Source organism: Streptomyces sp. NPDC090077, assembly GCF_044747545.1.
In the GTDB taxonomy this organism is placed as follows: Bacteria; Actinomycetota; Actinomycetes; order Streptomycetales; family Streptomycetaceae; genus Streptomyces.
The window spans coordinates 54,659-111,541 of the sequence record NZ_JBIVEG010000019.1 but is presented as its reverse complement, the minus strand read 5'-3'; the positions used below and the strand labels follow the sequence as shown (position 1 = coordinate 111,541).

General features: G+C 73.8%; 45 protein-coding genes (1 of these 45 running past the window's edge). 21 read left to right on the top strand and 24 right to left on the bottom strand.

The window, feature by feature from the left end:
* Positions 1 to 24 precede the first annotated feature (24 nt).
* The 3 genes from ACIPW5_RS27340 (at position 25) to ACIPW5_RS27330 (ending at position 2,502) form a co-directional block, all read left to right on the top strand.
* Positions 25 to 1,179, top strand: a complete 1,155-nt coding sequence (locus tag ACIPW5_RS27340) for an MAB_1171c family putative transporter (protein WP_401250078.1) — start codon at positions 25 to 27, stop codon at positions 1,177 to 1,179.
* Between the two features lie 304 nt (positions 1,180 to 1,483).
* A complete protein-coding gene (locus tag ACIPW5_RS27335; RefSeq protein WP_401250075.1) occupies positions 1,484 to 1,936 on the top strand; it encodes a helix-turn-helix domain-containing protein in 453 nt (150 codons plus the stop codon).
* On the top strand, positions 1,933 to 2,502 hold the full coding sequence (locus tag ACIPW5_RS27330; RefSeq protein WP_401250073.1) for a toxin: 570 nt from the start codon (positions 1,933 to 1,935) through the stop codon (positions 2,500 to 2,502). The genes ACIPW5_RS27335 and ACIPW5_RS27330 overlap by 4 nt, the downstream gene beginning before the upstream one ends.
* A gap of 19 nt (positions 2,503 to 2,521) precedes the next feature.
* On the opposite strand, the gene ACIPW5_RS27325 is transcribed toward ACIPW5_RS27330, so the two are convergent.
* Complete coding sequence (locus ACIPW5_RS27325) at positions 2,522 to 5,794, bottom strand: aminotransferase class I/II-fold pyridoxal phosphate-dependent enzyme (RefSeq protein ID WP_401250170.1); 3,273 nt, start codon at positions 5,792 to 5,794, stop codon at positions 2,522 to 2,524.
* A 68-nt stretch (positions 5,795 to 5,862) separates the two neighbouring features.
* Positions 5,863 to 6,804: an NAD-dependent epimerase/dehydratase family protein gene (locus tag ACIPW5_RS27320; RefSeq protein ID WP_401250070.1), complete on the bottom strand. Its 942-nt coding sequence runs from the start codon at positions 6,802 to 6,804 to the stop codon at positions 5,863 to 5,865.
* Between the two features lie 298 nt (positions 6,805 to 7,102).
* Between ACIPW5_RS27320 and ACIPW5_RS27315 the strand changes: the two genes are divergently transcribed.
* Complete coding sequence (locus tag ACIPW5_RS27315; RefSeq protein ID WP_401250067.1) at positions 7,103 to 9,484, top strand: ATP-binding cassette domain-containing protein; 2,382 nt, start codon at positions 7,103 to 7,105, stop codon at positions 9,482 to 9,484.
* 301 nt (positions 9,485 to 9,785) lie between these two features.
* On the opposite strand, the gene recQ is transcribed toward ACIPW5_RS27315, so the two are convergent.
* Positions 9,786 to 11,768, bottom strand: coding sequence for a DNA helicase RecQ (recQ, locus tag ACIPW5_RS27310; RefSeq protein ID WP_401250065.1), 1,983 nt, complete (start codon positions 11,766 to 11,768; stop codon positions 9,786 to 9,788).
* A gap of 126 nt (positions 11,769 to 11,894) precedes the next feature.
* On the opposite strand from recQ, the gene ACIPW5_RS27305 reads away from it, so the two are divergent.
* A complete protein-coding gene (locus ACIPW5_RS27305) occupies positions 11,895 to 12,083 on the top strand; it encodes a hypothetical protein (protein ID WP_401250062.1) in 189 nt (62 codons plus the stop codon).
* A 165-nt stretch (positions 12,084 to 12,248) separates the two neighbouring features.
* Here the strand turns inward: ACIPW5_RS27305 and ACIPW5_RS27300 are convergent, their stop codons facing one another.
* The 9 genes from ACIPW5_RS27300 to ACIPW5_RS27260 all read right to left on the bottom strand — a co-directional run bounded on the left by ACIPW5_RS27300 (position 12,249) and on the right by ACIPW5_RS27260 (position 25,312).
* Positions 12,249 to 13,934, bottom strand: a complete 1,686-nt coding sequence (locus tag ACIPW5_RS27300; RefSeq protein WP_401250059.1) for a thiopeptide-type bacteriocin biosynthesis protein — start codon at positions 13,932 to 13,934, stop codon at positions 12,249 to 12,251.
* A 62-nt stretch (positions 13,935 to 13,996) separates the two neighbouring features.
* The gene (locus ACIPW5_RS27295) at positions 13,997 to 15,931 is read right to left on the bottom strand and encodes a TOMM precursor leader peptide-binding protein (protein ID WP_401250056.1); all 1,935 of its coding nucleotides are present in this window, start codon (positions 15,929 to 15,931) and stop codon (positions 13,997 to 13,999) included.
* Entirely contained in the window at positions 15,931 to 17,823 is a 1,893-nt protein-coding gene (locus ACIPW5_RS27290) for a hypothetical protein (protein ID WP_401250053.1), read from the bottom strand. Before ACIPW5_RS27290 ends, ACIPW5_RS27295 begins: the two co-directional genes overlap by 1 nt.
* Complete coding sequence (locus ACIPW5_RS27285; RefSeq protein WP_401250051.1) at positions 17,820 to 18,959, bottom strand: hypothetical protein; 1,140 nt, start codon at positions 18,957 to 18,959, stop codon at positions 17,820 to 17,822. The genes ACIPW5_RS27290 and ACIPW5_RS27285 overlap by 4 nt, the downstream gene beginning before the upstream one ends.
* Positions 18,960 to 18,988: 29 nt before the next feature.
* Positions 18,989 to 21,694 (bottom strand): lantibiotic dehydratase, encoded by a 2,706-nt coding sequence (locus tag ACIPW5_RS27280; RefSeq protein WP_401250048.1) that lies wholly within the window; start codon positions 21,692 to 21,694, stop codon positions 18,989 to 18,991.
* A 103-nt stretch (positions 21,695 to 21,797) separates the two neighbouring features.
* Positions 21,798 to 21,983 carry a thiazolylpeptide-type bacteriocin gene (locus tag ACIPW5_RS27275; protein ID WP_401250045.1) on the bottom strand — a complete coding sequence of 62 codons (186 nt, stop codon included), beginning with the start codon at positions 21,981 to 21,983 and terminating at the stop codon, positions 21,798 to 21,800.
* A gap of 366 nt (positions 21,984 to 22,349) precedes the next feature.
* Positions 22,350 to 22,706, bottom strand: coding sequence for a zinc ribbon domain-containing protein YjdM (locus ACIPW5_RS27270; RefSeq protein ID WP_401250042.1), 357 nt, complete (start codon positions 22,704 to 22,706; stop codon positions 22,350 to 22,352).
* Between the two features lie 75 nt (positions 22,707 to 22,781).
* A complete protein-coding gene (locus ACIPW5_RS27265) occupies positions 22,782 to 24,227 on the bottom strand; it encodes a glyceraldehyde-3-phosphate dehydrogenase (protein WP_401250039.1) in 1,446 nt (481 codons plus the stop codon).
* Positions 24,228 to 24,352: 125 nt separating this feature from the next.
* Complete coding sequence (locus ACIPW5_RS27260; protein ID WP_401250036.1) at positions 24,353 to 25,312, bottom strand: LysR family transcriptional regulator; 960 nt, start codon at positions 25,310 to 25,312, stop codon at positions 24,353 to 24,355.
* Positions 25,313 to 25,481: 169 nt separating this feature from the next.
* Here ACIPW5_RS27260 and ACIPW5_RS27255 point away from each other — a divergent pair, with 169 nt between their 5' ends.
* Together ACIPW5_RS27255 and ACIPW5_RS27250 are read left to right on the top strand one after the other, a co-directional pair.
* Positions 25,482 to 28,958, top strand: coding sequence for a M28 family peptidase (locus ACIPW5_RS27255; RefSeq protein WP_401250168.1), 3,477 nt, complete (start codon positions 25,482 to 25,484; stop codon positions 28,956 to 28,958).
* A gap of 175 nt (positions 28,959 to 29,133) precedes the next feature.
* Positions 29,134 to 29,589, top strand: a complete 456-nt coding sequence (locus ACIPW5_RS27250) for a GNAT family N-acetyltransferase (protein WP_401250033.1) — start codon at positions 29,134 to 29,136, stop codon at positions 29,587 to 29,589.
* 44 nt (positions 29,590 to 29,633) lie between these two features.
* Here the strand turns inward: ACIPW5_RS27250 and ACIPW5_RS27245 are convergent, their stop codons facing one another.
* The gene (locus ACIPW5_RS27245) at positions 29,634 to 30,620 is read right to left on the bottom strand and encodes an alpha/beta fold hydrolase (protein WP_401250030.1); all 987 of its coding nucleotides are present in this window, start codon (positions 30,618 to 30,620) and stop codon (positions 29,634 to 29,636) included.
* 403 nt (positions 30,621 to 31,023) lie between these two features.
* Here ACIPW5_RS27245 and ACIPW5_RS27240 point away from each other — a divergent pair, with 403 nt between their 5' ends.
* Together ACIPW5_RS27240 and ACIPW5_RS27235 are read left to right on the top strand one after the other, a co-directional pair.
* Positions 31,024 to 33,135 carry a discoidin domain-containing protein gene (locus tag ACIPW5_RS27240; protein ID WP_401250027.1) on the top strand — a complete coding sequence of 704 codons (2,112 nt, stop codon included), beginning with the start codon at positions 31,024 to 31,026 and terminating at the stop codon, positions 33,133 to 33,135.
* 74 nt (positions 33,136 to 33,209) lie between these two features.
* Positions 33,210 to 33,803 (top strand): TetR/AcrR family transcriptional regulator, encoded by a 594-nt coding sequence (locus ACIPW5_RS27235; protein WP_401250025.1) that lies wholly within the window; start codon positions 33,210 to 33,212, stop codon positions 33,801 to 33,803.
* Between the two features lie 4 nt (positions 33,804 to 33,807).
* On the opposite strand, the gene ACIPW5_RS27230 is transcribed toward ACIPW5_RS27235, so the two are convergent.
* Entirely contained in the window at positions 33,808 to 35,208 is a 1,401-nt protein-coding gene (locus ACIPW5_RS27230; RefSeq protein ID WP_401250022.1) for an NADP-dependent succinic semialdehyde dehydrogenase, read from the bottom strand.
* Positions 35,209 to 35,293: 85 nt separating this feature from the next.
* Complete coding sequence (locus ACIPW5_RS27225; protein ID WP_401250019.1) at positions 35,294 to 36,079, bottom strand: LysR substrate-binding domain-containing protein; 786 nt, start codon at positions 36,077 to 36,079, stop codon at positions 35,294 to 35,296.
* Between the two features lie 58 nt (positions 36,080 to 36,137).
* Between ACIPW5_RS27225 and ACIPW5_RS27220 the strand changes: the two genes are divergently transcribed.
* Both ACIPW5_RS27220 and ACIPW5_RS27215 read left to right on the top strand, forming a co-directional pair.
* Positions 36,138 to 36,542, top strand: a complete 405-nt coding sequence (locus ACIPW5_RS27220) for a DUF5997 family protein (RefSeq protein ID WP_007262759.1) — start codon at positions 36,138 to 36,140, stop codon at positions 36,540 to 36,542.
* 237 nt (positions 36,543 to 36,779) lie between these two features.
* Positions 36,780 to 37,703 (top strand): ion transporter, encoded by a 924-nt coding sequence (locus ACIPW5_RS27215; RefSeq protein WP_401250015.1) that lies wholly within the window; start codon positions 36,780 to 36,782, stop codon positions 37,701 to 37,703.
* Positions 37,704 to 37,768: 65 nt separating this feature from the next.
* Here the strand turns inward: ACIPW5_RS27215 and ACIPW5_RS27210 are convergent, their stop codons facing one another.
* The 6 genes from ACIPW5_RS27210 to ACIPW5_RS27185 form a co-directional block, all read right to left on the bottom strand.
* A complete protein-coding gene (locus tag ACIPW5_RS27210) occupies positions 37,769 to 39,340 on the bottom strand; it encodes a hypothetical protein (protein WP_401250012.1) in 1,572 nt (523 codons plus the stop codon).
* Positions 39,341 to 39,469: 129 nt separating this feature from the next.
* Positions 39,470 to 40,129, bottom strand: a complete 660-nt coding sequence (locus ACIPW5_RS27205) for an ABC transporter ATP-binding protein (RefSeq protein WP_401250010.1) — start codon at positions 40,127 to 40,129, stop codon at positions 39,470 to 39,472.
* A complete protein-coding gene (locus ACIPW5_RS27200) occupies positions 40,122 to 41,006 on the bottom strand; it encodes an oligopeptide/dipeptide ABC transporter ATP-binding protein (RefSeq protein ID WP_401250165.1) in 885 nt (294 codons plus the stop codon). The genes ACIPW5_RS27205 and ACIPW5_RS27200 overlap by 8 nt, the downstream gene beginning before the upstream one ends.
* 65 nt (positions 41,007 to 41,071) lie before the next feature.
* Entirely contained in the window at positions 41,072 to 41,938 is an 867-nt protein-coding gene (locus ACIPW5_RS27195; protein ID WP_401250007.1) for an ABC transporter permease, read from the bottom strand.
* Entirely contained in the window at positions 41,931 to 42,896 is a 966-nt protein-coding gene (locus ACIPW5_RS27190) for an ABC transporter permease (protein ID WP_401250162.1), read from the bottom strand. Before ACIPW5_RS27190 ends, ACIPW5_RS27195 begins: the two co-directional genes overlap by 8 nt.
* Positions 42,897 to 42,958: 62 nt before the next feature.
* Positions 42,959 to 44,548, bottom strand: coding sequence for an ABC transporter substrate-binding protein (locus tag ACIPW5_RS27185; RefSeq protein ID WP_401250004.1), 1,590 nt, complete (start codon positions 44,546 to 44,548; stop codon positions 42,959 to 42,961).
* Between the two features lie 248 nt (positions 44,549 to 44,796).
* Between ACIPW5_RS27185 and ACIPW5_RS27180 the strand changes: the two genes are divergently transcribed.
* Together ACIPW5_RS27180 and ACIPW5_RS27175 are read left to right on the top strand one after the other, a co-directional pair.
* Complete coding sequence (locus ACIPW5_RS27180) at positions 44,797 to 45,765, top strand: fibronectin type III domain-containing protein (RefSeq protein ID WP_401250002.1); 969 nt, start codon at positions 44,797 to 44,799, stop codon at positions 45,763 to 45,765.
* Between the two features lie 85 nt (positions 45,766 to 45,850).
* Positions 45,851 to 47,992, top strand: a complete 2,142-nt coding sequence (locus ACIPW5_RS27175; protein ID WP_401249999.1) for an ATP-binding protein — start codon at positions 45,851 to 45,853, stop codon at positions 47,990 to 47,992.
* A gap of 143 nt (positions 47,993 to 48,135) precedes the next feature.
* Here ACIPW5_RS27175 and ACIPW5_RS27170 read toward each other — a convergent pair whose 3' ends face one another.
* The gene (locus tag ACIPW5_RS27170; protein WP_125815414.1) at positions 48,136 to 48,321 is read right to left on the bottom strand and encodes a DUF5999 family protein; all 186 of its coding nucleotides are present in this window, start codon (positions 48,319 to 48,321) and stop codon (positions 48,136 to 48,138) included.
* Positions 48,322 to 48,476: 155 nt separating this feature from the next.
* Here ACIPW5_RS27170 and ACIPW5_RS27165 point away from each other — a divergent pair, with 155 nt between their 5' ends.
* Positions 48,477 to 48,899 (top strand): SRPBCC family protein, encoded by a 423-nt coding sequence (locus ACIPW5_RS27165; RefSeq protein WP_401249996.1) that lies wholly within the window; start codon positions 48,477 to 48,479, stop codon positions 48,897 to 48,899.
* Positions 48,900 to 48,936: 37 nt separating this feature from the next.
* On the opposite strand, the gene ACIPW5_RS27160 is transcribed toward ACIPW5_RS27165, so the two are convergent.
* Positions 48,937 to 50,166 carry an acyl-CoA dehydrogenase family protein gene (locus ACIPW5_RS27160; protein WP_401249994.1) on the bottom strand — a complete coding sequence of 410 codons (1,230 nt, stop codon included), beginning with the start codon at positions 50,164 to 50,166 and terminating at the stop codon, positions 48,937 to 48,939.
* Between the two features lie 176 nt (positions 50,167 to 50,342).
* Between ACIPW5_RS27160 and ACIPW5_RS27155 the strand changes: the two genes are divergently transcribed.
* Positions 50,343 to 50,987 (top strand): TetR family transcriptional regulator, encoded by a 645-nt coding sequence (locus ACIPW5_RS27155; RefSeq protein ID WP_401249991.1) that lies wholly within the window; start codon positions 50,343 to 50,345, stop codon positions 50,985 to 50,987.
* Positions 50,988 to 51,000: 13 nt separating this feature from the next.
* On the opposite strand, the gene def is transcribed toward ACIPW5_RS27155, so the two are convergent.
* A complete protein-coding gene (gene def, locus ACIPW5_RS27150; protein ID WP_401249988.1) occupies positions 51,001 to 51,549 on the bottom strand; it encodes a peptide deformylase in 549 nt (182 codons plus the stop codon).
* A 121-nt stretch (positions 51,550 to 51,670) separates the two neighbouring features.
* Here def and ACIPW5_RS27145 point away from each other — a divergent pair, with 121 nt between their 5' ends.
* The 6 genes from ACIPW5_RS27145 to ACIPW5_RS27120 form a co-directional block, all read left to right on the top strand.
* Positions 51,671 to 52,909, top strand: coding sequence for a MurT ligase domain-containing protein (locus tag ACIPW5_RS27145; RefSeq protein WP_401249985.1), 1,239 nt, complete (start codon positions 51,671 to 51,673; stop codon positions 52,907 to 52,909).
* 26 nt (positions 52,910 to 52,935) lie between these two features.
* Positions 52,936 to 53,664, top strand: a complete 729-nt coding sequence (locus ACIPW5_RS27140; protein WP_401249982.1) for a type 1 glutamine amidotransferase — start codon at positions 52,936 to 52,938, stop codon at positions 53,662 to 53,664.
* 205 nt (positions 53,665 to 53,869) lie between these two features.
* Positions 53,870 to 54,895, top strand: a complete 1,026-nt coding sequence (locus ACIPW5_RS27135) for a 6-phosphofructokinase (protein WP_401249979.1) — start codon at positions 53,870 to 53,872, stop codon at positions 54,893 to 54,895.
* 91 nt (positions 54,896 to 54,986) lie between these two features.
* Positions 54,987 to 55,943: a cytochrome c oxidase assembly protein gene (locus tag ACIPW5_RS27130; RefSeq protein ID WP_401249976.1), complete on the top strand. Its 957-nt coding sequence runs from the start codon at positions 54,987 to 54,989 to the stop codon at positions 55,941 to 55,943.
* A gap of 32 nt (positions 55,944 to 55,975) precedes the next feature.
* Positions 55,976 to 56,134, top strand: a complete 159-nt coding sequence (locus ACIPW5_RS27125; protein ID WP_185911042.1) for a hypothetical protein — start codon at positions 55,976 to 55,978, stop codon at positions 56,132 to 56,134.
* 68 nt (positions 56,135 to 56,202) lie between these two features.
* Positions 56,203 to 56,883, top strand: partial view of a lysophospholipid acyltransferase family protein gene (locus ACIPW5_RS27120; protein WP_401249973.1) — the 5' portion only. It continues 30 nt past the right edge of the window; only the first 681 of its 711 coding nucleotides appear in the window; the start codon lies at positions 56,203 to 56,205; the stop codon falls past the right edge of the window.

Genomic DNA, 56,883 nt, shown 5'->3' with positions numbered 1-56,883 from the left:
CGGCACCCGCAGAAAATCCAGGACGTGAACACCACCAGAACCCTCTGCTTCGTCATAGCGGCGCTGTCGTCGTACGCGGCGCTCGTCTACCGGTTGTGCCAGGCGCGGCGCAGCTGGCGGGACAGCGCCTACCGCGCGCTGATCACCACCCTCCTGCTCCAGTGCCTGACCTTCACCATGGGCGCCGTCGCCATGGGCGGCGGCAGCGTCCTCGGCGTCGGCAACCTCGCCATCCTCCTGATGCACCTGGCGGCGGTGGCCTTCTGCGTGAGCTCGCAGATCATCCTGTTGAAGTGGGCGGACGCCGACGAGGAGGCGCTGCGCAGGGCGCGCTGGTGGACCGTCACCGGCTTCGCGCTGAACGTGGGGCTCGTCGCGCTGTTCCTGCTCGCGGACGGCACGAACCGGCCGTCCTCCGACTTCGACACGGGCAGCGGCCAGCCGCTGGTGCTGACGTACCTGCTGGCGTTCATCGTGTCGCAGGCGGTGCCGTGCGTCACGATCTTCCGCCAGTGCGGCCCCTACGCGGAGATGACCGACAACGCCTCGCTGCGGCAGGCGCTGCGGATGCTGCGCGTGGCCGCGGTGGTCCTCTTCCTGTACTGCTCGGCCCGGACGGTCAACATCCTGACGGCTGCGGCCGGGGTCGACATCGGCGTCTGGAAGCTCGCGTCGAACGTCTTCAGCGCGACGGGCATCGTGATCCTCTCGCTGAGCCTGACCAACTCCTCCTGGGGCCCCTCGGCCACCAGGGCGCTGGACTGGGCCCGCAGCTACCGGTCCTACCGGGCGCTGTACCCGCTGTGGCGGGACCTGTACGAGTCCTCCCCGGACATCGCGCTGGAGCCGCCGGGAGCCGCGGTCTCGGAAATGGACTACCGGCTGCACCGCCGGGTGGTGGAGATACGTGACGGGTGGCGGGATCTGCGCCCCTACATCGACCGCACGGCCCCCGGTTCCCGTGGGCCCGGCAAGGAGGCCAGCGAGGAGTCCCGGCAGGCGTTCACGGAAGCCGCGCAGATCAAGCAGGCCCTGCTGGCGAAGCGGAACGGCACCGTCCCTCAGGACAGCAAGGACGCCGGCGATTTCGACGACCGCGACACGGACAACTTCACGGCGGAGGTCGCATGGCTCACCCAAGTAGCGGCTGCCTACAGTAAGCTCGGCACCGCGAGTTGAAGCTCCCGCCCGGTTTGCATCCCCCGTCAAACCGGGCGGGTGGCTCCCCCGTTACCCCCCGTCTCGCACGGGGCGGGACGGGCGGACACCGCCCGGACTGGCCCGGCCCATCCCCCGAGGGCCGGGCCAGTCCGTTTTTCACCGGCAAGCCAACCGACAAACCCCCGTGAGTCGAGTTAACTGCCAGCTATCGGCGAGACCCAACGTTGGCGGAGTCCAGCCCAATTGTCAACTGACCGCTAATCTGTGAAACTGGCGTATAGCCAAGGGCTATACCGAGGAGGTGACGGGAGGAAGGATCACCATGACCGACACCGAGACCGGGGGCGACGACCGACCCCTGCTCGCGACGCGCCTCGACGACCTCTTCAAGACCGTCCGCCCCAAGGGCAGGCACTGGACGAACGCCGAGGTGGCCGAGGAGCTCAAGCGGGCCAACCCCGAACTCAAGGTCGGCGGCGTGTACCTGTCCCAGCTGCGGACGGGCAAGCGCTCCAACCCCTCCCCCGACCTCCTGGCGGCCCTCGCGCGGTTCTTCGGCGTCTCGGTCGCCTACTTCTTCGACGACAAGGTCGCCGAGTCCGTGCTCAGCCAGGTCGCCGCCATCGAGGCGCTGCGGCAGTCCGGCGTCCGCGCCGTGGCGATGCGGGCGGCGGGCATGAAGAAGGAGAACCTCGCGGCGATCACGGCCATCATGGACCAGTACCGCCAGCTCCAGGGCCTTCCCCCGGTCACCGACGCCAACGAGCCCGAATGAGGGGCGTCTGGAAGGAGCGGGCCGCCGACCACGACCGCCGCAGCCAGTTGAAGAAGCTGCGGAAGGCCGGAGCCCGGCGCATCGCCGAACTCGGCCTCCCCGAGGCCCCCGACGTCGCCGAGCTCTGCCGCCACCTCGGTGAGGTCCGCGACCGCCCGATCATCCTGGTCCCGATGCAGATGCCCTCGTCGCACCCCTGCGGCATGTGGGTCGCCGCCCGCGACGAGGACCTGATCTTCTACGACGCCAACACCACCAGCGCGCATCAGGAGCACATCATCTTGCACGAGCTGGGCCACATCATCTGCTGCCACCGCGGGGCCGGCGGACTGGACGAGGCGGCCGCCCGCCTCCTGTTCCCCGACCTCGACCCCGACATCGTGCGCGACATGCTCCTGCGCGCGACCTACGACGACGTGCAGGAACAGGAGGCGGAGATCATCGCCTACCTGCTCTCGCAGCGCATGGGCGGCACCGACCGGCACGCCGACGACGCCGAAGAGGGCGCGGAAAGCCGTCCGGCGAAGAGCGCCACGCTCAGCCGCATCGAACGCACCCTGATCTGAGATGGGCCCGGCTCCCGGCTTACCCTCCGGCGGACGCCACCTCCCCGGCCAGCAGCGCGACGGCGCGCCTGATGTCTTCCCCGCGGTGCTCGCTGGTGACGAAGAACCGCAGCCGCGACAACCCCTCCTCCACCGCGGGGTGGAAGATGGGATCGGCGATGACGCCCCGCTCGAAGAGCCCGTGCGCGACCCGCAGGGTCTTCGCGGAGTCCCCGAGGATGCACGGCACGATCGGAGTGCCTCCGCTGGAGCCCGTGGACAGGCCCGCCGCGGCGGCGAGGTCCAGGAAGAGCGCGGAGTTGCGCCGCAGCGCCCGCACCCGTTCCGGCTGGGCGGCGATCAGCTCCGTGGCGGCCAGCGCCGCGGCCGCGTTGGCCGGGGTCAGGCCCACGCTGTAGACGAAGCCCGGCAGCGTGTGCCGCAGCCAGCGCACCATCCGGGCCGAGCCGCCGAGGTATCCGCCACAGCTGGCGAAGGCCTTGGACAGGGTGCCCATCCACAGGTCCACGTCGGCGCGGTCGACCCCGAAGAACTCCCCCACGCCCCGGCCGTGTTCGCCCACCGTGCCGATGCTGTGCGCCTCGTCCACCATCAGCAGGGCGCCGAAGCGCTTCTTCAGCTCGACCACCGCGGGCAGGTCGACGAGGTCCCCGTCCATGCTGTACGCGCCCTCGACGGCGATCAGCACCCGCCGGAACCGGGACCGGTTGAGCCGCAGCATCCGCTCCAGGGCGGCCGTGTCGTTGTGGGCGAAGGGGCGACGGGCGGCTCCCGACAGGGCGCAGCCCTGGAGGATGCTGTCGTGGGCGAGCGCGTCGTGGAGCACGAGGTCGCCGGGGCCGACGAGGTGGCCTATCGCGGTGACGTTGGTGGCGTGGCCGCTGACCAGCGTGAGGCAGTCCCCGACGCCGAGGAAGTCGGTGAGCGCCCGCTCCAGCCGGACGGTCAGCTCGCGTTCGCCGGAAAGCACCCGGCTCGCCGACACCGAGGTCCCGTACCGGTCCACGGCCTCGTGCACGGCCGCGTTGACCGTCGGATGACCGGACAGCCCGAGGTAGTTGTAGCTGCCGAAGGACAGGTACGGGCGGCCGTCGATCACCGTGGTGTCGCTGATGGTGCCCTCGTGGACCCGGAAGTACGGGTACCCCGAGGGGCTGCCCGCGACGGCGTCGAGCCGCTCCTCGAAGCGGGCCACCTCCGGAAACGCGTCGACCCGGGCCGAGTCGGGGGTCCACTGCGGCGGCACGTCGAGAAGAATCGTTTCCGCTGGGACTGCGGGAGCAGCCGCCCCCTCCCCGGCGGCCAGGGCGACCAGCCGGCCGATGGTGAGGCCGGGGGTGAACAGCCCCTCGACGCGGAAGCCCGGCACCCGCTTGCCGATGTTGACCTCCAGCTCCTGGAGCATGAGGGAGTCGAAGCCGAGGTCGGTCACGAGCGACATCCCCGTGTCCAGGTCCGCGAGCGGGAAGACACCGGCCCGCGCGACCTCTTCGAGCACGGCGGCGGCCACGGACCCGCCGCCGGAACCGGCCGCCGGAACCGCTCCGGGCCGCTCCTCCCCGGGCGCCTCCCCGGGCGCGTCCGGGCCGGCGAGTTCGCGCGCAGCCTCGTCCACGGCCCAGTGCCGGCGCGGGGCGAGCGGGCTCGGCGGCAGCGTGCACGGCGGTACCCGCGGCCCGGGCACCACGGGCGGCTCCGCCCCGGGGCCCTCCGTACGCCCCTCCTCCACCGCGGCGGCGGCCTCCGTCAGCCGCGCCACGGCGTCGGCGGCGTCCTCCACCACCAGGGTGAGGCGTTCCCCGAGCGGAGCCCGGCGGGCCAGGGTGTCCGCCACCGCGGCCGGCTCCGGCCGGTCCTCGGCGATGACCCGGGCCAGTTCCCGGGCGTGCCGGGCCAGCCCCGCCCGGTCGCGGGCGCCGAGCACCAGCACGTGCGGCCCCGCCCCGGGCGCGGCGGGCGCGGCCGGGGCGGGAGCCTGCTCCACCACCATGTGCACGCCGGTGCCGCCGAAGCCGAAGGCGCTCACCCCGGCCCGTCGCGGCCCGCCGGTCTCCGTCCAGCGGACCGGCGCCGTCGGGACGGTCAGCCCCGCCGAGTCCAGCAGGGCGCCGTCACCCGGCTCGAACTCCGGCTGCGGGGGGACGATCCCCCGGTGCACGGCCAGCACCGCCTTGACCAGCCCCGCCAGACCGGCGGAGTTCAGCGAGTGGCCGACCACCGCCTTCACCGCGCCGAGGTGGGCCGGCCGGGCCCCCTCGCCGCGCAGCTCGCGCAGGACGGCGAGCTCGACGGGGTCGCCGACCGTGGTGCCGGTACCGTGCGCCTCCAGGTAGCCCACCGCGTCCGGTGCCAGGCCCGCGTCCCGGTAGGCGCGGCGCAGGGCGCGGAGCTGGCCGGCCGCCTGGGGGTGCATCCCGCCCTGCACGGTGCCGTCGTTGGCCGTGCCGACGCCGCGGATCACCGCGTAGACGCGGTCGCCCGCGGCGAGGGCGTCGGACAGCGGCCGCAGGACCAGGATCCCGGCCCCCTCCCCGAGGACGAACCCGTCGGCCTTCGCCCCGAAGGGCAGGCACCGGCCGGTGCGCGAGACGGCGCCGATCCGGCACAGGCCCACGAGCAGGTCGGGGGTGAGGATCATCTGGGCGCCGCCGGCGAGCGCGATGCGGGTGCGGCCCGCGCGCAGCGCGTACACGGCGTTGGCGACGGCCATCAGGCCGCCGGAGCAGGCGGAGTCCAGGGCGTAGCTCTCGCCGTGCAGGTCGAAGACCGAGCTGATGGTGTTCGGCCCCATGTTGAGGAGCAGTCCGGCGGCGGAGGTGCCGTGCAGGCCGTCGACGGCGCGGACCGTCTCCTCCCAGTGCGGTCCGGCCGCCCGCGCGCCGAACTCTCCGCCGGCCAGCTGGCGCATCCGCAGCCGCATGGTGCTGAGCTGGCGGTAGCCGCTCTCGGTGAGCGCGGTGATGACCGAGGTCTCCTCGCGGTCGAAGCCGTCGGCCTCCCATCCCGCGTCCTGGATCGCCTCCCGGGCCAGGTCGATCAGCAGCCGGTGCTGGGGGTCCATGGCCCTGGCTCGGCGCGGCGGTATGCCGTAGTGCGCGGCGTCGAAGCGGTCCACGTCCGGCAGCAGGGCCATGGTGTCCGTGTAGGCGGCCGAGGTGTCGCGGAAGTCGTCGCTGAGGAAGGCGGCGGAGCGCCAGCGCGCGTCGGGTACGCGGGAGAACTGCGGCCGCGGGTCCGTCAGGAGCCGCCAGTACTGGTTGACGTCGCGGGCTCCGGGGAACCGGCAGGCCATGCCGACGACGGCGATGTCGTCGCGGGTCACCGCGGAGGGCGGCACCGGGGAGGGCGGGTGCGGCGGGGTCATCGGCCCGCTGCCAGGCGTTCGCGCCACCACGCCACGGTCGCCTTCACCTGCTCGCCGACCGGGGTGGCCCGCACGGTGAACGCGGCCTCCCAGGCGCTCGCGTCGACGACGAACGGCCGGTCGAACTGGTAGCGGATCTCCTTGAGTTCGCGCAGCAGCGGGGAGAACAGCCCGCCGACGGCGAGGACGGCCGGGGGCAGCCCGCGCACCGCGACCGGTGCGGTGCCCGCCTCGGCGGCCAGCAGGCCGGTCATCGCGCGGACGGACAGCGCGGGTTCGGTCGGCACGTGCCAGGCCCGGCCCCAGGCCCGCTCCTCTCCCGCCGCCTCGGCGAGGGCACGGGCCACGTCGGGGAGGTAGGTCCAGCTGTGCGGGGCGTCCGGGTCGCCGAGGGTGGAGACCGGCCTGCCGCGCAGCAGCGGGGGGAGCACGCGGCCGGCCAGGTGCCCGCCGTCGGTGACGCCGGGGCCGAAGAAGTCCGAGGCGCGCACCTCGACTGCCTTGAGGCGGCCCTGTTCGTGCAGGGCGCGCGCCCGCTCCCAGGCGGCCGCGCGGACCCGGCCCTTGGGGCCGGTGGCCGCGAGCGGCAGGTCCTCCGTCATGGGGACGTCGACCGGGCCGTACCCGTAGAGGTTGCCCAGCATGACCAGGACGGCACCGGTGGCCTCGGCAGCCGAGCAGGACGAGGCGGCCAGCGCGGGCCATTGCGCGGCCCAGCGGTGGTAGGGCGGGGCGGCGCACTGGTAGAGGGCGGCGGCGCCCCGCACCACCTCGGTCAGCCGCCCGGCGTCCCGGGCGTCCAGCGCGAGGTGCTCGATGCCGGGCTCCGGGGCCCGGCCCGAGGCGGTGACGACCTTGACTGAGTGGCCCCGTTCGGCGAGCAGCCGAGCGGTGGCGGCCCCGGCGGGCCCGAAACCTATGACGACATGAGAGTTCACGGACGCACACTAGCGCGGGAGGCACCGCCCCCCGGCAGTGCACCCTCGGTTCGCACCGGCCCGTTTGGCTTGAAGGAGTCCTGCGGTTTGCGCCGGTCAGACGCACTTTGCGCAGTGGAACGGGCGCGGGCCGTCGGGCGGGGAGCAGTGGACGGACCGGAGCGGAACGGAACGGAACGGAACGGAACGGATCAGGATTCGAGAAGCGCGGGACCCCGGACCCCGCATAGCGTGGCTGCCGTACCCGTGCCGCGTGCACGCCGCACGGGCCGGACCGAGCGATGGAGAGACGAAGAGCATGGCCAAGAGGACGGACACCGGGTCGCCCGCGCCCCACATCGCCGACAGCCACGGTCTGATCCGCGTGCACGGCGCGCGCGTGAACAACCTCAAGGACGTCGCGATCGAGATCCCCAAGCGCCGGCTGACGGTGTTCACCGGCGTCTCCGGATCGGGGAAGAGCTCGCTGGTGTTCGACACCATCGCCGCGGAGTCCCAGCGGATGATCAACGAGACCTACAGCGCCTTCGTCCAGGGCTTCATGCCCGCCCAGGCGCGGCCCGAGGCCGACGTGCTGGAGGGGCTGACGACGGCGATCATCGTCGACCAGCAGCGGATGGGCGTCGACCCCCGTTCGACCGTCGGTACCGCCACCGACGCCAACGCCATGCTGCGCATCCTCTTCAGCCGCCTGGGCTCGCCGCACGTCGGCCCGCCCGGCGCGTACTCCTTCAACGTGCCCTCGGTCCGGGCGAGCGGGGCGATCACCGTCCAGAAGGGCGCCAAGAAGACGGTGAAGGCCACCTTCAACCGCACCGGCGGCATGTGCCCGCGCTGCGAGGGCCGCGGCACCGTCTCCGACATCGACCTGACCCAGCTCTACGACGACTCCAAGTCCCTCAACGAGGGCGCGCTCACCGTCCCCGGCTACAGCATGGACGGCTGGTACGGCCGGATCTTCGGCGGCTGCGGCTTCTTCGACCCGGACAAGCCGATCCGCAAGTACACCAAGCGGGAGCTGGCCGACCTGCTCCACAAGGAACCGACCAAGATCAAGGTCGACGGCATCAACCTCACCTACGAGGGCCTGATCCCGAAGATCCAGAAGTCGATGCTGTCCAAGGACCTGGACGCGCTCCAGCCGCACATCCGGGCGTTCGTGGAACGGGCCACGACCTTCGCCACCTGCCCCGAGTGCGAGGGGACCCGGCTCACGGCCGAGGCCCGGTCCTCGAAGATCGGGCGGATCAGCATCGCCGACGCCTGCGCGATGCAGATCAGCGACCTGGCCGCATGGGTCCGGGGCCTGGACGAGCCCTCGGTGGCGCCGCTGCTGGACAAGCTCCGGCACACCCTGGACTCCTTCGTGGAGATCGGCCTCGGCTACCTCGCGCTCGACCGCCCGGCGGGCACGCTCTCGGGCGGCGAGGCGCAGCGGGTCAAGATGGTCCGCCACCTCGGCTCGGCGCTCACCGACGTCACCTACGTCTTCGACGAGCCCACCACGGGCCTGCACCCGCACGACATCCAGCGGATGAACGAGCTGCTGCTGCGGCTGCGCGACAAGGGCAACACGGTGCTGGTCGTGGAGCACAAACCGCAGACGATCGCGATCGCCGACCACGTCGTCGACCTCGGCCCCGGGGCGGGCACCGCGGGCGGCACGGTCTGCTTCGAGGGCACCGTGGAGGGGCTGCGGGCCTCCGGCACGGTCACCGGCCGCCACCTGGGCGACCGCACCGGCCTGAAGAAGGACGTGCGGAAGCCCTCGGGCGCCCTGGAGGTCCGCGGGGCGGACGCGCACAACCTGCGCGCGGTCGACGTGGACGTCCCGCTCGGGGTGCTGGTGGTGGTCACCGGGGTCGCCGGCTCCGGCAAGAGCTCGCTCGTGCACGGGTCGATCCCCGCGGAGGAGGGCGTGGTCTCCGTCGACCAGGGCCCGATCCGCGGCTCGCGCCGGAGCAACCCGGCGACGTACACGGGGCTGCTCGACCCGATCCGTTCGGCGTTCGCCAAGGCCAACGGCGTGAAGCCGGCCCTGTTCAGTGCCAATTCCGAGGGTGCCTGCCCGGCCTGCAACGGTGCCGGGGTGGTCTTCACCGACCTGGGGATGATGGCGGGCGTCTCCGCCACCTGCGAGGACTGCGAGGGCAAGCGGTACCAGGCGTCGGTTCTGGACTACCGGCTCGGCGGCCGCGACATCAGCGAGGTGCTGGCGATGCCGGTGGCCGAGGCGGAGGAGTTCTTCGGTTCCGGGGAGGCCCGCGTCCCGGCCGCGCACCGCATCCTGGCCCGGCTCGCGGACGTCGGGCTGGGCTACCTCACCCTCGGCCAGCCGCTCACCACGCTGTCCGGGGGCGAGCGGCAGCGGCTGAAGCTGGCCACCCACATGGCGGACAAAGGCGGGGTCTACGTCCTGGACGAGCCGACCACCGGCCTGCACCTGGCGGACGTGGAGCAGCTGCTCGGGCTGCTCGACCGGCTGGTCGACTCGGGGAAGTCCGTCGTGGTCGTCGAGCACCACCCGGCGGTCATGGCGCACGCGGACTGGATCATCGACCTCGGGCCGGGTGCCGGGCACGACGGCGGCCGGATCGTCTTCGAGGGCACGCCCGCCGACCTGGTCGCCGACGGCTCCACCCTCACCGCCGAGCACCTCGCGGCCTACGTCGGCGCCTGAGCGGTCCGCTCCCGCCGGCTCCGACGGCACGCGAGCCGTCCGGGCACCGGTATCCCCACACCGGAGGCCGGACGGCCCGTGCTGTGCGAACGGAGACGGCACGCGCCCGCGCAGCCCGGTCCTTACCCCCACGGTGGGACCGTGCTCCGCCGGCCGTGCCGCCGGCCGTCGTCCGGCTCCGTCGCACCACCAGTCTGTGCCCGGCCGACTCCCCTGGGCGTACGTCCTGACGCGCCCTTTGCACAAGGAGACCGATCTTTGACGCGGGCCTGACGATCCCGTTCCGGATCGGCGGAACCTCCTACTGCCAGTCGTCCCAGGGCGGGTCCTCGTCCAGGTCGAAGGGCGGTTCGTCCTCGTGCGGCGGCTCGTGCTCCGGCGCGGGTTCCGCTCCGGGGGCGGCCGTGGCGGTGGCGGTGGCCGTTGCCGTGCCCGTGAACTCGGCGAGGGCCTCGATGACCCCCTCCCCGTACTTGGCCAGCTTGGCCTCGCCGACGCCGCCCACCCCGGACAGCTCCCCGACCGTGCCCGGCAGCAGCGTCGCGATCTCCCGCAGTGTGGCGTCGTGGAAGACGACGTACGCCGGGACGCCCTGCTCGCGCGCCGTCGCGGCCCGCCAGGCGCGCAGGGCCTCGAAGACCGGCACCGCGGCGGCGGGCAGGTCGACGGGAACGCGGGCGCCCTTGCCGGAGCGCGAGCCGGACTCCTTCTTCCGGGAGGCGGCCGGTGCCTTCTCCTTGCGCATCTGTACGGTGCGCCGCCCGCCCAGCACCTCACCGCTCGCGTCCGTCAGCACGAGGGTGCCGTAGTCGCCCTCCACCGCCAGCAGTCCCAGCGCCAGCAGCTGGCGCACGACCCCGCGCCACTCCGCGGTGCTCAGGTCCGCGCCGACGCCGAACACCGACAGGCCGTCGTGGTCGAACTGGATGACCTTGGCGGTCTTCTTGCCCTGGAGGATGTCGATGATCTGCCCGGCGCCGAACTTCTGGCGCCGCTCTCGCGCGAGGCGCCACACCGTGGACAGCAGCTTCTGCGCGGCGACCGTGCCGTCCCAGGACTCGGCGGGCGTCAGGCAGGTGTCGCAGTTGCCGCAGGGCTCGCCCGGCTGCCCGAAGTACGCGAGCAGCCGGACCCGCCGGCAGTCGACGGTCTCGCACAGCGCCAGCATGGCGTCCAGGTGCGCGGCCAGGGAGCGGCGGTGGTTCTCGTCGCCCTCGGAGCCCTCGATGAGCTTGCGCTGCTGGACCACGTCCTGGAGCCCGTACGCGAGCCAGGCGGTGGCCGGCTCGCCGTCACGGCCGGCGCGGCCGGTCTCCTGGTAGTAGCCCTCGACGGACTTGGGCAGGTCCAGGTGGGCCACGAAGCGCACGTCGGGCTTGTCGATGCCCATGCCGAAGGCGATGGTGGCCACCACCACGACCCCGTCCTCCCGCAGGAACCGCGCCTGGTTCGCGGCGCGCGTGCGGGAGTCCATCCCGGCGTGGTACGCGACCGCGTCGATGCCCTGCTCCACCAGGAAGGCGGCGGTCTTCTCCACCGAGGACCGCGACAGGCAGTAGACGACGCCCGCGTCCCCGTCGTGCTCGGACCGGATCAGCTCCAGCAGCTGCGCCAGCGGCTTGTCCTTGGCGGCGATCCGGTACTGGATGTTCGGCCGGTCGAAGCTGGCGACGAAGTGCCGGGCGTCCTCCAGGCCCAGCCGCTTCGCGATCTCGGCGTGGGTGGCCTCGGTGGCCGTCGCGGTCAGGGCGATCCGGGGCACCTTCGGCCACCGCTCGTGCAGCATCGACAGGGCCAGGTAGTCCGGCCGGAAGTCGTGGCCCCACTGGGCGACGCAGTGCGCCTCGTCGATCGCGAACAGGGAGACCTTCCCCCGGTCGAGCAGCCGCTGGGTGCCCTCGGTGCGCAGCCGCTCGGGGGCCAGGTAGAGCAGGTCCAGCTCGTCGGCGAGGAAGGCCTGCTCCACGGCCTGCCGCTCGTACGGGTCCTGGGTGGAGTTGAGGAACCCGGCCCGGACCCCGAGGGCGGTGAGCGCGTCGACCTGGTCCTGCATCAGCGCGATCAGCGGCGAGACGACGATGCCGGTGCCCTCTCTGACGAGCGCCGGGATCTGGTAGCAGAGCGACTTGCCGCCGCCGGTCGGCATCAGCACGAGGGCGTCGCCGCCCCCGGCCACCTGCTCGATGATCTGCTCCTGCTCACCGCGGAAGGAGGTGTAGCCGAACACGCGGTGGAGTACCTGCAGGGAGTCCGAGATCTCGGGTGAAGCGTCCGAAAGAGCCATTCGAGAAGCCTAGCGGCCCCCGCCGACACCCCGTCCCGCCTGTGGACGACCGGCGGCCGACCCGGGCGGGCACGATGCCGCCCGATACGACCTGCACGGCGTGGGAGCCGGACGGGGCTTGGGCGCATGCGCGTGCTGCGACGGCGGGGTGACAGGAGCAGGCTCGTCCGGGAACGGCGACGCGCCGTCCGCCGCCGGGCAGGAACGGCGGACGGCGGAGGCGGCCGGACCTGGCTGCTGCCCGTCCTGGCCGCCGCACCCGGTCTCGCGGCGCTGGTGGCGCTCGGCGCGACGTACGGGCAGGAGCCAAGCTAGCGGGAGCCCGTCTGGCCGGTGCGCGCATCACCGGCAGTACCACCCTCCCCTCCGACGCCGACCTCACCACCCCGTGCGCCAGCGCGGGGGGACCTCCAGCAGGGGTCGACTGCGACCATCCGGTCGACCTGGTCTGAGCGGGAGCCGTGCGGTCACGGCAGTGCGTCAGGGGGTGCGGCGGCCCAGTGGCAGGAGGTACTGGAGCGGTTGTTCCAGGTCGTCCAGGCCGAGGAGCTCGTGCGCCAGGTCGTCGTGGAAGCCGCCGAGCGGGGTCCCGGCCAGTCCCAGCGCCGTGGCGGTCAGGAGCAGGGTCTGGGTGAGGTGGCCGGCCTCCAGGAGGGCCAGGCGCAGGGCGCGCAGGCCGTAGCGGCGGCGCAGCAGGCCGAGGTCCACGTGGACGGCCAGCACCGCGGGGGCCTCGTCGACGCCGATCCAGTGGGGGGCCGTGTCCGGCCGGGACAGGTAGGTGGAGAGCGCCTTGAGGTCCGCCACCGCCGGCGCCGGGCCGACCCGGCGCAGGGCGCGCCGCTCCGGCAGGCAGTCGTACGTGCCCGCCGGGACCCCCGCCACGTCGAACACCAGCAGCCGCACCCGGGCCGTGTACAGGGCGCCCGCGCTCGGGTAGGGGCGGTGGGACTGGGTGAAGGGCGGGCCGCCGTCCGGGTCCGGCTGCTCGCTGCGGGCGCTCTCGGCCAGGGAGTTCCACAGCAGCGAGCCCAGGGTGGCGGCGTCCAGCGGTCCTCGGAGCCGACCGCGCATCGAGGTCCGGGCTGCCAGTACGGCGGACAGCGGCACCTCGGGCAGCGGTCCGGCGGGCAGGGCCAGATCGGGCCCGGCCGCCCGGGCCCGCTCCGCCCACGCCCGCTCCGCCCCGTCCGGGAGGGGGCGCAGCTCGCTGTCCTCGCCCCGGCCGATCTGGAACTTGCTCCGCTCCAGGTAGCCGAAGTCGGCGGCGGTGTGCCCGTCCGGGAAGTAGCCGGGCGGCTCCTCGGTCTCCAGCAGGGTGCGGGCGGCCAGCCGGCACACCGCCCGCTCCTCGTCGGGGGTGATCCCGAGCCGGTTGAACAGCATGTGGAGCTGCGACCCCCACACCCAGGCCCGCAGCTCCTCCCCCGCGCCCAGGTCCCGCAGCCGTTCGTCGGCCGCGCGGACCCCGGCCGCCCACCGCAGGAGCCGGGGCTCCGCGGTGCCCGCACCGAGCCGCTCGCGCAGCTCCCCGGCCCGCCTGCGCAGGCCCTCGCGCCGGTCCGCGTAGACGGTGTTGACCCGGGTGTGCACGGACGCGCCGGGCAGCAGCGGGACTTCGGTGACCCACCGCCAGCCGGCGGCGTGCCCACGCAGCCATCGGGCGGCGGTGAGCGGGTCCGTGCCGAGCGCGTGCACCGTGGTGTGGGCCAGGTCGGCGGCGGCGGTCAGCCGGGCTCCCGGTCCGCCGGCCCCGGACAGGGCGCGCAGGGTGTCGAGGGCCGCCCGGGTGGAGGTCTCGAAGACCTCCTCCGCGACGGGCAGTGCCCGCCGGCCGCCGTAGCGCTCCATCTCCGGTTCGTACGGGACGGCGCGCACCTCGGCGTGACGGGACGGCCAGGGGCCGGGCACCTCGGGCACCGCCTTCGCCGCGCGGGCCAGTTCGCCGGGGAGCGCGGCGGCGGCAGCCGGGCTCAGGCCTCGGACCCGGACGCGTACGTGGGGTCCGCCCTCCCCGTAGCGGATGAAGAACCAGCCGGCGGCTTCCCCCGCCGCGACGAGGCCGTCGAGGAGCGGGGCCGCGCCGTGGACCAGGAACGCGTCCGTGTCCTCGGTGGCGGAGTGCAGGAAGAGGTGGTGGCTGTGCCAGGTGTCGGGGGTGGTCACGGCGTCACGTCCGGTCCTCGTTCGGTTCGGCAGGGGGCGGGGCACGGGAGCGGGCCCGGAGGTCAGGGGAAGGGGTGCGGGTGGAGGGCGAGGTCCTCGTGGCGCAGCGGCCGGTCCGTGCGGCCCAGCCGGTGGGGCACTTCCAGGAGCCGGGGCAGGCCCAGGGTGCGGCGGTTGACGTGCCCGAAGGTCATCGGCAGCGAGCCGGGCACGACGGTCTTCACGCAGTGCAGGCCGAGGCGCCGGCGCAGTCCCGGCTCGGTCTGGTCGACGGTGACCACCTCCAGTCCGGCCGCCGCCAGCCGGTCCACCGTCGCGGTGAGCAGGGCGGAGAGGTCGGCGACCGGCTCGGGCGCGCCCGGCCAGGTCTCGGCGACGGTCAGGCACGGGGTGTCGGCGAAGAGGAACTCCAGCCTCGGGGCCGCCTCGGGAAGGGCGTTGAGTCCGACGTGGTCGTCGAGGGTGACCACCAGTTCGGGGCGGTCCAGCATCGGGCGCAGCCGCTCGGGATCGCGCGGGCGGTCCGCGGCGAGCGCGCGCTGCGCGGACTCCAGCACGTTGGTGACGGCCTCGGCGACCGCGGAGCGGATCGCCGTGCGCGGGTCGTGGTGGGCGCCCGCGGCGAGGAACATCCGCGGGGCGTCCGGGTGGGAGCCCTCGTAGCGACAGACGGCGACGACCGCCGGGATCCCGAAGTCGTTCGTCGCGTCGAGCAGCAGCAGCCGGTAGCCGGCCAGCGCGGCCCGGTCGGCGAGCAGGGCCGTGTCGGTGTCCTCGGGCGGCGGCTGGACGCGGCGCAGCGGGGTGGCGGCGTACCAGGCCATCAGGAAGGCGTCGCGCTCGGCGACCTCGAACAGGCCGTAGAGCGCGGCCTCTTCGGGGCTGTTGCCGAGGCCGCAGCCGTTGGAGGACTCGTACACCACGCGCGGGCGGCCCCTGCCGGGCGGGTCCCAGTACGCCACGTGCTCGGGGACGGCGATCTCCCGGCGCCGGGTGAGGGACCAGCCCCGTACCCAGTCCAGTTCCAGGCCGGGTGTGTAGGGGACGGTCGGTGAGGCGGGGTGCCCGTGGTGGACGGGGTCGGGCAGGCCGAGGCGTTCGGGGTCCAGGGCGCGTTCGGGGCCGAGTGCGGCGAAGGGGGCCCGCAGGTCGGAGCGGCGGCCGGTGGGGCGCATCCCGGCGTACCGCTCGACGGCCTCGAAGAGGGCGGTCCGCTCGCTGTCGGGGAAGTCCCCGGCCCGGCCGTAGCCGCCGTCGTCGACGCCCCGGCCGTCGGTGACGAGGGCACTCGTCAGGCAGAACGCGGAGTCCTCCGTGCGGAACAGGCCGCGGACCGGCCCGAACCGGTCGTCGTACAGGGCCGCGCGCAGCCCGTCCGCCGTGGTGCGGGGGTTGGGGGCGCGCAGCAGGCGGGGGTCGGGCAGCGGGCGGGGCGCCGAGGGCACGGGTGCCGGCGGGGCGGCGGAGTCGGGGGGCAGCGGGTGGCAGACGGCGCAGCCGCCGATCGGGCGGATCCGGTGGCCGGACCAGGTGCCGCGTCCTTGGTGGAGCAGGTGGACGGTGCCCGTCGGCGGGTCGTGGGCGGGTGCGGGCCGGGCGTGGCCGTCCAGGAGGTCCTGCACGAGGGCACCGAGGGACTCGGCGAGCGCCGGGGAGGGTACGCCGGCCAGGGCCAGTTCCGGGCTCTGCCGGGGCACGCGTCCGCCGGCCGTGGCGAGGCGCTGGTACTCGGCGCAGCTCAGGCAGGCGGGTGCGCCGGGCGCGAGCAGCGGTCCGACCACCGCGAGCGGCCCGTCGAAGCGTACGGGGACCAGGGCCACGGGGTGGGCCAGCGCGTGCCGGCTCAGCTCCTCGGCGAGCCCCTGCGTCCAGTCGGTGAGCAGGACGGCGGCCGGTCCGGCGGTGGCCGCCAGCGCGGCTCCGGCGTCGAGGACCGGGACGGGCAGGCCGGCGAAGAGGGCCGCCACGGCCGGGGCGGTGCGGACGGCTGTGGTCATCACGGCTCCTCGGGGGTGTGCAGGACGGTGAATCCGAAGGCCCGCAGCTGCTCGGCGGGCGCGCCCCGGCCGGCCGGGGCGGCCGCCGCTCCGTCCCGGGCGGGTCCGGCCAGCCGGCTCAGGGCGTCCTGGAGGGCCTCCTCCCGCGCGGCGGTACCGGCGAGCCAGTGGCCGGTCCAGCCGTCGTCCTCCCAGCCGGCGGTGCGGGTGCCCGCCGCGGCCAGCGCGGCGACGGCTCCGCCGGAGGGCGGGGCCGTTCCCGGGTGCGGGCCGCCCGCGCGGTCGGCGGCGACGGCAGCCGCGGCGGCGAGCGCGGCGAAAGCCGCCGCGTCGCCCGGGGTGGCCTCCACGGCCTCGCCGAGCGGCGCGGCCGTCCCGGGGCGGCGGACGACGGCGTGGTACACCCCGTCGGGTCCGCCGGCCCGGACCACCTCGGTGCGGGCGGGCACCCCCAGGCGGGCCGTCAGGGTGTGCCACCAGTGCCGGAACTGCGGGTGCCCGGACCACAGCGGCTCGGCGACGGCGACGGTGGCGGCCCCTGCGGCCGGGCCGCCCGGCATCCGGGCCGCGCGGCGGGCGAAGGCTGCGCGCAGGGCCCGGCCCCGGGCGTGCCCGGGGTTCGCGCCGACGGTGTACCCCGGGCCGCCCAGCAGGTGTTCCGCCGCCCGGCAGAACGCCTCCAGGCGAGCCAGGTCCAGCCGCGGCGCCCCGGTGAGGAGACGGGCGCCGGCCGGCCCGTCCCCGGGCAGCGGGCAGGCGGCCAGCGGCACGGGCAGCTGGCGCAGCTCCGCCGGGAGCGGCTCGGGCAGCACCCCGGACCGCTCGTCGGTCAGGGCGGCCAGCCGCCGCAGGGCTTCGCCGAGCGTGGCGGCGGGGGGCAGGTCCGCCCGCCGGCCGGCGTCCAGCCGGTCGGGCCCGAGCCAGGTCCGGTAGTCGGCCCGCGGGGGCACGGCCTCGGCGAGGAGCACCGCCGGCAGTCCGGGCAGCAGCCGCTCGTCACCGCCTTCGGCCGCCGGGTCGGGGAGCCCGGCGGCCGCGCACAGCAGCCGGTGCGCGGCGGAGCCGCCGAGCAGAGGGGCGAGCGCGGGCCCGGGGGCTCCCACGCCGGGGGTGGCGGCACCGGCCCGGTCGGCCGGAGCCGGGGTGGCGACCGGGCCGGAGGCCGGGGTTCCGGCGGAGACCGGGGTGGCCGTCACGGTCGGGGCGGCAGCCGGGGGCGCGGCGGCGGGACCGGCGGCGAGCCGGGCCTCCAGGGCTGCCGCGTCGGAGCGGGCCTGGGCGGGGGTGCCGGGGGCGGTGGCGTAGCCGCCGCCGGGGAGGAGGCCGGCCGCGAGGGCGCGTACCGGGCCGGTGCCGTGCAGGCGGAGCAGCACCCTGCCGCCGGGCAGGTCCGGGTCGGCGGTGCGGGTGGCCGGTACGCCGCCGAGCTCCAGCGCCCGCCCGGCGGCGCGGGCCAGGGGCCCGTCGGGGTCACCGGCCAGTACCTCGGCCCGGGCTCCGGCGAGTGCGGCCCGGGCGTCGGCGGGCTCCCCCGCGCTCGCCGCCAGCCACCGCGCCACGGGGTCGCCGGGGCCGCCCCGGGCGTGCTCCCCGTACCCGGCCGGCCCGGCCACGAGCAGGCCGTGGGCCTCCAGCTCCCCGAGCAGGGTGCGTACGGCGGTGCGCAGCGGGGGGCCGGCCTCCGCCGCGTCCAGCAGGTCCGCGAGCCCGCCGTCGCGCAGCGGCCCCTCCAGCCACTGCCACAGGGCGGGCAGTGCCGTGCTGCCCTCCAGGGTGACGCTGCCGGTCCGGCCCCTGAGGTGGAGCCCGGCCCGCAGCGGGGTCACGGCCACGCCGGGGCGGAGCCTGCGCGTCTCCGGGGCGGTGGCCGGCGGCCGTTCGGCGGCGGTCATGCGCCGAGCTCCACGGCGGCGACGGCCGCGTCGAGTTCCGTGCGCCAGTCGGAGCCGGTCAGCGCGGGGACCGTGCGGACCACCAGGTGCGCCGCCAGGTAGCGCTCCAGCGGGCGGACGTCGCAGAGGGCGAGGAGCCGGTAGAGGGCGTTGGTGCAGGCCCGGTGGACCAGGTACTCGGGGTCGGTGAACATCGCCCCGCGCGGGTCGGCCCGGCCGAGCAGCTCGTGGAACTCGCTGTAGCGGGTGCGGGTGTCCGGGTTCCAGCGTTCGGCCGCCGCCCGGTCCCCGGTGGCGGCGGCCCGGTCCCGGTAGGCGCGCGGGCTGCCGTGCAGGTCGGCGCCGGCCTCGTACCGGGAGCGGGTCAGGGCGCGGGCGTCGGCGGAGAAGCCGGCCCAGGCCCGTTCCCAGCCGTCGGCGCCGCCGTCGGCGATCCGTCCGACGAGTGCGGTGACGGTGTCCCCGGCGCGCTCCCACTGCCGGTCGAAGGAGGCCCTGAGCCGTCCGTCGGGGTCGTCGTGGAGGAGGAAGTCCTCCAGGTGGGAGACGTAGGACCAGTGGCCGCCGGCCAGGCCGCCGGGGTGGGCGGCGGCGTGGGCGGCGAGCGCGGTCACGGCCAGGTGGAGCCGTGCCTGCGCGGTGTCGCCGCGGTCGCCGAGGAAGCCGGCGCCGGCCCGCAGCGCTTCGAGCCCGCCGCGCAGCAGGTCGTCGCGGAGGGCGGCGCCGTCGTCGCCGAGCAGGGCGCGGACGGAGGACCGGTCGGCGGGCTCGACGCGGACCGTGTTGTCGGGGACGAGCGGCCCGTAGGGCGGGGGGACGAGTTCGGCGCGCCCGGCGGCGGCGGCCTCCGCCAGCAGTTCGGCCTCGGTGCGGTCGCTGCGCGAGGGGTGCAGGCGCAGCCGGTCGCGGAGCACGGCGGCGGCGGACGCGGCGGCGGCCTCCACCGGGGCGGCCGAGCCCCGGAGGCACAGCCGCAGGTGGGGGCCGTGCAGCCAGTGCCGTTCGACGTGCGCGGCGATCCCCTGCCGGCTGCAGGACGCGGCGAGGGGCAGCAGCACCTCGCGCAGCAGCGGGGCCTTGACCGGGTGGTGGTGGTAGGCGATCACGTCGAGGGCGCGGCCGGGGGCTGCCGGCATGGTGGGTTCCTCTGCTGTCCGGGGGCGGGTCATCGGGTCCGCCCGGCCCGGTAGAGCTCCAGGACGAGTTCGACGGCGCGGGCGGGGGCGTCCTGGGCGGCGGGGGCGGGCAGTGCCTCTTCGAGGACGGCGCCGCCGCCGTGGCGGGAGAGCCATTTGGCCAGGCAGCGCAGGTGCAGGGCGTTGCCGAGGTCGACGAGCTGGGGTTTGGGGCGGCTCAGCCCGCTGAGGAAGTCCTCGGCGGGGCGCCCGGTGGGGGCGGTGGCGGCGGGGTGCAGGAAGAGCTGTTCGGGCAGGCCCAGGGCGGCGCGCCAGCGGGCCGCGGCCGCCGCCGGGACCTCGCCGTCGGCGGCGAGGTCGGCGCGCAGCCGCTCGACGGCCTCGGGCGGGAGCAGCCATCGGCGGCGGCGCAGCACCACGTGGCGGTGGCGCAGCCTGGGCGTGTGGGCGACGGGGACGCCGCCGGGCGCGGGGAGGGTGGTGCGGGGGACGAGGGGGCGGAAGTCGACGACTCCGTGGGGCTGGTCGGCGAGGTGCGCGCCGAGGCGGCGCGGCAGCAGCACCGGGGAGAGGAAGCCGGGGTAGAGCACGTCGAGGAGTTCGCCGGTGCTGCGGAGGCGGAGGCGCACCTGGTCGTCGGCCTCGTCGTGGACGAGGTCGAGGTCGGCTTCGCCGAGGGTGCTCCAGCGGCGGTCGGGGCCTATCTCGTCGGGGACGAGGAGGGGGTGGAGGTTGGCGTTGAACCCGCCGACGGGCCGGATCTGGGCGGCCCTGGCGCCGGGGCCGAGGGCGCGCCGGACCTGCCGGCCGGCCTCGGCGGCGGCGCGGGGGTCGAGGGTGTCGAGGAACCGGCTGGTGAAGCGGCCCCAGCCGCCGTAGACCTGGTTGGCGCAGAGCAGGCCGCCGCGGGGGTCGCGCTGGAGAAACCAGGCGTGGCTGAGCGGGCGGGCGAGGGCCCAGTCGGGGAGCCGGTCACCGAGGCCCTCGATGAGGTCCGGGGGCAGGACGAGCTCGGCGGCCGCGGCCGGGTCGCCGTACGGGGCTTCCCGGACGGCGGCGACGGCCTCGGCGCGCAGGGCCGCCAGCGGGCCGGTGCCGGTGGGCAGGGCGTCGGCCGGGTCGAGGGCGGAGAGCCGTCCGGCGGTCTCCCAGGCCTCGGCGACCTCGGCCCCGAACTCCCAGGGGTGCGGGCAGGTCCCACCGGGTCCGTAGCGGGCGACGAAGCGGTCGCGGACGACGCGGCGCAGGAGGTGGCCGAGGTCGAAGAGTTCCGCCAGCGGGGTGAGCTCGGCGAGGGCCTCGTGGTCGGCCGCGCCGAGGAATCCGTCGAGGTCGACCGGGTGCGGGGCGACGACGTCCTCGGAGACCGGGCTGAGCGGGGCGGACACGGCCGGGACGGGCCGGCCGGCGGCGGCCAGCGCCCGCGTCCAGCGGTCGGACAGGTCGGCCAGCAGGGCGGGGCGGCCGGCGGCGGTGGCGTCGGCGAAGCGGTCGGTCAGCCGGGCGAGCTCGTCGAGGCGCCCGGCGTGGGCGGCGTCGTCGGCGGCGGTGTCCGCCCCGGTGGCGGTGTCGAGGGATCTCAGCCAGTGCGCGAGGCGGCCCAGCGGGTCGGGGTCCTGCGGCGGGACCGGTTCGGCCGGGACCAGCAGCCCCGCGTCCGCGAGCCGGTCGAGGAAGCCGGCCGCGGCGGCCCGGCCGTCGCCGCCGGCCGCTCCGGTGAGGGCGGCGGCGAGCCGTCCGGTCAGCTCGTCGAGCGGTACGGGGTTCCGGGCCCGCTCGGTGACCAGGGCCAGCGGGCCGGTGGCGGGCAGCCCGGCCTCGTCCTCGCCGGCCACGAGGTAGCGGCCCCCGGCGAAGGCGGTCCGGTCCCGGGAGTACGCGGCCCGCCCCCCGGTGGTGCGGGCGGTGCTGGTGATGCGGTGGGGCAGGGCGGCCCTGCGGTGCGGGGCGTCCAGGAGGGCGAGGGTGAGGGCGGTGGTCAGGGCCCGGCTGGGCCGTACGACCGACCGGAGCGGGCCGTCGAACAGGGGTGCCCGCCCCCAGGAGCGGAGGGCGCGGGCCGGCTCCGGGGGGAGGGTTCCCCAGCCGACTGCGGTGAACCAGGACAGCGGGCTGGTCTTGGTGCTGGCCCGCAGGGCGTAGCGCAGGACGGCCGCCTCCTCCTTGCGGGCCCTGCGGTCCCGGGTCCCTGTGGCGGCCCGTTCCACGGCCCGCAGCAGGTCGGTGCTGGTGAGGGCGACGGCCCGGGCGAGGGCCGGCTCGCGGCAGAGGGCGGCCAGGGCGGCGCGTTCGGCGTCCAGGGCCGGTGGGGCGGCGGCCGTGAGGGCGGCGAGGAGCGCGGCGCGGCGTTCGCGCAGGGCGAGCCAGTCGGCGAGCCGGGGCAGCCGCTGCGGGAGGTCGCCGAGGCGCTCCAGCAGGGCGGGCCGGGGGTCGCGTCCGTTGTGCAGGGCGCGGCGCAGCGGGAGGACCACCTCGCGGTGGAGGGCGGCGGGGTGCCCGTCCCGGCTGTCGTGGAGGTCGTCGCAGAGCGGTGCGGCGGTCTCCAGCAGCAGGTGCTCCGTCCGGCGGAGGCGGGCGAGCAGGGTGCGGAACGCGGCGGCGTCCGGTGCCGGGGCGGGGTGGGCCAGGACGGTGGCGCGGACCAGCGCGTGGGGCGCGGACCACACCCGGTAGCCGCCGTCCCCGGCCCCGGCCGGCGTGCGGTGCGGCTGCGGCTGCGGCTGCGGCTGCGGCATGCCGGTCCCCTCTCCTGTGGGTGTGGCGACGGGCTCCCCGCCGCACGCGGGGTGCGGCGGGGAGGGGCCGTGTGGTGGGTGTGCGGGGTCGTGCGCGGGACGCTCAGCCGAAGGGGGTGTCCATGTGCGGCTTGTTGCAGGAGGAGGAGGCCTGGCAGGAGCAGGAGCCCCAGGACGCGCCGCCCTCGGGGAGCGCGACGGTGTCCGCCATGGCGGTGACGGTGAGGTCCCCGAGGTCCAGGTCGAGGTCCTCGAAGGCGAATTCGGGGGTGCGCGCGGTGTCGGACATGGGTGTCTCCCTGTGTGTGGAAGCGAAAGCCGAAGGGTGCACGGGACGGAATGGCGCGGACCGGCGGAACGGTTCGCGGACCGCCGGGGGGAATGCCGTGTTTCCCGGGTACGGGCCCGGCCGGACGTCGATGACATCCGGCCACTGGAGCGGCCGACCCGGTTCTCAGGATCACCACGGCTCTCGATGACTCACTAGAGCGGAGATCAAGCCGTATTTCCGCACCCGTACGGCACGGGCGGCAAGGGGCGGGATTTCATGGAAAAAGCCGTTCCACCGGGCATTCGGGCCCCGCCCGGACACGGCGAAGCCCCCGGCCACCAGGGGTGGACGGGGGCGGGGGAAGAGGGGGAAGCCGGCTCGGAATCAGCCCTTCCGCACCACGCTCGACTTCAGCTGCATGGCGCCGAAACCGTCGATCCGGCAGTCGATGTCGTGGCCGTCGACCCCGTCGACCAGGCGGATGCCGCGGACCTTGGTGCCCGCCTTGATGCCGGTCGGGTGGCCCTTGACCTTGAGGCCCTTCACCACGGTCACGGTGTCCCCGTCGGCCAGTACGTTGCCGACCGAGTCCTTGACCACGCGCTCCCCGGGGGCCTCCGCGTCCCCGTCGGCCGCGAGGGGCCATTCGTGCCCGCATTCGGGGCAGACGAGGAGGGCGCCCATCTCGTAGGCGTACGGGCCGGAGCATTCGGGACAGGGGGGAAGCACGTTCTCGGTCACCCGGACAGTTTATGAAACGCCGCGGTGCCCCGCCGACGGGAGTCGACGGGGCACCGGGTCATGCGATGCGCGGGATCAGACCTGCGGGACCGGGTAGGTCGGGTACTCCACCCCGGAGACGTGCTGGACGACGCGGATCACCTGGCACGAGTAGCCGAACTCGTTGTCGTACCAGAGGTAGAGGATCGCGTTGTCGCCGTCCACCTTGGTGGCGCCGGCGTCGACGATGGAGGCGTGGCGCGAGCCCACGAAGTCCATCGAGACGGCGTCGGGCGCGGTGGTGAAGTCGATCTGGCGCTTGAGCGGCGAGTGCAGCGAGACGCCGCGCAGGTACTCCAGGACCTCTTCGCGGGTGGTCTCGCGGCCCAGGCGCAGGCTCAGGATGGCGATCGAGACGTCCGGGACGGGGACGCGGATCGAGCTGCCGGTGATCGGGGCCTTGAGGTCGGGCAGCGCCTTGGCGACGGCGGAGGCGGCGCCGGTCTCGGTGATGACCATGTTGAGCGGCGCGGAGCGGCCGCGGCGGTCGGCCTTGTGGTAGTTGTCCAGCAGGTTCTGGTCGTTCGTGAACGAGTGGACGGTCTCCACGTGGCCGCGCAGCACGCCGTACTCGTCGTCCATCGCCTTCAGCGGCGGGACGATCGCGTTGGTGGTGCAGGAGGCGCAGGACAGGACGCGCTCGTCCGGCTTGATGGTGTCGTGGTTGACGCCGTGGACGATGTTCGGGACGTCGCCCTTGCCGGGGGCCGTCAGGACGACCTTGTCGATGCCCGGGCGCAGGTGCTGCGAGAGGCCCTCGCGGTCGCGCCACTTGCCCGTGTTGTCGATGAGGATGGCGTCGTTGATGCCGTACTCGGTGTAGTCGATCTCGGACGGGTCGTTCGCGTAGATCACCTTGATGGTGTTGCCGTTCGCGACGATCGTGCCCGCGGCCTCGTCCACCGTGATGGTGCCCTGGAACTGGCCGTGGATGGAGTCGCGGCGCAGCAGCGAGGCGCGCTTGACGAGGTCCTGGTCCCCACCGCCGCGCACGACGATGGCGCGCAGCCGCAGGCCGTTGCCGGAGCCGGCCTTCTCGATGAGCAGGCGGGCGACGAGGCGGCCGATGCGGCCGAAGCCGTAGAGGACGACGTCGCGTCCCTCGCGGCGCTCGATCTTGTTCTCGCCGGTGGCGCCGACGACGGCCTCGGCGGTGAAGTCCTCGACCGACAGACCGCGGTCGTCGGACTTGTAGGTGGCGGCGAGCATGCCGATGTCGATCTGGGACGGGCCCAGGTCGAGGGCGGTGAGGGCCTGGAGGAACGGCATCGTCTCGGTGACCGACAGCTCCTCGCCGTCGATCTGCCGGGCGAAGCGGTGGGCCTTGAGAATGCTCACGACCGACTTGTTCACCAGGGAGCGGCTGTGGAGCAGGATCGTTACGTCCCGTTCCCGGTGCAGCTTCCCGATGAGGGGGATCATCGACTCCGCGATCTCCTCGCGGGTCTTCCAGTTGGCGAACGAGTCCTCGTTGACAGTCACAGACGTTATCTTTCGAGCTAGGCGGCGCTCATATGCTAACCCGCCGCCGGATCGTTCCTCCAAGGGGGACCGCCTGAGCGTCGCCGGCCCCGGCCATCCGGGGCGTGAGCTGCGGCTTCCCCGGTTCAGTCGAGCGACGGACGCGCCTGCGGGTGAGCGTCCCACCACGCTCGGTGGAAGTCGTTGTTGTCCACGTTCTCCAGGTACGCGGACACGGCCGCGCGGTAGAGCCGCTCGGCCTGCTGCGCCGGGACCGCCGAGCGGTTCCAGGCGAGGCGGATGCGGCCGGTGACCGGCGTCCCGGCCAGGGGGCGCATCACCGTGCCCGCCACGGGCGGGGCCGTGGGCTGGCAGAGGGCGATCGCGCGGCCCGCGGCGATCAGGTCGTGGCGCATCTGGCGGTCGGTGATCCGGTGGCGCAGCGAGGGCGTGAAGCCGGCCTTCGCACAGGCCTCGACCAGGGCCTCGGGACCGCCGTCGTCGTCCTCCACGAGGGTCATCCACTGCTCGCCGGCCAGCTCGGCCAGGTCCAGGACCGTGCGGCCCGCCAGGCGGTGCCCCGAGGCCATCCGGATGCAGAAGGGCTCCTGCGGCACCACCGTCCGGGCGGCGACCCCCCTCGGCAGCGGGACCTCGTAGTCGTTCACCTCTCCGTACACGATCACGTCGTACTGGCCTGCCCCGAGCATCCGCACGAGCGCCGTGACGGAGTCCTCCAGGTCCACGGTGACCTCCCGCCCGGACAGGGCCTGGTCGGTCCGGGCGAGCAGCCCGTCCAGGAGCACGAGCAGGATGCAGCCGAGCCTGAGCGGGGCGTTCGCCGCCAGGGCGCGGGCCTCGGCGCCGAGGGCGTCCATCTCGCCCAGCACGCGGCGCGCCTTGGCCAGCACGAAGTGCCCTAGGGCGGTGGGCTCCACCCCGTGGCGGCCGCGGGCGAAGAGCTCGCCGCCGGTGACCGCCTCGATCCGGCGCAGCTGGGCGGAGAGCGCCGGCTGCGAGATCCCCAGCCGCCTGGCCGCCTCCCCCAGACTGCCCGCTTCCGCGATCCGGCAGACGGTGTGCAGATGTCTCAACTCCAGCTGCATCCGGGCAGCTTACGAAGCGGCGCGGCGGCGCACCATAACCCGCGCCTTATGCCCGCAGGGATGTCCCAATCTCGCCATGTCCACGCTCATACTCGGCGACGCGTACCGCCACCCACCCCCCACACACGATCGGAGTGGACTCGTGCAGCCCACCAGATGGACGGCGTCCGTGGCAGCCCTCGCGCTGACCGCGAGCCTCGCCGGCGCGCTGGCCGGCACCGCGTCGGCCGCGCAGCCGGATCCCGTACCACCCCGCCAGTCCAAGGCCGAACGGGCCGTGGCCGCCGCGGACGCGGCCGTCCGCAGCGGCCTCGACACCCTGGTCAACTCCCCCCGCCAGCAGTACGAACGACGCATGGTCACCCCCTGGGTGAAGGACCTGTACTCCGTGGCCTACGAGCGCAGCTACCGCGGCCTGCCGGTCGTCGGCGGCGACGCGGTCGTCCTCGCGGACGGCGAGGGCCGGGTCCGCGCCCTCCAGTCGGCCTCCGCCACCGAGATCGACGTGGCGACCACCCCGGACGTCGACGCGAAGGCGGCCGAGGCCTCCTCGCGGCGCGAGCTGGAGAAGGTGGACAAGGTCGAGAGCAGCCGGCTCGTCGTCCGGCTCAAGGACGACAAGCCCGTCCTGGCCTGGGAGACCGTCCTCACCGGCCGCAGCCGGACCGCCCCCAGCCGGCTGCACGTCTTCGTCGACGCCCGCACCGGGAAGGTCGTCGACCGCTACGACGACGTCGTGGCCGGCACCGGCAACAGCAAGTGGAACGGCCCCAACCCGCTGACGATCGACACCACCGCCTCCGGCGGCACGTACTCCCTGCGCGACCCGAACCGCCCGGGTCTGAGCTGCGCGGACTACAGCAGCGGAACGGTCTTCAGCAAGTCCTCGGACTCCTGGGGCACCGGCAACCCGACCTCCAAGGAGACCGGGTGCGTCGACCTGATGTTCGCGGCGCAGAAGCAGTGGGACATGCTGTCCCAGTGGCTCGGCCGCAACGGCGTCAGCGGGAACGGGCGCAGCTTCCCGGGCAAGGTCGGCCTGAGCGACCTCAACGCCTACTGGGACGGCAGTTCGGTCACCATCGGCCGCAACAGCGCCAACGAGTGGATCGCCGGCGTGGACGTGGTCGCCCACGAGTACGGGCACGCCATCGACTCCAACACCCCCGGCGGCACCAGCGGCCAGGAGGCCGGCCTGGGCGAGGCCACCGGGGACATCTTCGGCGCGCTGACCGAGGCGTACATCAACGAGCCGGCCCCGTACGACACTCCCGACTACACGGTCGGCGAGGTCATCAACCTCCAGGGCCGCGGCCCGATCCGCAACATGTACGACCCGCCGGCCGTCAACAACGACCCGGCCTGCTACAGCTCCGCGATACCCGGCACCGAGGTCCACAAGGCCGCGGGACCGCTCAACCACTGGTTCTACCTGCTGGCCGAGGGCACCAGCCCGGGCGGCGGCAAGCCCAACAGCAGCACCTGCAACCAGACCACGCTGACCGGGGTCGGCGTGCAGAACGCCGGCAAGATCTTCTACGGCGGCATGCTCCTCAAGACCAGCAGCATGTCGTACAAGAAGTACCGGACGGCCACCCTCTCCTCGGCCAAGTCCCTCGACGCCACCTGCAACCTGTTCAACCGGACCAAGGCCGCCTGGGACGCCATCAGCGTGCCCGCCCAGACCGGTGACCCCACCTGCACCCCGAGCGGGCAGAACGACTTCTCGCTCTCCCTGAACCCGGCCTCCGGCAGCGTCCAGCAGGGCGCCTCCGTCACCACCAGCGTGGCCACCAGCACCACCAGCGGCTCCGCCCAGCAGGTGACGCTCACCGCGACCGGCCTGCCGGCCGGGGTCACCGCCTCCTTCAACCCGGCCACCGTGCAGTCCGGCCAGTCCTCGACGCTGACCCTCTCCGCCTCGTCCAACGCGGCGCCGGGGGCCTCCACCGTCACCGTCAAGGGCCAGGGCGCGTCCCTCGCGCACACCGTCGACTACTCCCTCACCGTGGGCGGCACCCAGCCCGACCCGACCGCCCCCGACATCAGCGTCGCCAACGTCCAGGCGCACCTGGCCCAGCTCGGCACGATCGCCTCGCAGAACGGCGGCAACCGCCGGGCCGGCAGCGCCGGCTACACCCAGTCCCTCGCGTACGTGAAGGGCAAGCTGCAGGCCGCCGGGTACACCGTCACCGAGCAGGCCTGCACCTCCTGCACCTACCCGTCCAACAACCTGATCGCCGACTGGCCGGGCGGTCCCGCCGACAAGACCGTGATGTTCGGCGCCCACCTCGACGGGGTCTCCGCCGGACCGGGCATCAACGACAACGGCTCGGGCTCCGCCACCCTGCTGGAGAACGCCCTCGTCCTGGCCCAGAAGAACCCGACGATGACCCAGCACGTGCGGTTCGCCTGGTGGACCGACGAGGAACAGGGCCTCAACGGCTCGAAGTTCTACGTCAACCAGCTCACCAGCGCCCAGCGGGCCGCCATCAAGGGCTACTACAACTTCGACATGGTCGGCTCGACCAACGGCGGCTACTTCATCAACAACCTCAACTCGGCCACCGCCGCCCCGCTGAAGGCGTACTGGACCTCCCTGAACCTCGCCCCGGAGGAGAACACCGAGGGCCAGGGCCGCAGTGACGACTACTCCTTCCAGCAGGCCGGCATCCCCACCTCCGGCTACGCCGCCGGCGCCAGCGCCCGCAAGACCTCGGCCCAGGCCTCGAAGTGGGGCGGCACCGCGAACGCGGCGTACGACTCCTGCTACCACAGCTCCTGCGACACCCCGTCCAACATCAGCGCCACCGTCCTCGACCGCAGCGCCGACGGCGTCGCGTACGCCATCTGGAAGACGGCCGTCGGCGGCGGCACCCCCGCCTCCGACTTCTCCATCGCCACCAGCCCGGCCGCCGGCTCCGCCAACCCGGGCGGCGGTGTCACCTCCACGGTGAACACCACCACCGTCAGCGGCAGCCCGCAGACGGTCGCCCTGTCCGTCTCGGGCGCCCCCTCCGGCGTGACCGCGGCCGTCAGCCCGGCCTCGGTCCAGTCGGGCCAGTCCGCGACCCTCTCCGTCCAGGTCGCCGCGGGCACCCCGGCCGGCACCCACACCCTGACCGTCACCGGAACCGGCACCGCCACCCACAGCACCACGTACACGCTGACCATCGGCGGGGGCGGCGGCACCTGCACCCCGGCCCAGGTCGTCGCCAACGGCGGCTTCGAGAGCGGCTCCGCCCCGTGGTCCGCGACCTCCGGGGTGATCACCAACCAGGCCGGCCAGGCCCCGCACGGCGGCTCGTACAAGGCCTGGCTGAACGGCTGGGGCAGCCCCCGCACGGACAGCGCCTCGCAGTCCCTGACCCTCCCCGCCGGCTGCGCCTCCGGCCGGCTCTCCTTCTACCTGCACATCGACACCGACGAGAACGAGAACGTCGTCTACGACACCTTCACGGTCTCGGTGGGCGGCCAGACCCTGGAGACCCTGTCCAACCTGGACGCGGGCTCCGGCTACACCCTGAAGAGCTACGACGTCTCCCAGTTCGCCGGGCAGACCGTCGTCCTGCAGTTCAAGGGAGTGGAGGACCAGTCCCTCCAGACCTCCTTCGTGGTGGACGACGTCACCCTCCAGACGAGCTGACCCGCACCACCGCCCCAGGAGCCCGGCCGGCACCCCCGGCCGGGCTCCGCCACGTGCGGGACGGAACCCGCCGCCGTGTCGAAAACCGGGGCCGCCGCGGCACCTCCGTGGACAGGTGGGCGCGCGGCGGGGTTGCTACGTTGCGTCGGTCCGCCGAACACTGGAGTTGCCGCACATGTCCGACATCAAGGTCCGCGCCGTCCGGCCCGAAGACTTCGCCCAGTGGCGCGTCCTGTACCGGGGCTACGCCGACTTCTACCGGGTGGAGCAGACCGAGGAGGCCGCCGCCACCGTGTGGGCGTGGGTGAACGACCCCGCCCACGAGGTGGGCGCCCTGGTGGCCGAGGACGCCGGAGGGCGGCTGCTGGGCCTGGCGCACTACCGGCCCTTCGCCCGGCCGCTGTCGGCGACCGTCGGCTGCTTCCTGGACGACCTGTTCGTGGCCCCCGAGCACCGCGGCTCCGGGGCCGCCGACCTGCTGCTCGGGGCCCTGCGCGAGCTCGCCGCCGAGCGCGGCTGGAGCGTGGTGCGGTGGATCACCGCGGACGACAACCACCGGGCCCGGTCCAAGTACGACCAGGTGGCCACCCGCACCATGTGGGTCACCTACGACATGACCCCCGGCCGCTGACCGGACCCCTCCGGGACGGCCCGTCCGGCCGTCCCGCCCCCGCGTCACCCGGCCAGGTCCGCGACGCGTTCCAGCTCGTCGCCCCATACGGCGGCGTCACGCGGCCCGACGTGCGGGGCGGCGATCGAGCGGACGCGGAAGCGGTTGCGCGGAGTGGTCTCGTCCGCCTCCCGGATCATCAGGTCCTGGAGGGCGAGCGGGATCGAGAGGTCCTCGGTGAAGCGGAGGAAGGTGCGCGGGACGCGCCCCCAGCGGTCCGCCAGCCCGCGGGAGTCTGCGGAGCCGATCGCCGCGGACTCGTCGGGCTCCAGGGTGGCCAGCAGGGCCCGGACCTCGGCGTCCGTGCGGTCGGCGGCCAGGGCCTCCTTCATCACGGCGAAGAAGGCCGGGTCGGCCGAGCGCCAGTTGACCCGGTTGACCCCCAGCTCCGGCGGGGTCCTGAAGGGCGGGATCTTGAACAGGGAGCTGGTCGCGCCCTCGGGGGTCGTCATGAGCTCGGTCACCGAGGTGTGCCGCGTCGCGCAGAAGGCGGAGGCGTACACCAGGTGGGCGATCAGTTCCGGCACCCGGTTGGCGACCGCGTTCAGGGTCGCCCCGCCCAGGCTCTGCCCGACCAGGACCACCGGGCCGTTGCGGTGGGCCGCGCGCACGACGCCGACGACGTGCTCCGCGAAGTCGGACAGGGTGACCCTGCCGATCGGTGAGGGCTCGGTGGCCAGCCGTTCCAGGTCCTGCGGGGACTGGTAGGAGAGGGGGAAGTAGGCGCCGGGCCCGTGGCCCGGGAGGTCGACGGCGACCGTCCGGTGCCCGCGCAGGCCCAGCTCGGCCAGGACCGGGGACCAGCCGTAGGAGTTGCTCCCGGAGCCGTGGACCAGGACGAAGGTCGGCGCGCCGCGGCGGCGGCCGTCGGCGTGTGCGGCAGAGGCCCCGGCCCCCACGGCGGCGGCCGCGCCCGCGCCGGCCGCGGCGACGCGCAGGACCCCGCGGCGCGACCAGCCGCCGTCTTCCACGATGTCACTCTGTTCGCTCATACCGGCGACCCTATGATCCACTCCGACCGGTACCGTCCGGATCCGGCCAGGGCCCCACCAGGTCCGTCCTGCGGTCAACTCCCTTCGTCGAGGCCCTCGTCGGCCGGGTCCTCGGGCACGTCGCTGCTCGATCCGGCCGAAGCCGAGGGCCGTCGCGGCGTGGGCCGGCAGGCCCTCGGCGCGCGCCGCAGGGGGAGGCGTCGCATGCGGGGCAGGCCAGGAGGCCGCTGCCGCACCCCTGAACATTTCCCGCCACCGTCCGGTCATCATCCGATCAGGTCATCCGTCCCGGACCCTTGACTCCTTTCGAGCCAGTCGGGATTCTCGTCCCACCTTTGTGCGGGGCATGACAATTCATGCCCGGATCCGACCGCGCCGCATCCGACGACCGAAGACATGAGTGATGACCTTGACCCCTCACCCGCCCCCACGGCCGTACCGCGGCGCCGCGCGCCGACGGCGCCGCCGTCTGGCGCTCCTGACACCGCTCGTCGCCGCGCTGGCCCTGCTGCTCGGCCCCGCGCCCCTGTCCTCCGCCGACCCGGGCACCACGGCCGACGCCGGCTGGTGGAACCCCACCGCGCGGCCCCAGCCCGACTCCGCGATCAACGTCACCGGCGAGCCCTTCAAGGGCACCGACGCCCAGGGCAAGGTGCGCGGGTTCGTCGACGCGCACGACCACCTGATGTCCAACGAGGGCTTCGGCGGCCGTCTGATCTGCGGCAAGCCCTTCTCCGAGATGGGCGTCGCGGACGCCCTCAAGGACTGTCCCGAGCACTACCCCGACGGGACCCTCGCCGTCTTCGACTTCATCACCAAGGGCGGTGACGGCAAGCACGACCCCAACGGCTGGCCCACCTTCAAGGACTGGCCCGCCCACGACTCGCTGACCCACCAGCAGAACTACTACGCCTGGGTCGAGCGCGCCTGGCGCGGCGGGCAGCGCGTCCTCGTCAACGACCTCGTCACCAACGGGGTGATCTGCTCGGTCTACTTCTTCAAGGACCGCGGCTGCGACGAGATGACCGCCATCCGCCTGGAGGCGCAGAAGACGTACGACATGCAGGCCTTCGTCGACAAGATGTACGGCGGCCCCGGCAAGGGCTGGTTCCGCATCGTCACCGACTCCGACCAGGCCCGCGAGGTGATCAAGCAGGGGAAGCTGGCCGTCGTCATGGGGGTCGAGACCTCAGAGCCGTTCGGCTGCAAGCAGATCCTCGACATCGCCCAGTGCGGCAAGGCCGACATCGACCGGGGCCTCGACGAGCTGCACAAGCTGGGTGTGCGCAGCATGTTCCTCTGCCACAAGTTCGACAACGCCCTGTGCGGGGTCCGCTTCGACGAGGGCGCCCTCGGCACCGCGATCAACGTCGGCCAGTTCCTGTCGACCGGCACCTTCTGGCAGACCGAGCAGTGCACCGGCCCGCAGAAGGACAACCCGATCGGCCTCGCGGCGGCTCCGGCGGCCCAGAAGGAGCTCCCGGCCGGGGTCGCGGTCCCCGCGTACTCCTCCGACGCCCGCTGCAACAAGCGCGGCCTCACCGAACTCGGCGAGTACGCCGTCCGCGGCATGATGAAGCGCGGGATGATGCTCGAGGTCGACCACATGAGCGTCAAGGCCGCGGGCCGCGCCTTCGACATCCTGGAGTCCGAGTCGTACCCGGGCGTCATCTCCTCGCACAGCTGGATGGACCTGGGCTGGACCGAGCGGCTCTACAAGCTGGGCGGTTTCGCGGCCCAGTACATGAGCGGCTCCGAGGCCTTCAGCGCGGAGGCCAGGCGCACGGACGCCCTGCGCGACAAGTACAAGGTCGGCTACGGCTACGGCACCGACATGAACGGCGTCGGCGGCTGGCCCGGCCCCCGGGGCGCGAACACCCCGAACCCGGTGAAGTACCCCTTCACCAGCACCGACGGCGGCTCCGTCATCGACCGGCAGACCACCGGGCAGCGCACCTGGGACCTCAACACCGACGGCGCCTCGCACTACGGCCTGGTCCCGGACTGGATCGAGGACATCCGGCTGACCGGCGGCCAGGACGTGGTGGACGACCTGTTCAAGGGCGCCGAGTCCTACCTCGGCACCTGGGGGGCCTCCGAGCGGCACCGGTCCGGGGTGAACCTCGCCGCCGGATCCTCCGCCTCGGCCTCGACGTCCGAGTGGTGGAACCCCTTCGTCGACTACTCCCCCGGCCGGGCCGTGGACGGCGACTCCGGCTCCCGCTGGGCCAGCGAGTGGAACGACGCCCAGTGGCTGCGCATCGACCTCGGCTCCGCGCACCGGATCGGGCGCGTCACCCTCGACTGGGAGCGGGCGTACGGGAAGGCGTACCGGCTGGAGACCTCCACGGACGGGACGAACTGGCAGACGGTCTGGTCCACCTCCGACAGCGACGGGGGCCTCGACACGGCCCGGTTCTCCGGAGTGACGGCCCGGTACCTGCGCGTCCAGGGGGTCCAGCGGGCCACCCAGTGGGGGTACTCCCTGCACGAGGTCGGCGTCTACAGCAGCTGACACCACCGGCGGGGCCGGCCGGACACCCGGCCGGCCCCGTCGCCGTACCAGGCAGCCCCACCCCGAGGAGTTCCATGCCCCGCATGCCGTCGGCCGAGCGGCGCGCCCAGCTGACCGAGGCGGCGATCCGCGCGATGACCCGTGACGGCGTCGCCCGGACCACGACCCGCTCGATCGCCGCCGAGGCCGGCGTGTCCCTGAGCGTCTTCCACTACTGCTTCGAGTCCAAGCAGGAGCTGCTGGAATCCGTCCTGGACGCGATCACCGCGCACTACATCACCGTGGTGAAGGAGGCGATCCGGCCGAAACCCACCCTCCGCGAGACCGTCCGGGCGGGCTTCCGGGCGTACTGGGACCACGTCGGCGCCCAGCCCGGCGAGCACATGCTCACCTACGAGCTCACCCAGTACGCCCTGCGCCGGCCCGGCTTCGAGCACCTGGCCCGCCGCCAGTACGAGCTGTACTGCCAGACGTACGAGGAGCTGATCGGGCAGCTGTGCCGGGACATGGGGCTCGTCCCGAAGGTCCCGGCCCCCGTGCTGGCCCGGTACCTGGCGGCCATGACCGACGGGCTGACGCTGAGCGCGCTGGTCCTCGGCGACGAGGAGGCCGCCGGGGCGGTCCTCGACATGATCACCGAGCACGTGCTGGGGCTGATGGAGGGCTGAGCGCTCAGCCCTGCTCCGCGGCCTGCCAGACGGTGGTGATGTTGCAGAACTCGCGGATGCCGTGCCCGGACAGTTCCCGCCCGTACCCGGACCGCTTGACCCCGCCGAAGGGCAGGGCCGGGTGGGAGGCGGTCATCCCGTTGACGAAGATGCCGCCGGCGTCGAGCTCGGCGACGAAGCGCTCCAGGTCGGATTCCTCCCGGGTCCAGACGTTGGAGCTGAGTCCGAAGGGCGTGTGGTTGGCCCGCTCCACCGCCTCGTCCAGGCCGTCCACCCGGTAGAGGGTGGCGACCGGGCCGAAGGTCTCCTCCAGGTCGATGCGCATCCGCGGGGTGACGTCGGCGAGCACCGTGGGCTCGTAGAACCAGCCGTCCGGGCGGCCGGGCGGGCGGCGGCCGCCGCACAGGACGGTGGCCCCGTGGCGCACGGCGTCGTCGACCAGCTCCTCCACGTCGGCGCGGCCGCTCTCGGTGGCCAGCGGGCCGACGTCGGTGGACTCCTCCATGGGGTCGCCGACGGTCAGCGCCCGCATGCCCTCCGTGAACAGGCGGGCGAACTCCTCGTAGACGTCGGTGTGGACGATGAACCGCTTGGCGGCGATGCAGGACTGGCCGTTGTTCTGCACCCGTGCGGTCACCGCGGTCCGCGCCGCGCGGGCGACGTCCGCCGAGGGCATCACGATGTACGGGTCGCTGCCGCCCAGCTCCAGGACGGTCTTCTTGACCTCGTCGCCGGCGACGGAGGCCACCGCGCGCCCGGCGGGCTCGCTGCCCGTGAGGGTGGCCGCCGCCACCCGGGGGTCGCGCAGGATGCCCTCGACGGGGCCCGAGCCGATCAGCAGGGTCTGGAAGCAGCCCTGCGGGAAGCCCGCCCGGTGGAAGAGGTCGCCGAGGTACAGGGCCGTCTGGGGGACGTTCGACGAGTGCTTGAGCAGACCCACGTTGCCGGCCATGAGGGCGGGGGCGGCGAAGCGCACGACCTGCCAGAGCGGGAAGTTCCACGGCATGACGGCCAGCACCACGCCCAGGGGCCGGTAGCGGACCCGGACGGCCTGGGCGCCCGCGTCGCGGACGTCGGCGTCGGCGGGGTGCTCGTCCGCGAGGAGGGACTCGGCACGGGCCGCGTACCAGCGCATCGCCTTGACGCACTTGGCGGCCTCCGCGCGGGCCGCCGCGAGCGGTTTGCCCATCTCGACGGTCATGGTGCGGGCGATGTCCTCCGCCTCCGCCTCCAGCAGGTCCGCCGCACCGTTCAGCAGTGCGGAGCGCTCGGCGAAGGAGGTGCGCCGGTACGAGGCGGCCGTGTGGGCGGCCAGGGCCAGGCAGCGCTCGATGCCGGCGGCGTCGAGGGCGTCGAAGGAGAGCAGCGTCTGGCCCGTGGTGGGGTTGACGGTGGCGATGGGCATGGTCGGACCTTCCTGCGAGGGAGCCGCCCCTCCGACCCTGCCCGCCCGGACCCGCCCCCGCAACGCGGGGACAGGCCGTCGTCCGTCAGCGGCGGCCGCGGGGCTTGCCGCCCCGCTTGGCGGCGGGCTTGCCGCCCGACCGTGCGGCGGGCTTGGCTCCGCCGCCCTTCGCCCCGCCCTTGGCGCCGCCCGCCTTGGCGCCCGTCTTGCCGCCTGCGGCCCCGGCGGCCTTGCGCTGCTTGGGCTGCGGCGGGGTGGGCGGCCGGCCCCGGGTGCTGTTCACGGTCCGTCCGCGGACGATCCCGATGAACTCCTCCACCAGGTCGGTGGTCTTCTCCTCGGGCCAGGACAGTGCGATCCGCGAGGCGGGGGCGTCGGACACCGTCCGGTAGGTGAGGTCCTTGCGGTGGTGCAGTCGGGCGAGGGACTGCGGGACGACGAGCACGCCGATGCCCGCCGCGACCAGCTCGATCGCGTCCGCCGTGGTCGCGGGCCGCTCGAAGGCGGGGCGTCCGGGCAGGGTCTCCCAGGCGAGGACGTCGTCGAGGGGGTGCAGCACGATCTCGTCGGCCAGGTCCTCGGTGGCGACCTCCTCGACCGCGGCCACGACGTGGTCCTTCGGGACCACCACGACGGTCGTCTCGGTGTAGAGGGGGATCGCGCTGAGGTCCGCGCCGTCCACGGGCATCCGTACGAAGCCGGCATCGGCGTCGCCGGTGCGCAGCGCGCCGAACGCCTCGGCGGCGGGCACGCCGACGAGGGTCAGCGGGACGTCGGGCAGCCGCTCGTTCCAGATCCGCACCCACTTCGTGGGCGTCACTCCCGGGACATAGGCGAGCCGGAACGAAGGGGGTGTATCCGAGCCTGTCACCCCGCAAGGTTACCGGGCGTGGTCGGAGGTAGTGCACACGCTCGATACCCTTGACCCCATGACGTCGCACCAGAGCACCCAGACGATGAAGCCCGCGACCGCGGCGAAGAAGCTGGGTGTGTACCTCGAGGCCACCCCCGCAGAGTTCCAGGAGGGCGTGGTCTCGCGCGCCGAGCTGAACGCACTCCAGGCCGAGCCGCCGGCCTGGCTGGTGGAGCTGCGGCGCAACGGCCCGCACCCGCGTCCGGTGGTCGCCTCCAAGCTGGGCGTCTCCATCGCCGGCCTGGCGCGCGGCGGGGTCACCGAGGCGCTCACCACCGAGCAGATCGAGGCGATCAAGCAGGAGAACCCGGAGTGGCTGCAGAAGGAGCGCTCCACCCAGGCCGAGGTCCGCAAGGAAGCGGTCCGGATCAAGGAGAAGCAGGCGCAGGACGCGGCCCGGCGCGCCGGGAAGCAGGACTGAGCCCCGCCCCCGCGGCACACCGACGGCCGGGCCGGGACCCTTCGGGGTTCCGGCCCGGCCGTTCGCCGTCCGGGCGCGCCCGGAACGGTCCGTTTCGTGCGAGCACGTGAAACCCGTTCGGCCGTAAGTCGTTGGCAGGACGTACGGACCGGCGCGTACGCCCCCGCCCCGCGCCGGTCCGTGCGACGACGCCGACCACGGCCCCCGGGCCGCACGAGCACGAGTACGAGGGACACGATGACGGACCCCACGCCGGCCGGCTCCGGCCGGAGGAGACTTGCCGCCCGCTGCCGCAGCATCACCGAGGCCCCGCCGTTCGGGATGGGCGTGTTCGCCGTCATCCTGCTCAACGCGGCCCTGATGGGGCTGGAGACCTACAGCGGACTGGCCGCCGAGTACCGTCAGGCGCTCCAGACGGCGGAGCAGTCCTGCCTCACCCTCTTCACGGTGGAGATGCTGCTGCGGCTGGGCGCCCACGCCGACCGGCCGAAAGCATTCTTCCGGGACCCCTGGAACATCTTCGACCTGCTGATCGTCACCTCTGCCTTCCTGCCCTTCCTGCGCGAGAACACCACCGTGCTGCGGCTGCTGCGCCTCGCCCGCGTGCTGCGCACCGCCCGCTTCCTGCCCCACCTGCGGATCCTGCTGCTGGCGGTCGGGCGCAGCCTGCCGGGCACCGCCAGCTTCCTCTTCATCGGCGCGCTGGTGGTGTACGTGTACGCCATGGTCGGCTGGGTCTGCTTCGCCTCCTCCGACCCGCAGCACTACGGCTCGATCGGGCGGGCCGCGCTCACCCTGTTCCTGCTGACCACTCTGGACGGGCTGACCGACGCGGTCCGGGCGGGGCTGGAGATCTCCCGGTTCAGCATCGTCTACTACGCCTCGTACGCCCTGCTCGCCTCCTTCGTCCTGGTGAACGTCCTGATCGGGGTCGTGCTCAACTCCCTGGACGAGGCGCGGGAGATGGAGGAGGCGGACGCGCGGGCCCGGGAGCGGGCGGCGAACGCGATGGACCCGGCGGACGAGGTCCGGGACCGGATCGCGGCGGCCCGGCTGGCGCTGGACGACCTGGAGGCGAGCCTGGACCTGGCCAGGGCCGTACCGTCGCCCGGCGCGGAGGCGGGGCTCCTGGCGGACCGGCGGCTCGAAGCCGCCAGGTAGCGGACGGCGGCCGGAGCGGTGAGCCCCCGCCCGGGGTGCGGGCGGGGGCTCGTACGCGGGCGGGGTCAGCCGCCGTCGCGGACCGCGACGATGCCGTTGAACACGCCGACGTACGCCGTGCCGTCGGGGCCGAGGGTGATCGGCGCCCAGTTGTTGTCGTACAGCGGGCCGGTGCCGGTCAGCTGCCGCCAGCGGCGCTCACCGGTGCGGAAGTCGACCGCGGTGAGGTACCAGGAGTCGATGCCCCAGAAGTTGGGCTCCTTCTCGTAGAAGTAGAGCAGCCCGTTCGCGGTGGAGAGCTTGGGGACCACGGAGGGAGCGCGGATCGCGCTCTCCCACACCGTGTCGCAGCCGCTGCCGTCGGGGCGGACGTCGATGCGGCTGACGCCGCCGACGACGGACTTGCCCAGGAGCAGCGAGGTCGGGTTCTCGTACCCGTAGTTGTTCTCGACGATGATGCTGTTGCCCCAGGTGATCAGGGAGTTGTCGGTGGTCGAGGCGCCGGATCCGAAGACGGGGACCTTGCACACCAGCCGCTGACCGGCGGGGACGTCGGTGCCCCGGCGGTAGACGAGGACGTTCATGCGGTCGTCGGCGTTGTCGGTGATGGCGACGTAGCCGTTGCCGAAGAGGTCCGGGGTGGTGCCCGAACCCTGGTTCACGGAGCCGGGCTTGGTCCCGGTCCCGCGGTCGTAGGTCTGGCGCCACTGCACCTCGGGGGTGCCGTCGGCCCGGGTGCGGAAGCTGTAGAGGGCGTGGTCGGTGACGATGGAGACCCCGTCCTCGGCGACGGAGAAGGAGTTCTGGATCTCCTCCCCCTCCAGCCGGACGGACCGGATCTGCCCGTTCGCCGGGTCCACGGTGCCCACCCGGCCCTGGCGGGTGACCCACCAGATGCGGCCGTTCCAGTCGGGCATGACCGAGGTGACGGGGTCGCAGGTGCCGCTGGGCCACAGGTTGGTCCAGCTGACGCAGTCGTGGGGTACCTGGCCGGTGAGGTCCCAGTCGTTGTCGACGGTGAACTTCCAGCTCCCGTCGGGGTTCTGGGAGTGGGCCAGGCGCAGGATGTGCTGGCGCGAGTCGGCGAGCACGGCCCGGTCCTGGTCGTCCAGGTAGAAGTAGGCGCCGCCCGAGGTGTCCTTGAAGATCTTCGAGAAGTCGAGCGAGGTGATCGCCTCGACCGTGGAAGAGCGCTGCGGGAGCTGGTGTTCCGCGAGCGTGGCGAGCGTGCGGGGCTCCAGGAGCTTGACCTTGAAACCGGTGAAGGTGCCGCAGACGGTGACGAGGCGGCCGCCGGCGTCGAAGGTGGCGGTGGCGCACTCGCCGCCGAGGGCGGCGATCTTCTCGCTGGTGACCCGGGGGTTCTTCCCCAGGGGGCCGGACCACGGCGAGGTGGCGCTGCCCGCCGCGTCCGAGTGCATGCCGCTGCGGCCGTTGGGCGCGAGGAAGGGGTGCTGCGGCGGGGCCTCGCCCGGCAGCGGGGCGGCGGTCGCCGGGGCGCCGTCGTAGTGGCTGACCAGGCGGTGGCCGGGGGCCTTGGGGATCTCCTCGGCGTGGGCGGCCGGGGCGATCCCGCCGAGCACCGTCAGGGCGGCGATGGCGGGGACCACAGCGCAGTTCAGCGCTCTTCGGAACATCCGGTCATCCTCCTTGCTCCTCAGTGTTGTTGACATTGCGTCTGACATCGCGCCGCCGCCAGACGCTAGATCGCACTGCCCGAGGAGTCCATGGAGGAGCCGGATGATTCACGAAGGCGCAACAGTCGGTCAACCGTCCGCGATGTCGCTCCAGTGGGAGGTCCGGTCGCACCACCTGCCCAGGAGCACCGGATCGTGTCCGACGGCCAGCAGTCCGGCTCCGGTCTCCCTCCGGTACTCCTCGACCACCCCGACCAGGGCCGCCGTGGTGGAGGCGTCGAGCATCGCGGTCATCTCGTCGCAGACCAGCCAGCGCGGCCGCAGCACCAGCGCCCGGGCCAGGCAGGCGCGCTGGAGCTGGCCGTCGCTGACCTCGTGGGGGCGCCGGGCGAGGAGGTCCGCGCCGAGGCCGACCCGGTCGGCCAGAGCGGCGACGGCCCCTTCCGCCTCTCTGCGCCGGCCCGTGGCGCGGAGCGGTTCCGCGACGAGGTCGTACAGCCTGAGGCGGGGGTCGGCGGAGAGGCGGGGCTGCTGGAAGACGACGCCGACCGCGGTGCGCAGGGAGCGCGGGGCCCGGTGCCGGAAGCCCTGCACCGGGCGGCCGTCGAGGGTCACCGTCCCCCGGTCGGGCCGGTGCAGCAGGGCGGCGACCCGGGCCAGGGTGGACTTGCCGCAGCCGCTGGGGCCGAGCAGCCCGAGGGCCTCGCCGGGGTGCAGGGCGAGGTGCGCGTTCCGTACGACGGGGTCCCGGCGGCCGTAGCCTGCGGTGATGCCCTGGAGCTCAAGCACGGTGGCAGGCCACCCCTTCGGTCAGCGGGGGCCGCGCGGCCCGGCAGGCGGCGTCGGCCAGGGCGCAGCGGGCGGCGAAGGCGCAGCCGGGCGGCAGGTCGCCGAGCTCGGGCGGGGCGCCGGGGATGGGGGTGAAGGCCCGTTCGGGGAGGGCGTCGAGGAGGCCCCGGGCGTAGGGGTGGCGGGGGCCGGGCCGGCCGAAGAAGGTGTCGGCGGGGGCGGTTTCCACGATCCGGCCCGCGTACATGACGGCGACGGTGTCGGCGATGCGCCGGGCGGCCGCGAGGTCGTGGGTGATCATCAGCAGGGCGCGGCCGGCGTCGCGGGTGTGGGCGCGCAGTTCGTCGACGGTGCGTTCCACGAGGTCCCGGTCGAGGCCGGTGGTGGGTTCGTCGGCGAGGAGCAGGGGCGCGTCCCCGATGAGCGCGAGGGCGGTGGCGGCGCGCTGGGCGAGGCCGCCGGAGAGCTGGTGGGGGTGGTGGTCGAGGTGGCTCGCGGGGAACGCGGCCCGGGCGGCCGCGGCTTCGGCGGCGGCGCGGGGGGCGCGGGTGCCGGTGAGCTCGCGGACGGTCTCCTCCAGGTGGGAGCGGACGGTGCGGACGGGGGTGAGGTGCGCGGCCGGGCTCTGCGGGACGAGGCCGACGCGGCGGCCGCGCACCGTGCGGGCCAGGGTCTCCTCGTCGGCGGCGAGCAGGTCGAGGCCGTCGCCGAGGCGGGCGGATCCGGCGGTCTCGGCGTTGCCGGGGAGCAGGCCGAGCAGGGCGGAGGCGAGGACGGACTTGCCGCAGCCGCTCTCGCCGACGAGGGCGAGGCATTCGCCGGGGCCGAGGCGGAACGCGGCGTCGGTGACGGCCTCGACGTACCGTCCGCCGCGCATCCGGAAGCGGACGGAGAGCCCCTCGACGCGCAGGACGTCCCCGGGCGGGGGTGCGGGGTGCGGGGTCACAGGCTCAGCTCCGAGCGGCGGCGGGGGTTCAGGCGGTCGCGCCAGGCGCCCGCGAGGCCGGCGACGGCCAGGGTGGGCAGGATCAGCAGCAGGCCGGGAAAGAGGGTGGGCCACCAGTCCCCGGCGAGCAGGGAGCCGCGGCCGGTCTGCACGAGGGTGCCGAGGCTGGCCTGGTGGGCGGGCAGTCCGAGGCCGAGGAAGGACAGGGCGGACTCGTGCCACATGGCGTGCGGGATCATCAGCACGGCCGCCAGTCCGGCCTGCGGCAGCACCCCCGGGACCAGGTGGCGTACGGTGACCCGCCACCGGGAGGCGCCGCCGGAGACGGCCGCGTCCACGTAGGGGCGGCCGCGCAGCGAGAGGACCTCGGCGCGCACGATGCGGGCGGTGGAGAGCCAGTGGGTGACCGCCACGGACACCACGACCGGCCAGAGGCCCGGCCGGAACAGGGCCACGACGAAGACGCCGAGCAGCAGGTGCGGGACGGCGGAGAGGGCGTCGACGGCCCGCATGACGAGCCGGTCGGTGCGGCCGCCGAGGGCTCCGGCGGCGGCGCCGACGGCGGTGCCGAGGACGGTGGCGACGAGGGCCGCGACCACGCCGACCAGCAGGGAGACGCGCAGTCCGTAGACGCAGCGCAGCAGCAGGTCGCGGCCCAGGTCGTCGGTGCCGAAGGGGTGCTGCCAGGAGGGCGGGAGCAGTTTCGCGGAGAGGTCCACGGCCTGCTGGTCGAGCCGGACCAGCGGGGGTACCAGCAGGACGGCGAGGACGAGGAGGGCGGCGACGGCGGCCGCGGTGCGCACGCGCAGGGCGCGGGTGGACCGTCGGTCCGGGCCGTGCCGGCGCCAGGCGGTGTCAGCCATCGAAGCCCACCCTCGGGTCGGCGAGTCCGTACAGCAGGTCGGACAGCAGGTTGCCGGCGAGCACGGCGGCGGTGGCCAGGACGGTGAGCGCGGCGAGCAGCGGGAAGTCCACCGAGGTGGCGGCGGTGACGGTGGCGGCGGCGATGCCGGGCCAGCTGAAGACGGTCTCGACCAGCAGGGCGCCGGTGATGAGTTCCGGGACCCGGGAGCCGACGAGGGTGAGCACGGGCAGGGTTCCGGAGCGCAGGGCGTGCCCGAGCAGGACCCGCCGATCGGACAGGCCCCGCGCGCGGGCCCCGCGTACGGGGTCCTCGTCGAGGGCGTCGGCCACGCCCTGGCGTACGTAGAGGTAGAACCAGGGCAGTTGGGAGAGGCCGAGGACCAGTGCGGGCAGCACCAGGTGGGAGGCGACCCCGGCGAGGGTGACGGTGTCGTCGGCGGCGTCGGTGAGCCCGCCGGAGGGCAGTGCGCCGAGCCGTACGGAGAAGAACCAGACGGCGAGCAGCCCGAGCCAGAACGGGGGCGCCGCCTCCAGGGTGTACGCGAGGCCGGTCGCGGCCCGGTCCAGGGGCCCGCCCCGGCGGCGGGCGGCGAGCACCCCGAGCAGGGTGCCCAGCAGGACGGCGACGGCGAACGCGGATGCGGCGAGCAGCGCGGACCAGCCGACGCGTTCGGCGATGACGTCGGCGACGGGCTGGCGCATCACGGCGGAGTCGCCGAGGTCGCCGGTGAGTGCGGAGGCGAGCCAGTCCCACCACTGGGCGGGGAAGGGCCGGTCCACGCCGAGGTTGGCGCGGAGCTGGTCGAGTTCGGCCTGGGAGGCGGTGAGTCCGGCGGTGCCGGCGTAGGCCTTGACGGGGTCGAAGGGGGACAGCGCGGCGACGGCGAAGACGCCGAAGGTGACGGCGAGGAGGACGGGGACGGCGGACAGGGTCCGCCGTCCCGCCATGCGTGCCATCGGCCCCCAGGGCCGGCTGCCGGGCCGGCGGCCCTCGCCGCCGGCCGGGCGGGGGCGGAGGGTCACTTCTGCTTGGGCTTCCAGGTCTCGACGTTCCACCAGGGGCCGGCGCCGAGGCCGTGGTCGTGCGGCTCGACCTGGGTGGAGGGGCCCTCCCACTTGTCGTTCACCACGTAGAGGTGGTCGATGTGGGTGAGGAACACGTAGCCGGGGTTCTGGACGAGTTCGCGCTGCACGGTGTCGTACGCGGCCTTGCGGGCGGCCGGGTCGCCGCTGGTGCGACCGTCGGCCAGGGCCCGGTCGACGGCCGGGTTGGCGTACTGGGCCATGTTGTTGAAGCCGTCGCCCGCGAGGGAGGAGGTCAGCAGCTGGTACTGGTCGAAGTCGGGGTCGGCCGGGGAGCCGCCGCCGGCGAGGACGGCGTCGGTCTTCATCCGGGGTTCGATGACCTCCCAGGTCCCGGCCTCGGTCTTGACCTCGATGCCGGCCTTCTTCGCGTCGGAGGCGAAGGCCAGCGCGTGGTCCTGGCGGATCTTGTCGCCGGAGAGGTACCAGAGCGGGAAGGAGGCGCGGACCCCGTCCTTGGCGCGGATGCCGTCCTCGCCGGGCTTCCAGCCGGCCTCGTCGAGGATCTGCCCGGCGCGCTGGAGGTCGTACGGGCGCTCCGTGCCGGGGGTGAACCAGCGGCTGTCGGTGGGCACGGGCCCGTAGGCGGCCTTGCCCGCGTCGTCGAGGAGCTTGTCGACCATGGCCTGCCGGTCCACGGCGATGTCCAGGGCCCGGCGCACGGCCGCGTCGCCGGTGACGGGGTGGTGCGTCGGGAGGGTCACGTTGCGGTAGTCGAAGGTCTTGGCGGCGAAGGTCTTGCGCGCCTTGTCCTGGGCGAAGCCCCGGGCGAGGTTCGGCGGCAGGATGGCCGCGTCCAGCTCCCCGGCGCGCAGCCGGGTCGCGCGGACGTCGTCGTCCTTGACGACGGCCATGGTGAACTTCTTCACGGCGGGCTCGCCGCCCCAGTAGTCCGGGTTGGCCCTGAAGCTGATCTTCTCGCCCTTGGACCAGCCGGTGAGCAGGTAGGGGCCGGTGCCGACGGGCTTCGTGGTGAACTCGCCGCTGTTGACGTCCTGCCGGCCCGCGACGTGCTCGGGGGCGATGGGCAGGACGGTCCGTTCGGCGAACGGGGCGTAGGGGTACTTGAGGGTGAACACGACCCGGTCGGCGCCCTGGGCCGTGACGCTCTCGACGGCGTCCAGCTCGGTCTTGGAGGCGTTGTTGGTCTTCGGGTCGAGGATGGTCCGGTAGGTGAACTCGACGTCCTTGGCGGTGAAGGGCTCCCCGTCGCTGAACTTCACGCCCTTGCGCAGCGTGTAGGTGTAGGTGCGGCCGTCCGCGGAGACCTCCGGCAGGGCCTGGGCCAGCGCGGGCTTCAGCTTCATGTCCGCGTCGTGGGTGAGCAGACCGTCGAAGATCTTGGAGTTGCCGTCCTTGCCGTAGCCGAGCAGGGGGCTGAGGCTCTCGGGCTCGGTCGCGATGCCGACCACCGCGGAGTCCGCCGGCGATGCCGCCCCGGACGGGTTGGAGCAGGCCGCCAGGCCCGTGATGAGTGCGGTGGCGAGCGTCGCGCCGGCCGCTCCCCGTACTGTCCGGGCCGTCATGCTGTGCACATCCCTGTTCAAAATCATCCGTTATTGCAAAGAGATGGCAATACTGCCAGACGAGAGCAGATGAAGACGAACCGCCCCAGACCGGCGCCCGGGGCCGCGGCCGTCCGCCCGGGGGTCTTGTGGGCCCGCCCCGCCCGTGCCATATATGTCTAGACCAATCAAGGGCACGGCGCGGAACCGCCCCGACCGACGACGGCGGCGGCGGACCGGCGGCGGACCCGTGGCGGAAGGGACGACCCGTGAGAGGCACCACCTCCCCGCGCCGCGCCGGGGCGGCGGCGCTCGCCCTCGGCCTGGCCGCCGCCCTGGCCGCGTGCGGCGCGGACGGCGACACCCGGCCCCCGCGGACCCCCGCCGGGCTCACCGCACAGGCGGGCAGCGCCACCTCGGTCCATGTGATGTGGCAGGCGGCCGACACCGCCGACGGGGTCAGCGGCTACCAGGTCTTCCAGGGCGGGCAGCTGGTCCGGGAGCTCCCCGCCGACAGGACCATGACCGACATCACCGGCCTCACCGCGCAGACCTCCTACACCTTCGCCGTCCGCGCCAAGGACGCCGCCGGGAACCGCTCCGCGCTCAGCGCCCCGGCCCAGGTGACCACCCCGGCCGCCAAGGCGGAGGACCGGCAGCCCCCCACCGCCCCGCCCGCCGCCACCGGCCGCGCCGAGGGCCCCCACGCGGCCCGGCTGAGCTGGGACGCGGCGGCCGACGACACCGCCGTGACCGCGTACGACGTCTACCAGGGCGGGGTCCGCGTCCACACCGCCCCCGGCACCGACGGGTCCACCACCGTCACCGGGCTCCAGCCCGGCACCGCCTACGTGTTCACCGTCCGCGCCCGCGACGGCTCCGACAACTCCTCGCCGGACGGCCCGCCGGTGGCGGTGACCACCCCAGCCGACCCGGGCCGGTCCCCGGCCACGGCCCCCGGATCGTTCACCGCGGCCGCCTCCCCCGGCGCGGTGGACCTGACCTGGACCGCGCCGGAGACCGGCCGGGCGACGAGCGAGTACCAGCTCTACGTCAACGACCGGCCCGTCACCGTCGTCCAGTTCGGCGCCGGGGCCGTGCCCGAGGGCCGCGCCTCCTACCGGCTCACCACCACCGAGCCGGCCGGGACGGCCTGGACGCTGAAACTGCGCGCCCGGCTGCCCGACGGCAACTGGGGCGCCTTCTCCGAGGAACGGCGGATCCTGCTGGCCGGCTGACCCCGCCCGGCCCGGCCGGGGCCGGCCCGGCCCGAACAGGCCCGAACGGCAGGCCCCGTGAAAGAAGATCGCGCACAATACATCCGTGTTCGGTGAGTACTCGGTCAACCACAATCAGACAGACTCCGCGTGCGGGGACCCCGCGCCGGACCCGCGCGCCACCCCGGCGCACCTGCCGGGCAACCTGCCTCCGGAAGCAGTCGGCTTCATCGGCCGCGACGACGAACTGGACACCCTCGACGGCCTGCTGGGCCGGCGAAGACTGGTCACCCTGACCGGGGTGGGCGGCGTCGGCAAGACCCGGCTCGCCCTGCGCGCCGCCACCCGCCACAGCCGGGCCCCGCGGCCGGGCGGCCCCCGCCCCGGCCGCGCCTGGCCCGACGGGGTCTGGTGGGTGGAGCTCTCCCCGCTGCGCGACCCCGCACTGCTCACGACCACCGTCGCGCACGCCATCGGCCTGGCCGACCACTCCGTGCACCGCCTCGACGAGGAACTGTGCGCGTGGATGGCCGACAAGGCCCTGCTGCTCGTCCTCGACACCTGCGAGCACATGGTCTCCGAAGTCCGCCACCTGGCGGGCGAACTGCTCCAGTCCGCACCCGGCCTGACCGTGCTGACCACCTCCCGGGAGCGGCTCGACTCGCCCGGCGAGACCGTGGTCGAAGTCCGCCCGCTCCCCTGCGAGGGTCCCGACAGCGAGGCGCTGGCCCTCTTCCGCGCCAGCGCCCTCGCCGCGAGCCCGGGCGCCTCGGCCGTCTTCGCCGACCCCGCACGGTCCCGGACCGCCGCCGAGGTGTGCCGCCGGCTGGACGGCATCCCGCTCGCCCTGGAGCTGGCCGGCGCCCGGCTGCGGCTGTGGAGCCTGGAGCAGATGGCCCAGCGCCTCGGGGCGCGCTTCGAGGTGCTCTCCGGCCCCCGCGCCGTGCTCCCGCCCCGGCACCAGACCATGCGGACCGCGATCGGCTGGAGCCACGAGCTGTGCGAGCCGGTGGAGCGGCTGCTGTGGGCCCGGCTCTCGGTGTTCAGCGGGGACTTCGACGTCGCCGCCGCCCGCGCCGTGTGCGCCGGCGGGCCGTTGCCGGCCGCGCGGGTGGAGCGGGTGCTGGAGGGGCTGGTCGCGAAGTCCGTCGTCCGGCGCTCCCGGGAGCGCGGGGCCGGGTCCCGCTACCGGATGCTCGACACCATCCGGGAGTTCGGCCACGACTGGCTCGCGGAACTGGGCGAGGTGCGGACCGTCGCCGACCGGCACGCCCACTGGTACGCCGCGCTCTGCGGGGCCGCCGACCGGGGCTGGCTGGGGCCCGGCCAGCTGGACTGGTACCGCAGGATGAGCGCCGAGCACGCGCAGCTGCGCACCGCCCTGGAGCACCTGCTCGGCACGGACCCCTCGGCGGCCCTGGAGATGGCCGGGGCCCTGTGGTTCTTCTGGTTCTCGTGCGGGCACGTCCACGAGGGCCGGGGCTTCCTGGAGCGGGCCCTGCGCGGGGCCCCGGAGCCGGGGGCCGCCCGGGTCCAGGCGCAGTGGGCGCTCGGGCTGACCATGCTGCTCCAGGGGGACATGGACGCCGCCCAGGTGACGGGCGCCGAGTGCGTCCTGGGTGCGTCGCTGCTCGCCGACCCGGAGCGGCGGCTGCGCGCCGCCTACCTGCGGGGGGTGTCGGTCCTGATGCCGGGCGACCCGGTGCAGGCGCTCGCGCTGGCGGGGCCCCGGGCGCGGGCGGCCCACGAGGGGCGGCCGGAGGGGCCGGGCTGGCTGCTGTGCCGGCTGGCCACGGCGTACGCCCTGTGCGACCTCGGGCGCTTCGAGGACGCCGCCGAGGAGGCGCAGGGGCTGCGCGAGGCGTGTGCGGAGCTGGGCGAGCGCTGGCTGCGGGCGTACGCGGACTACGTGCTGGCCGTCGCGGCACTGGGGCTCGGCCAGTACGGCGAAGCCTCACGGCACGTACGGGCCATGCTGTCCGGGAAGCGGCTGCTGGGCGACCGGTTCGGCATCGCGCTGGGCCTGGACCTGCTCGCGGCCGCGGTCGCGGCCCTCGGCGACGGGGAGCTGGCGGCGCGGCTGCTCGGCACCGGGCACGCCTGGTGGCGCACGGTGGGCCGGCCCCAGATGGGCTCGCCCTCGCTGACGGCCCTGCGGGACCAGGGCGAACGGCAGGCCAGGGCGGCGATCGGCGACGCGGCGTACGAGACCGCGTTCCGCGGTGGCGCAGCGGCACCCACCGGCTGAGTCGCAGCCGGTGGGCCGCTTAATCCCTGGGCTCCCGTCAGTACGGGAGGGGTCTGCCCGACGGTGTGCGCAGGTCCAGGTCTCGGGGGGCGGGCTTGGGGACGGGCTTGCGGATCAGCTGCTGGCGCATGCTGCCTCCTCGCTCAGACCAGCGCCGGGCGACGGGGTTCCACCGTCCGGCCTTCGGGGAGCAGTTCACCGGTGTCGTCGAAGATGACCACCCCGTTGCAGAGCAGGCTCCAGCCCTGTTCGGGATGGGAGGCCACGACGCGCGCGGCCTCGTGGTCGGCGCTGTCGGCGGGCGGGCAGGGGGGCTGGTGGGAGCACATGGCGCACCTCCTCGCAGTGTGGGGCGGGAGGGCCGGTGGTCACCCGGTCGAACCCACGATCCACGGTGGCGGTGAGTATTACTGATCGCCACCCTCCGACGGAAGCCGTATTCGACGTCCAGTTCAGGGTGTGTATGCCCGCTTACCATGCGCTCATGCCCGTTATCCGGATCATTCACAGCACGTCCCTCCCGCCGGCCGAGGTGTGGAAGCGGCTGACGGACTGGGAACGCCACGGCGCGCAGGTGCCGCTGACCCGGACGATCATCGAGACGGAGCCTCCGACGCGTGCCGGAACGCGCTTCACCGCGCGCACCGGAGTGGGAAGCATCACGTTCGACGACCCCATGGAGGTCGTCGTCTGGGAGCCCCCGCACCTGGTCCGCCTGGAGAAGCGCGGAAGGACGGTGACGGGGTGGGCGGAGATCGAGCTCCGCCCGGCCCCCGCCGGGGGCACGGAGGTCCACTGGCGCGAGGACCTGCGCCTGCGCCCCCTCCCCCGCGCCCTGGACCCCCTCGTGGCCCGCGCGGGCCACCACCTCTTCACCCGGGCCCTGGTCCGCCTCCTGCGCCCCTAGGGGGTGTCCGGCGGGTCAGGGGCCGGGGAGGCCGCGGCTAGCGGATCGGCATGCCCGACAGGGTGCGGGCGATGACCAGGCGCTGGATCTCGCTGGTCCCCTCGAAGATCGTGTAGATGGCGGCGTCGCGGTGCATCCGCTCGACCGGGTACTCCCGGGTGAAGCCGTTCCCTCCCAGGATCTGGACCGCCTGGGCGGTGACCTTCTTGGCCACCTCGCTCGCGTAGAGCTTCGACATCGAGCCCTCCGCCGAGGTGAACGGCTTGCCCGCGACCGCCATCCAGGACGCCCGCCACACCAGCAGCCGGGCCGCGTCGATCTGCGTGCGCATGTCCGCGAGCTGGAAGGCCACCCCCTGGTTGTCGATGATCGGGCGGCCGAACTGGGTGCGGGTCTTCGCGTAGTCGAGGGCGACCTCGTACGCCGCGCGTGCCGTGCCGACGGCCATGGCGCCCACCGCGGGACGGGAGGCCTCGAAGGTGGCCATCGCGGCGTTCTTCACCCGCTCCCCGCCGCCCGCCGCCGCCCGCTCGCGGGCCCGCGCGAGCCGCTCGTCGAGCTTCTCCTTGCCGCCGAGCAGGCAGGAGCCGGGGATCCGTACGTCCTCCAGGACCACCTCGGCGGTGTGCGAGGCGCGGATGCCGTGCTTCTTGAACTTCTGGCCCTGGGACAGCCCGGGGGTGTTCGGCGGCACGATGAAGGAGGCGTGGCCCTTGGTGCCGAGCTCCGGGTCGACGACGGCGACGACGATGTGCACGTTGGCGATGCCGCCGTTGGTGGCCCAGGTCTTGGTGCCGTTCAGCACCCACTCGTCCTTGGCCTGGTCGTAGACGGCCCGGGTGCGCATCGCGCCGACGTCGGAGCCGGCATCCGGCTCGGAGGAGCAGAAGGCGGCGACCTTGACGTCGTCCGGGGTCCCGTACATCTGCGGGATCCAGGTGCCGATCTGCTCCTCGGTGCCGTTGGCGACGACCCCGATGGCCGCGAGGCCGGTGCCGACGATGGAGAGGGCGATGCCGGCGTCGCCCCAGAAGAGCTCCTCCATGGCCATGGGGATGCCGAGGCCGGTCGGGTCGAAGAACTGCTGGGCGTAGAAGTCCAGCGAGTAGATGCCGACCTTGGCCGCCTCCTGGATGACGGGCCACGGAGTCTCTTCGCGCTCGTCCCATTCGGCGGCGGCGGGCCTGATCACGTCGGCGGCGAAGCCGTGGATCCAGTCCCGGACCTGCTTCTGGTCGTCGTTGAGCTCCATGGTGAACTCCGCCATGTCCCCTCCAGCTGTCTCACACGGTTACCGTTACTGCCGGTAACCCTCACCGTGGCCACAGTCTGTTACCGGCGGGTAAGCACTGTCAAGCGCCGCCGATTCGGTGACGGGGGTACGCGGGGTGTTACGTTGCGTGGGCGTCACGCACATCGCAAGGGCGGGGAGAGAAACACGTCATGGAGACCAGTCAGCAGCCGGGCGAGCCGGGAGCGGGAGAACGCCGCCGGCGCGAGCTGCTCGAAGCGGCGGACCGCGTCGTACTCAGGGACGGCCCCAAGGCCTCCATGAACGCCATCGCGGCCGAGGCCGGCATCACCAAGCCGATCCTCTACCGGCACTTCGGCGACAAGGCGGGCCTCTACCAGGCCCTCGCCGTGCGCCACACCGACGCCCTGCTCGACTCCCTGCGGGCCGCGCTCGACGCCCCGGCCGAACGCCGCAAGCGGGTGGAGTCCACCCTGGACACCTACCTCGCCGCCATCGAGGCCCGCCCGCAGGTCTACCGGTTCCTGATGCACCCCGCCGAGGACTCGCAGAGCAGCGAGCGCGGCTTCGACGTGGGCCTGCACTCCGCCCCGCTGCTGCGCCGCCTCGGCGAGGAGCTGGCGGAGGTGGTCGGGGAACGGGTCGACCTCGGCCCCGGCGGCGAGCAGCTCGCCCGGATCTGGGGCCACGGCATCGTCGGCATGATGCACGCGGCCGGCGACTGGTGGCTCGGCGAGCGCCCCTGCGGGCGGGAGGCGCTGGTGACGGGCCTCACCGACCTGCTCTGGGGCCGCCTGGCCACCGCCGGCAACCGCGAGGACGGCCCCGGCTTCTGACCGGCGCCCCGGCTCAGGCCCGGGTCCCGCCCCACGGGGCCTTGGCGATGGCCCGGCGCAGCCGGCGGGCGCGCAGGCCGGTCACCCGGTCCGCGTAGACCGTGCCGTCGAGGTGGTCGCACTCGTGCTGGAGGCACCGGGCGAAGAACCCGGTGCCCTCGATCCGCACCGGCTCCCCGCCGGAGGTGACCCCCTCGACGACCGCGCGGTCGAAGCGGGCCGTGCCCGCCTCCAGGCCGGGCAGCGACAGACAGCCCTCGGGGCCGGTGAACTCGTCCCCGTCCGCCTCGGCCAGGCGGGGATTGACGACGTGTCCCACATGGCGGACGTCCTCGTCGTCGGGGCAGTCGTAGACGAAGACCCGCAGCCCGGTCCCGATCTGGTTCGCGGCCAGCCCGACGCCCTGGGCGGCGTACATCGTGGCGAACATGTCCTCGATGAGCCGGTCGAGTTCGGGGCCGAAGTCGGTGACCTCGGCGCAGGGGGTGTGCAGCACCGGTTCGCCCAGCAGGGTCATCGGGCGTACGGAACCGGTGGTACCGGGGAGGGGACGCTGTCGCATGGCGGTAAGGGTACGACGGGCGAATATATGAGTAGATCCGCGGCGACCTGGGGCGCCGCGGTCAAGGCCGCGGCCGGTACTGGATAGGCTGGGGCGACCGACGCTAGGAGGACAAGGGACGATGGCAGGCAACACGGAGCCGCTTTCGCCGCGGGCCAAGCTGGCCGTGACGGCGGGCAAGGCCGCGGCGGCGGTGTCGCGGGCCGCGGGACGCGGAAGCGGATCGGTGATCGGAGGCAAGGTCGCACTCAGGCTGGACCCCGATCTTCTCGGCGCGCTGGCGCAGCATCTCGATGTCGTCCTCGTCTCCGCGACGAACGGCAAGACCACGACGACCCGCCTGATCGCGGAGGCCCTGCGGGCCAGCGGTCCGGTCGTGTCCAACGCGCTGGGCGCGAACATGCCGGCCGGCATCACCTCGGCCCTGGCCGGCGGATCGGACGCCAAGTACGGCGTCATCGAGGTGGACGAGAAGTACCTGGCCGGGGTGGCCCGGGACGTCACCCCCAAGGTGATCGCCCTGCTGAACCTCTCCCGCGACCAGCTGGACCGCGCGGCGGAGACCCGCATGCTCGCCGAGAAGTGGCGCGAGGGGCTCCAGGGTTCCAAGGCGGTCATCGTCGCGAACTGCGACGACCCGCTGATCGTGTGGTCGGCTTCCTCGTCGCAGAACGTGGTCTGGGTCGCGGCCGGCCAGGAGTGGAAGGACGACGCCTGGTCGTGCCCCTCCTGCGGTGGCGTCATGCAGCGCCCGGGCGACGACTGGTTCTGCGGCGAGTGCGGCTTCCGCCGCCCGGCCCCGAGCTGGGTGCTCTCCGGCGACCACGTGCTCGACCCGCACGGCAGCGCCTGGCCGATCCACCTCCAGCTGCCCGGCCGCGCGAACAAGGCCAACGCCGCCACCTCGGCCGCCGTGGCCGCCGTGTTCGGCGTGCCGCCGCAGGTCGCGCTGGAGCGCATGTACCAGGTCCAGGCCGTCGCCGGCCGCTACGACGTGGTCAGCTTCATGAACCGCGAGCTGCGGCTGCTGCTCGCGAAGAACCCGGCGGGCTGGCTCGAAACGTTTTCGCTGATCGACGGACCGCCGGCGCCGGTGGTCCTCGCGGTCAACGCCCGCGGTGCCGACGGCACCGACACCTCGTGGCTGTGGGACGTGGACTACCCGCGCCTCGCCGGGCACCCGATCTTCGTGATCGGCGACCGCAAGCTCGACCTCGCGGTCCGCCTGGAGGTCGCGGGCCTGGACTTCCGCGTCTGCGAGACCCTCGACGAGGCCGTCCAGCTGGCGCCGCCCGGGCAGATCGAGCTCATCGCCAACTACACGGCCTTCCAGGACGTGCGCCGCCGCGTCGGCAACTAGTACCCAGACCTTCGAAGGACAAGAGCATGAGCGACAACAGCCTGCGTCTGGTGTGGGTCTACCCCGACCTGCTCAGCACGTACGGAGACCAGGGCAACTGCCTGGTGGTGGAGCGCCGGGCGCGCCAGCGCGGCCTGGACGTGCAGCGCGTGGACGTGCGCAGCGACCAGCCCATCCCGACCTCCGGCGACATCTACCTGATCGGCGGCGGCGAGGACCGGCCGCAGCGGCTGGCCGCCGAGCGGCTGGTGCGCGACGGCGGCCTGGAGCGCGCCGTCTCGAACGGGGCGATCGTCTTCTCCGTCTGCGCCGGGTACCAGATCCTCGGCAACGAGTTCGTCAACGACATGGGCGAGCGCCAGCCGGGCCTGGGCCTGCTGGACGTGGTGACCGTGCGCGGCGAGGGCGAGCGGTGCGTCGGTGACGTCATCGCGGACATCGACCCGCGCCTGGGCCTGCCCCAGCTGACGGGCTTCGAGAACCACCAGGGCGTCACGCACCTGGGCCCGTCGGCGCGGCCGTTCGCCCGGGTGACGATGGGCCGCGGCAACGGCACCGGCGACGGCACCGAGGGCGCGTACAGCGACACCGTCTTCGGCACGTACATGCACGGCCCCGTGATGGCCCGCAACCCGCTCATCGCGGACCACCTGCTGAAGCTGGCCCTCGACGTGAACGCGCTGCCGGCCATAGACGACCGCTGGTACGACGCCCTGCGCGCGGAGCGCATGGCGGCGGCCACGCAGTCCGCGTAGGGCGCACCGCCGCCCTTCCCGCACGGCCACCGGCCCGGACCCCTCGGGGTCCGGGCCGGTGTGCGTTCGTACGATCTTCTGTTTGTTCCGACCATCCTGTGGAGGATGGTTCAGTCCAGTGGGAAACCGCTTGTAGGGTGACGGGTAGTTCCAACCGGACGACGTGGTCCGGTCGTCGGCCCACGTTGCAAAGGTTCCTCCTGCCATGCGCATTGGTGTGCTCACTTCCGGCGGCGACTGCCCCGGCCTCAACGCCGTCATCCGCTCCGTCGTGCACCGCGCCGTCGTCGACCACGGCGACGAGGTCATCGGCTTCCACGACGGCTGGCGCGGCCTGCTGGAGTGCGACTACCGCAAGCTCGACCTGGACTCCGTGGCCGGCATCCTGGCCCGCGGCGGCACCATCCTCGGCTCCTCCCGGGTCCAGCCCGCGCACCTGCGCGACGGCGTCGAGCGGGCCCGCGGGCACGTCGCGGACCTCGGTCTGGACGCCATCATCCCGATCGGCGGCGAGGGCACCCTGAAGGCGGCCAACCTGCTCGCCCAGGGCGGCCTGCCGATCGTCGGCGTGCCGAAGACCATCGACAACGACATCGCCTCCACCGACGTCACCTTCGGCTTCGACACCGCCGTCGGGGTGGCCACGGAGGCGCTGGACCGGCTGAAGACCACCGCCGAGTCGCACCAGCGCGTGATGGTCGTGGAGGTCATGGGCCGCCACACCGGCTGGATCGCCCTGCACTCGGGCATGGCGGCCGGCGCGCACGCCATCGTCGTCCCGGAGCGCCCCTTCGACATCGAGGAGCTGACGGCGATCGTCGGCGAGCGCTTCTCGGCGGGCAAGCGGTTCGCGATCGTCGTGGTCGCCGAGGGCGCCAAGCCGCTCCCGGGCACGATGGAGTACCAGGCGGGCGGCAAGGACCAGTACGGCCACGAGCGCTTCGCGGGCATCGGCAACATCCTGGCCGTGGAGCTGGAGCGCCGCCTGGGCAAGGAGGCCCGTCCGGTCATCCTGGGCCACGTCCAGCGCGGCGGCACGCCCACCGCGTACGACCGGGTGCTGGCCACCCGCTTCGGCTGGCACGCGGTGGAGGCGGCGCACCGGGGCGAGTTCGGGATGCTGACGGCCCTGCGCGGTACGGACATCGTGATGGTCCCCCTCGCCGAGGCGACGTCCACCCTCAAGACGGTCCCGGCGGACCGCTACGACGAGGCGCAGAACGTTCTGTGATGTTTCCCCCCTTCTGAGACCGCCCCCGGACGCGATCGCGTCCGGGGGCGGCACTACTGTGGTGGGGCGCCACAGTCAAGGGAGTGAAGGCATGGATCACAGCGGGCACGGCATGGACATGAACATGGACCTGCCGCCGTTCACTCTCGGGCGCGGGCTGGAGTTCTCCTTCGACGCCTTCTTCCTGTTCGGCTCGCTGCTCGGACTCGCCCTCTACGGGTGGGGCGTGTGGCGGCTGCGCGGACGGGGGGACTCCTGGCCGGTGGGCCGGACCATCGCCTTCGTCACCGGTGTGCTCACGGTGATGCTGGTGATGTGCACCAAGCTGAACGACTACGGCATGGTCATGTTCAGCGTGCACATGGTCCAGCACATGGTGATCAGCATGGTCACCCCGATCCTGCTGCTCCTCGGTGCCCCCGTGACGCTGGCCCTGCGGGCGCTGCCGCCGGCGCCGCGCGGCAGCAAGGGGCTGCGCGAGCTGCTCCTGATGCTGCTGCACAGCCGGTACATGCGGATCGTCACGCACCCGGCCTTCACCATCCCGATGTTCATCGCGAGCCTCTACGCGCTGTACTTCACCCCGCTCTTCGACTTCCTGATGGGGAGCAGGGCCGGCCACATCGGCATGATGGTCCACTTCCTCGCCGTCGGCCTGATCTTCTTCTGGCCGATCATGGGCGTGGACCCGGGCCCGCACCGCCCCGGCTACGTGATGCGCATGCTGGAGCTCTTCGCCGGCATGCCCTTCCACGCCTTCTTCGGCATCGCCCTGATGATGGCGAGCGAGCCGATGATCAAGACGTACGCGAACCCCCCGGCCTCCCTGGACATCGACCCCCTGCTCGACCAGCAGTGGGGCGGCGGCATCGCCTGGGCCTTCAGCGAGATCCCCTCGGTCCTGGTGCTGATCGCGCTGATCTACCAGTGGTACCACTCGGAGCAGCGGATCGCGAAGCGCTCGGACCGGGCCGCAGACCGGGACGGCGACAAGGAGCTGGCCGCCTACAACGCGTATCTCGCGTCCCTCCAGCAGCGCGGCCAGTAGCGCGGAACCCGGATCAGGCGCCACCATGGGGCATGACCGGATCCGTTAAGGCGATGGCCGTCACGACCTTCGCCGCTCTGGTGGCCGTCTCCACGTACTCGGTGGCGCTCGGCAGCAACGGCTGGCTGTGGTTCGGCTGGGTGGTGCTGGGCCTGCTGACGATGGGGCTGGCCGCGTCGCGCAGCGCCTGACCCTCCCGCCCCCGCGTTGACTGTCCGTAGGATGACCGTGACATAGGGGCATCGACGGGAGCGGCCTGGTGTTCTACCACTTGCTCAAGCACGTACTGCTCGGTCCGCTGCTGCGGCTGCTGTTCCGGCCGCGGATCGAGGGGCTGGAGAACATCCCCCCGGAGGGCGCCGCGATCGTCGCGGGGAACCACCTGTCCTTCTCGGACCACTTCCTGATGCCCGCGATCCTCACCCGCCGGATCACCTTCCTGGCCAAGGCCGAGTACTTCACCGGACCGGGCCTCAAGGGGCGGCTGACCGCCGCCTTCTTCCGCAGCGCCGGGCAGATCCCCGTGGACCGCTCCGGGAAGGACGCCGGGCAGGCGGCGCTGCGCGAGGGGCTCGGCGTGCTGGCCGAGGGCGAGCTGCTCGGGATCTACCCCGAGGGCACCCGCTCCCACGACGGCCGGCTCTACAAGGGCAAGGTCGGGGTGGCGGCGATGGCGCTGGGCGCGGGGGTTCCGGTGGTGCCCTGCGCGATGCTCGGCACCTTCGAGATCCAGCCGCCCGGCCAGAAGCTCCCGAAGATCCGGCGGGTCACGATCCGCTTCGGGGCGCCGCTGGAGTTCTCCCGGTACGCGGGCATGGAGGGCGAGCGGGCCGTGCTGCGCGCGGTGACGGACGAGATCATGTACGCGATCCTCGGGCTGTCCGGCCAGGAGTACGTGGACCGGTACGCGGCCGAGGTGAAGGCCGAGGAGGAGGAGAAG

Excerpts from the sequence above, each read along its gene's own strand:
- ACIPW5_RS27200 (WP_401250165.1), bottom strand. The coding sequence starts at position 41,006 with ATGCGCGGCGGACGGTACGTCGAGGCCGTCACCGACGCCGCGTTCCGC.
- ACIPW5_RS27305 (WP_401250062.1), top strand. The coding sequence starts at position 11,895 with ATGCGCGTGCTGCGACGGCGGGGTGACAGGAGCAGGCTCGTCCGGGAA.
- ACIPW5_RS27130 (WP_401249976.1), top strand. The coding sequence starts at position 54,987 with ATGGATCACAGCGGGCACGGCATGGACATGAACATGGACCTGCCGCCG.
- ACIPW5_RS27235 (WP_401250025.1), top strand. The coding sequence starts at position 33,210 with ATGCCCCGCATGCCGTCGGCCGAGCGGCGCGCCCAGCTGACCGAGGCG.
- ACIPW5_RS27330 (WP_401250073.1), top strand. The coding sequence starts at position 1,933 with ATGAGGGGCGTCTGGAAGGAGCGGGCCGCCGACCACGACCGCCGCAGC.
- ACIPW5_RS27280 (WP_401250048.1), bottom strand. The coding sequence starts at position 21,694 with ATGCCGCAGCCGCAGCCGCAGCCGCAGCCGCACCGCACGCCGGCCGGG.
- ACIPW5_RS27160 (WP_401249994.1), bottom strand. The coding sequence starts at position 50,166 with ATGGCGGAGTTCACCATGGAGCTCAACGACGACCAGAAGCAGGTCCGG.
- ACIPW5_RS27315 (WP_401250067.1), top strand. The coding sequence starts at position 7,103 with ATGGCCAAGAGGACGGACACCGGGTCGCCCGCGCCCCACATCGCCGAC.
- def (WP_401249988.1), bottom strand. The coding sequence starts at position 51,549 with ATGCGACAGCGTCCCCTCCCCGGTACCACCGGTTCCGTACGCCCGATG.
- ACIPW5_RS27165 (WP_401249996.1), top strand. The coding sequence starts at position 48,477 with ATGCCCGTTATCCGGATCATTCACAGCACGTCCCTCCCGCCGGCCGAG.
- ACIPW5_RS27325 (WP_401250170.1), bottom strand. The coding sequence starts at position 5,794 with ATGGCCTGCCGGTTCCCCGGAGCCCGCGACGTCAACCAGTACTGGCGG.
- ACIPW5_RS27135 (WP_401249979.1), top strand. The coding sequence starts at position 53,870 with ATGCGCATTGGTGTGCTCACTTCCGGCGGCGACTGCCCCGGCCTCAAC.
- ACIPW5_RS27145 (WP_401249985.1), top strand. The coding sequence starts at position 51,671 with ATGGCAGGCAACACGGAGCCGCTTTCGCCGCGGGCCAAGCTGGCCGTG.
- ACIPW5_RS27185 (WP_401250004.1), bottom strand. The coding sequence starts at position 44,548 with ATGACGGCCCGGACAGTACGGGGAGCGGCCGGCGCGACGCTCGCCACC.
- ACIPW5_RS27125 (WP_185911042.1), top strand. The coding sequence starts at position 55,976 with ATGACCGGATCCGTTAAGGCGATGGCCGTCACGACCTTCGCCGCTCTG.
- ACIPW5_RS27335 (WP_401250075.1), top strand. The coding sequence starts at position 1,484 with ATGACCGACACCGAGACCGGGGGCGACGACCGACCCCTGCTCGCGACG.
- ACIPW5_RS27245 (WP_401250030.1), bottom strand. The coding sequence starts at position 30,620 with ATGAGCGAACAGAGTGACATCGTGGAAGACGGCGGCTGGTCGCGCCGC.
- ACIPW5_RS27290 (WP_401250053.1), bottom strand. The coding sequence starts at position 17,823 with ATGACCGCCGCCGAACGGCCGCCGGCCACCGCCCCGGAGACGCGCAGG.
- ACIPW5_RS27195 (WP_401250007.1), bottom strand. The coding sequence starts at position 41,938 with ATGGCTGACACCGCCTGGCGCCGGCACGGCCCGGACCGACGGTCCACC.
- ACIPW5_RS27155 (WP_401249991.1), top strand. The coding sequence starts at position 50,343 with ATGGAGACCAGTCAGCAGCCGGGCGAGCCGGGAGCGGGAGAACGCCGC.
- ACIPW5_RS27260 (WP_401250036.1), bottom strand. The coding sequence starts at position 25,312 with ATGCAGCTGGAGTTGAGACATCTGCACACCGTCTGCCGGATCGCGGAA.
- ACIPW5_RS27170 (WP_125815414.1), bottom strand. The coding sequence starts at position 48,321 with ATGTGCTCCCACCAGCCCCCCTGCCCGCCCGCCGACAGCGCCGACCAC.
- ACIPW5_RS27215 (WP_401250015.1), top strand. The coding sequence starts at position 36,780 with ATGACGGACCCCACGCCGGCCGGCTCCGGCCGGAGGAGACTTGCCGCC.
- ACIPW5_RS27220 (WP_007262759.1), top strand. The coding sequence starts at position 36,138 with ATGACGTCGCACCAGAGCACCCAGACGATGAAGCCCGCGACCGCGGCG.
- recQ (WP_401250065.1), bottom strand. The coding sequence starts at position 11,768 with ATGGCTCTTTCGGACGCTTCACCCGAGATCTCGGACTCCCTGCAGGTA.
- ACIPW5_RS27250 (WP_401250033.1), top strand. The coding sequence starts at position 29,134 with ATGTCCGACATCAAGGTCCGCGCCGTCCGGCCCGAAGACTTCGCCCAG.
- ACIPW5_RS27230 (WP_401250022.1), bottom strand. The coding sequence starts at position 35,208 with ATGCCCATCGCCACCGTCAACCCCACCACGGGCCAGACGCTGCTCTCC.
- ACIPW5_RS27295 (WP_401250056.1), bottom strand. The coding sequence starts at position 15,931 with ATGACCACAGCCGTCCGCACCGCCCCGGCCGTGGCGGCCCTCTTCGCC.
- ACIPW5_RS27210 (WP_401250012.1), bottom strand. The coding sequence starts at position 39,340 with ATGTTCCGAAGAGCGCTGAACTGCGCTGTGGTCCCCGCCATCGCCGCC.
- ACIPW5_RS27140 (WP_401249982.1), top strand. The coding sequence starts at position 52,936 with ATGAGCGACAACAGCCTGCGTCTGGTGTGGGTCTACCCCGACCTGCTC.
- ACIPW5_RS27240 (WP_401250027.1), top strand. The coding sequence starts at position 31,024 with ATGACCTTGACCCCTCACCCGCCCCCACGGCCGTACCGCGGCGCCGCG.
- ACIPW5_RS27285 (WP_401250051.1), bottom strand. The coding sequence starts at position 18,959 with ATGCCGGCAGCCCCCGGCCGCGCCCTCGACGTGATCGCCTACCACCAC.
- ACIPW5_RS27190 (WP_401250162.1), bottom strand. The coding sequence starts at position 42,896 with ATGGCACGCATGGCGGGACGGCGGACCCTGTCCGCCGTCCCCGTCCTC.
- ACIPW5_RS27275 (WP_401250045.1), bottom strand. The coding sequence starts at position 21,983 with ATGTCCGACACCGCGCGCACCCCCGAATTCGCCTTCGAGGACCTCGAC.